Source organism: Pseudomonas sp. BF-R-24 (assembly GCF_019947335.1).
Lineage (GTDB): Bacteria > Pseudomonadota > Gammaproteobacteria > Pseudomonadales > Pseudomonadaceae > Aquipseudomonas > Aquipseudomonas jessenii.
Genome location: NZ_JAGYGG010000036.1, coordinates 1 through 57,671, shown reverse-complemented (window position 1 = coordinate 57,671; position 57,671 = coordinate 1). Strand labels below are relative to the sequence as shown.

The following is a 57,671-nucleotide window of genomic DNA, read 5'->3' as shown; positions in this document are numbered from 1 at the left end:
GAGTGCCCTTGATCGGGCGGGTTTCCACATGGCCCTGGCTGACTTTGACGAAGCGTTCCGGCGACAGGCTGAGTACGGCATCGCCATCAGGCAAGTTCTGGAAGCCGGAAAAAGGCGTCGGGCAAGCAGCGCGTAGCGCACAGTAAGCGGCCCACGGATCACCCAGGCAGGGTGCGCGAAACCGTTGGGCGAAATTGACCTGATAGCAGTCGCCGGCCTGAATGTACTGCTGGATGCGCTCGATGGCCTGTTGATACTCATCGGCGCTCAAGTCGGCAGTCATCGGGGTGAGCAGCTTGAAGGGCGCGCTCGCTTGCGGCGCAGGCTGGCTGAACAGTTCGATCAGGCGCTGACGCTCGCTCTCGGGCAGGGTCGGGTGGAACACCAATTGACTGGTCTGCGAAAGGTGATCGCTGATCAAGGCCCAGCCGTACAAGCCGAAGCGCGCATCAGGCAGATGCAGGTCATCACTGGCCTGGCTCGGCAGGCGCTCCAGATGTCGGCCGAAGTCGTAACTCAGGTAACCGATCAACCCACCGGCAAACGGCAACTCATGATCTGCCGGCAGACTGGCTTCGCCCAGGCGTGTCAGGTTGTCGCGCAGGCGTTGCAGGAAAGCATCGCCACTTTCGTCGGGCGACACCGTCAGTTGTTCCAGTGGCCAGGCGCTGAGCAGGTCATATCGACCGCGGTCGGCGCTGGGGCGGCCACTGTCGAGCAGGACGGCACCGGGTGCATGGCGAATCGCCGCGAAATATTCGGCGGGGTTGGCGCGATAGGGCAGCGGGTGTACGGAACAGGTCAACATGGGCGGGGGAAGTCAGCCATCGAGGCGGGGTGGCGATTGTAGTCCCCTCGGAGAATTGCTCCTAGAGGGGATTGAGTACTGTAGGAGCGAGCTCGCTCGCGATGGTCGTCAACGATAACGCTGTATGCCTGACCCCCCACAGTGTTTTCAGGTTCATCGCGAGCAAGCTCGCTCCTACATAGAGAAGGGCCTCAGCCCTCGACCGCAGGAATATGCCCAAACATCTCCTGCACAAACGCCACGCGCTCTTCGACCGATTCACTCACGCCACGCGCCTTCAGGTCTTCCAGCCGCGCCTCGACCGCATGAGTGCGCAACGTCAGGCCGCAGTCATTGGCAATCTGGATATTCAGCCCCGGCCGGGCGTTGAGCTCCAGAATCAGCGGGCCTTTTTCCTGGTCCAGGACCATGTCGACACCGATGTAGCCCAGGCCGCACAACTCATAGCAACCAGCGGCGAGTTTCATGAAACCGTCCCAGTAGGGCAGTTGCACGCCATCCACTGCATTGGTGGTGTCCGGGTGTTTGTTGATGATGTTGTTCAGCCAGGTGCCGCGCAGGGTCAGGCCGGTGGCCAGGTCCACACCGACGCCGATGGCGCCCTGGTGCAGGTTGGCCTTGCCGTTGGACTGGCGTGTCGGCAGGCGCAACATGGCCATCACCGGGTAGCCCATCAAAACAATGATGCGAATGTCCGGCACGCCTTCGTAACTGATGCTCTTGAAAATCTGGTCCGGAATCACGCGGTATTCGATCAGCGCCCGGTCGCGGTGACCGCCCAGGGAGTAAAGGCCGGTCAGGATGCTGGAAACCTGGTGTTCGATTTCTTCATGGCTGATGATCCGACCGGACACCGTGCGATAACGCCCTTCAAAGCGGTCGGCGATGACCAGGATGCCATCTCCGCCAGCGCCCTGGGCCGGTTTGATCACGAAGTCATTGCGTGCGCCGATGATCTCTTCGAGATTGTCGATTTCCTTCTCGGTGGAGATCACGCCATACAGTTCGGGCACATGGATGCCGGCGGCGATGGCGCGTTCCTTGGTGATGATCTTGTCATCGACGATCGGGTACAGGCTGCGCTTGTTGTATTTGAGCACGTAGTCTGCGTTGCGCCGATTGATCCCCATGATGCCCCGGGCTTCCAGGGCCTTCCAGGTCTTCCAGAGGCCGAACATCAGGCGTCAGCCTTTTTCAGGAAGGCCTTGAAGCGCACCAGTTCGGTCAGGCGGTAACCGCGATAACGACCCATGGCCAGCATGAAGCCCACCAGGATCAGCAGGATCGCCGGGAAAGTGAACACGAAGTACACCAGTTCCGGCACGCTCATGATCAGGTGCGCCAGGGACGCGGCGAACAGCGTGCCGACGGCCACTTTCATGGCATGGCCACCGCCGCGCTCTTCCCAGGTGATCGACAGGCGCTCGATGGTCATGGTCAGGATCACCATCGGGAACAGCGCCACCGACAAACCGCGTTCCAGGCCGAGTTTATGGCTGAGCAGGCTGATGGCCGCAATCAGCACCACCACGAACGTCAGCACCACCGACAGCCGCGGCAGCATTTGCAGTTTCAGGTGTTCGAGATAGGAGCGCAGCGACAAGCCCAGCGCCGTGATGATGGTAAACAGCACGATACCGAAGCCGAGCTGGGTTTCGCGGAAGGCCAGGGCGATCAGCACCGGGGTGAAGGTGCCCAGGGTCTGGATGCCGATCAGGTTGCGCAGGATCAGGATCACCAGCACGCCGATCGGGATCATCACCATGATCATGAAGGTCTGCTGGGTTTGCAGCGGCAGGCCGTACAGCGAGTACTCGAGGAAATTGGCGTCGGTGTTTTCGTCGGTCAGCTTGGCCAGGCGAATGGCGTTCATTTCGCTGTTGTTCAGGCTGAAAGTCACGTTGGCTTTCTTGCCACCATCGACGGTGATCAGGTTTTCGTCGCCGGTCCACCACAGCAGGCGGTCGGTCGGCAGGCCCTGTTCACCGGTTTCCGGGTTGAAGTACAGCCAGTCGGTGCCATTGAAGCTGCGCAGCCACAGTTCCGGCATTTGCGGCTGATCGGCCACCAGGCGGATGGTGTGGACCTTCTCGATCGGCACATGGGCGATGGACAGCAGCAGCTCGACGATTTTCGCCTTGTGCGCCGCGGATGGATCACCGGCCAGCAGCAGTTTCACGTTGTCGTCATTAAGGTTGTTGACCCGCTTGATGGCTTCGCCGACGAAAGTTTCGACATCGGCCGAGTGTTGGCGAATCGGTGCAAGGAGGGCTTCGGCGGCGATTTTTTCCGGGCCTTCGATAGTCATGCTGTCGCGAAAGGTCGGGCCTTTGATCTTGGCTTTCTCACCGGAATAACGCTTGGTCAGCACCAGGCGGTAATACAGCGTCTGATTGCCTTTGGCCCGGCGTGCCGACCAGGTGACCTTGCGGTTGCCGTCGACCCGGTTCACGGCCACGCCGTAGTTGTTGGAGATGAAGCTCTCGTTGAGGCTCACGAAGTCGCGGCTCAGCGGAGGCACGAACATCTGGATCTTGACCGGATCCTTGGCACTGGCGACGAACTCGACCTTGGCGTCGATGTTCCACAGGTCGTCGGTGGCGTCTTCGGTCACCGGGATGCCCAGCACGAAGATCTGATAGGCCGTAACTGAAATGCCCAGCACCACCAGGATGGCGATCAGCAGTTTCAGGTGAAGGGTAAGAGAGCGCATTTGAATTACTCGGCGGTATGAGCGTCGGTGGTGCAGGCAGGTTTGCCGGCAGCATATTTAAGGCTGGGGTCAACCAGAGCATCGAAACGTTTGAGGGCTTCGGAGCCAATCAGTAGCGGGTATTGGAAAGCGCTGCGGTCGGTCAGGTTCACTTCGATGCTGCGCAGGGCCGAGCCCATGCAGATGTCCAGTTCGATCACCGGGCGGGCGGTGTACTTCTTGCCTTCCTCCGGATCGTAGTCGCCGGCCCGGCGCTTGATCTTGCTGACACGGGCCAGCGGGCGTTCGATCGGGTGCGAATGGGCGGCGTCGATGGCCAGGTAAAAGCGCACCCACGACTCGCCGTTGCGTTTGAATCGTTTGATATCCCGTGCACTCAGGGATGCGGTTTTCGCCCCAGTGTCGAGTTTGGCCGCCACTTCCAGATCGATGCCATTGAGCGATGCGTACTCATTAAGGCCATACACGGTCTTTTCCCCGGCCATTGCGAAGCCGGGCAGGCAAAGGAAATAAAGGAAGGTGGGGAAGGGCTTGAGTCTCATAAATCCTGATGCGCAGCGGTCCGACTTGATTCAAGGCCCTGGCATCGCTGCGCAAGCTCCCTCGTATGCCTGTCAGGTTTTTATGACAGGCAGTGCAGATGTGACAAACAAATGCGGGCGGCATTCTAGCACGGTGGTTTGATGGCGCCAGCGCTGGCCGGTGGCTATAAATAGACCGGTTGCTTCGTAATGGTGCAACCGGTTATCAGAAGATTGTCGACAATATCGATTTATACTTTGACTGTGCCGCCAGTATTCGCTAGTTTTTGCGGCACTAGCTTACAAGGTGTCGACAATATGCTGGATCAACTCGATCCCCCGGTTTCTACGCAAGACGATACGGAGACGCTTTCCGAGAACGTCTTCCGACGCATTCAGGCGGCTATCGTCAAAGGCGATATCGCGCCGGGCAGCAAAATCTCCGAACCGGAACTGGCGCGCACCTACGGCATCAGCCGTGGCCCGTTGCGCGAGGCCATCCACCGTCTGGAAGGCCAGCGCCTGCTGGTTCGCGTGCCGCATGTCGGCGCACGGGTGGTGTCGCTCAATCACGCCGAACTGATTGAGCTATACGAAATCCGCGAATCCCTGGAAGGCATGGCCTGTCGTCTGGCCGCCGAGCGCATGAGCCTCGAAGAAATCGACGAGCTGCGTCGGGTCCTGGAAACCCACGAACGCGATGAGGCGTTTCAGGCCGGGAGAGGCTACTACCAGCAGGAAGGCGATTTCGACTTCCACTACCGAATCATCCAGGGCAGCGGTAACCGTACGCTGACCCAAATGCTCTGCGGCGAGCTGTATCAACTGGTGCGCATGTACCGCATCCAGTTTTCCACCACGCCCAATCGCCCGCACCAGGCGTTCGCCGAGCACCACCGAATTCTCGATGCCATCGCCGACCGTGACGGTGAACTGGCCGAGTTGTTGATGCGCCGTCACATCGGCGCCTCCAAACGCAACATCGCCCGTCATTACCAGGACGGCGCTAACCCGACAGCCAAACGAGGTGAGTCATGAGTTTGAACAAGAGCACTCCAGGCCAGCGTTTCCGCGATGCGGTCGCCAGCGAGCATCCATTGCAAGTGGTCGGCGCGATCAACGCCAACCATGCGCTGCTGGCCAAGCGCGCCGGTTTCAAGGCGATCTACCTGTCGGGTGGCGGGGTGGCTGCCGGCTCCCTCGGCGTGCCGGACCTGGGCATCACCGGCCTGGATGACGTGCTGACCGACGTGCGCCGCATCACCGATGTTTGCGACCTGCCGCTGCTGGTGGACGTGGACACCGGTTTCGGTTCCTCGGCGTTCAACGTCGCCCGTACCGTTAAGTCGATGATCAAGTTCGGCGCGGCGGCGATTCACATCGAAGACCAGGTCGGCGCCAAGCGCTGCGGTCACCGTCCTAACAAGGAAATCGTGACCCAGCAGGAAATGGTCGACCGCATCAAGGCTGCAGTCGATGCCCGTACCGATGACAGCTTCGTGATCATGGCCCGTACCGACGCCCTGGCGGTGGAAGGTCTGGAGTCTGCCCTGGATCGCGCCGCCGCGTGCATCGAGGCCGGCGCTGACATGGTGTTCCCGGAAGCCATCACTGAACTGGAAATGTACAAGCTGTTCGCCAATCGCGTGAAAGCGCCGATCCTGGCCAACATCACCGAGTTCGGCGCGACGCCGCTGTACACCACCGAACAACTGGCCGCTGCCGATGTATCGCTGGTGCTGTACCCGCTGTCGGCGTTCCGTGCCATGAACAAGGCTGCGGAAAACGTCTACACCGCGATCCGTCGCGATGGCACGCAACAGAACGTCATCGACACCATGCAGACTCGCATGGAGCTTTACGATCGCATCGACTACCACACCTTCGAGCAGAAGCTCGATGCGTTGTTCGCCGCGAAAAAATGATGAACCCCCTGTACCTGTAGGAGCGAGCCCGCTCGCGATGGGCGTCAACGATAACGCGGGCCCCCTGACACACCGTGGTGTCGGGACCTGCATCGCGAGCAGGCTCGCTCCTACAAGGTCGGGTGTGAATCCCGATCAATGTATTTGCCGATTCCCTAACAAATTCAAGAAAACTGGAGGCAGCAATGGCCGAAGCAAAAGTACTCAGTGGCGCCGGGCTCCGTGGCCAGGTAGCCGGGCAAACCGCACTGTCCACCGTGGGCCAGTCGGGTGCCGGTCTGACCTATCGTGGTTATGACGTACGTGAACTGGCGGCTGACGCACAGTTCGAAGAAGTTGCCTACCTGCTGCTGTACGGCGAACTGCCGAGCAAGGCGCAACTGGCAGCCTACATTGCCAAACTGAGCAAGCTGCGCGACCTGCCGCAAGCGCTCAAAGAAGTGCTGGAACGCATCCCCGCCGACGCCCACCCGATGGACGTGATGCGCACTGGCTGCTCGTTCCTGGGCAACCTGGAGCCGGAGAACAACTTCTCCGAGCAACACGACAAGACTGACCGCCTGCTGGCCGCGTTCCCGGCGATCATGACCTACTGGTATCGCTTCAGCCACGAAGGCAAGCGCATCGATTGCGTGAGTGACGAGCAGTCCATCGGCGGCCACTTCCTGCACCTGCTGCACGGCAAGAAGCCGAGCGAGCTGCACGTCAAGGTGATGAACGTTTCGCTGATCCTCTACGCGGAGCACGAGTTCAACGCGTCGACCTTCACCGCACGTGTTTGCGCCTCGACCCTGTCCGACCTGTATTCGTGCATCACCGCGGCCATCGGCTCGCTGCGCGGTCCGCTGCACGGCGGCGCCAACGAAGCGGCGATGGAAATGATCGAGCGTTTCTCGTCGCCGGAAGACGCGATCAAGGGCACCCTCGGCATGCTCGAGCGCAAGGACAAGATCATGGGCTTCGGCCACGCGATCTATAAGGACAACGATCCGCGTAACGAGGTGATCAAGGGCTGGTCGAAAAAGCTTGCTGACGAAGTGGGCGACAAGGTGTTGTTCCCGGTGTCCGAAGCCATCGACAAGACCATGTGGGAGCAGAAGAAACTGTTCCCGAACGCCGACTTCTACCATGCCTCGGCGTACCACTTCATGGGCATCCCGACCAAGTTGTTCACACCGATCTTCGTCTGCTCGCGCCTGACCGGCTGGGCCGCCCACGTGTACGAACAACGTGCCAACAACCGCATCATCCGTCCAAGCGCCGAATACACCGGCGTTGAGCAGCGCAAGTTCGTACCAATCGAACAACGCTGAATGGTGGAGGCTACCGCACGGGTTACTGACTGAACCGGGAACCACTGTGGGAGCGGGCTTGCTCGCGAAGACGGACTGACATCCAACATTGATGTTGACTGATACACCGCTTTCGCGAGCAAGCCCGCTCCCACATTTGACCGAGTCCAGCTCAGTGCCTGTGCCAGGCCCCACCTTTTGTAACTACCGTGACCGAGTCCTGACGATGAACACACAATTTCGTAAACCGCTGCCCGGCAGCCACCTGGATTACTTCGATGTCCGCGCAGCGGTCGAGGCGATCCAGCCTGGCGCCTACGACACCCTGCCGTACACCTCCCGTGTACTGGCGGAAAACCTTGTGCGTCGCTGCGACCCGGCCACGCTCACCGAATCCCTGAAGCAATTCATCGAGCGCAAGCGCGACCTCGACTTCCCGTGGTTCCCGGCCCGCGTGGTGTGTCACGACATTCTCGGCCAGACCGCGCTGGTCGACCTCGCCGGCCTGCGTGACGCCATCGCCCTGCAGGGCGGTGATCCGGCGCAAGTCAACCCGGTGGTGCCGACCCAACTGATCGTCGACCACTCCCTGGCCGTCGAGCGCGGTGGCTTCGATCCGGAAGCGTTCGAGAAGAACCGCGCCATCGAAGACCGTCGCAACGAAGACCGTTTCCACTTCATCAACTGGACCAAGAAGGCGTTCAAGAACGTCGACGTGATCCCGCCGGGCAACGGCATCATGCACCAGATCAACCTGGAGAAAATGTCTCCGGTGATCCAGGTGCGTGACGGCGTGGCCTTCCCTGATACCTGCGTCGGCACCGACAGCCACACCCCGCACGTCGATGCGTTGGGCGTGATCGCCATCGGTGTCGGTGGTCTGGAAGCCGAAAGCGTAATGCTCGGTCGCGCATCGTGGATGCGTCTGCCGGAAAGCGTCGGCGTCGAGCTGACCGGCAAGCTGCAGCCGGGCATCACCGCCACCGACATGGTGCTGGCGCTGACCGAGTTCCTGCGCAAGCAAAAAGTGGTTGGCGCGTGGCTGGAATTCTTCGGTGAAGGTGCTGCGGCGCTGACCCTCGGCGACCGCGCGACCATCTCCAACATGGCCCCGGAATACGGCGCCACCGCGGCGATGTTCTACATCGACCAGCAGACCATCGACTACCTCAAGCTCACCGGCCGTGAAGACGAGCAGGTGCAGTTGGTCGAGAACTACGCCAAGCAGGTCGGCCTGTGGGCTGACAGCCTCAAAGGCGCGCAATACGAGCGCGGCCTGACGTTCGACCTGTCCTCGGTAGTGCGTAACATGGCTGGCCCGAGCAACCCGCACGCCCGTGTGGCGGTTTCGGATCTGGCCGCCAAAGGCATCTCCGGTCAGTGGGACGATGTGCCAGGGCAAATGCCGGACGGCGCGGTGATCATCGCCGCCATCACCAGCTGCACCAACACCAGCAACCCGCGCAACGTGATCGCCGCCGGCCTGCTGGCGCGCAACGCCAACAAGCTCGGCCTGACCCGCAAGCCGTGGGTCAAGTCGTCCCTGGCACCGGGTTCCAAAACCGTGGCGCTGTACCTCGATGAAGCCGGTTTGACCGATGAGCTGGAACAGCTCGGTTTCGGCGTCGTGGCCTTCGCCTGCACCACCTGCAACGGCATGTCCGGCGCACTGGACCCGGTGATCCAGCAAGAGATCATCGACCGTGACCTGTACGCCACTGCTGTGTTGTCCGGTAACCGTAACTTCGACGGCCGGATTCACCCATACGCCAAGCAGGCGTTCCTCGCATCGCCGCCATTGGTCGTTGCTTACGCCATCGCCGGTACCATCCGTTTCGACATCGAAAAAGATGTGCTGGGCGTTGTCGACGGCAAGGAAATCCGCCTGAAGGACATCTGGCCGAGCGACGAAGAAATCGACGCCGTGGTGAAAGCCTCGGTCAAGCCTGAGCAGTTCCGTCAGGTCTACATCCCGATGTTCGCGATCCACGAAGACACAGGTCCAAAAGTCGCGCCGCTGTACGAGTGGCGCGAGATGAGCACCTACATCCGCCGTCCGCCGTACTGGGAAGGTGCGTTGGCCGGCGCCCGTCCGCTCAAGGGCATGCGCCCGCTGGCGGTGCTGCCGGACAACATCACCACCGATCACCTGTCGCCGTCCAACGCCATCATGCTCGACAGCGCCGCGGGCGAATACCTGGCGAAAATGGGCCTGCCGGAAGAGGACTTCAACTCCTACGCGACTCACCGTGGTGACCACCTGACCGCGCAGCGCGCGACCTTCGCCAACCCGAAACTGTTCAACGAAATGGTTCTGGAAAACGGCAAGGTCAAGCAGGGCTCGCTGGCCCGCGTCGAGCCGGAAGGCAAAGTGATGCGCATGTGGGAAGCCATCGAAACCTACATGGATCGCAAGCAGCCGCTGATCATCATCGCAGGTGCCGACTACGGTCAGGGTTCGTCCCGCGACTGGGCGGCCAAGGGCGTGCGCCTGGCGGGTGTGGAAGCGATTGCCGCCGAGGGTTTCGAGCGCATTCACCGCACCAACCTGGTGGGCATGGGCGTGTTGCCGCTGGAATTCAAGCCGGGCACCAACCGCCACACCCTGGCCATCGACGGCAGCGAAACCTACGACGTGATTGGCGACCGCACCCCGCGTGCCGAGCTGACCCTGGTGATCCATCGCAAGAATGGCGAGCGCGTCGATGTGCCGGTGACCTGCCGCCTCGACACTGCTGAAGAAGTGTCGATCTACGAAGCCGGTGGCGTGCTGCAACGCTTCGCCCAGGACTTCCTCGAAGAATCGGCGGTTGCTGTTTAACACACGCTTTGCAGACACGGGACTTTGAGTCCCGTGTCTGTTTTCAGATTAGGAGTAACGAGCACCATGGCTCATGCACCGCAGATCAAAATTCCAGCGACATACATGCGCGGCGGCACCAGCAAAGGCGTGTTTTTCAGCCTGAAGGATTTGCCTGAAGCGGCACAGGTCCCGGGCCAGGCCCGTGACGCTTTGCTGCTGCGGGTGATCGGCAGCCCCGACCCGTACGACAAACAAATCGACGGCATGGGTGGCGCGACTTCCAGCACCAGCAAAACCGTGATCCTGTCGAAAAGCATCAAGGCCGATCACGATGTCGATTACCTGTTCGGTCAGGTGTCCATCGACAAGCCCTTCGTGGACTGGAGCGGCAACTGCGGCAACCTGTCGGCGGCGGTCGGTTCGTTCGCCGTCAGCAATGGCCTGGTGGACGCCAGCCGCATCCCGCACAACGGCGTGGCGGTGGTTCGCGTGTGGCAGGCCAACATTGGCAAGACCATCATCGCCCACGTGCCGATCACCAATGGTGAAGTACAGGAAACCGGCGATTTCGAACTCGACGGCGTGACCTTCCCGGCGGCCGAAGTGCAGATCGAGTTCCTCGATCCGGCGGCGGACGAAGAGGGCGGCGGCGGTTCGATGTTCCCTACCGGCAACCTGGTGGACGACCTGGAAGTGCCCGGCGTCGGCACCTTCAAGGCGACCATGATCAATGCCGGCATCCCGACGATTTTCGTCAATGCCGAAGACATCGGCTACAAGGGCACCGAGTTGCAGGGCGCGATCAACGGCGACCCGAAAGCCTTGCTGATGTTCGAAACCATCCGCGCTTACGGCGCATTGCGCATGGGCCTGATTTCGAACATTGACGAAGCTGCCAAGCGCCAGCACACGCCAAAAGTGGCCTTCGTCGCCAAACCGGCGGATTACGTATCGTCCAGTGGCAAAGCCATTGCGGCGGGTGATGTCGACCTGCTGGTGCGTGCGCTGTCCATGGGCAAGTTGCACCACGCGATGATGGGTACAGCTGCGGTGGCAATCGGCACGGCGGCAGCGATCACCGGTACGCTGGTTAACCTCGCGGCAGGCGGTATCGAACGCAACGCGGTGCGCTTCGGCCACCCGTCCGGTACCTTGCGCGTCGGCGCCGAGGCCAGCCAGGTCAATGGCGAGTGGACCGTGAACAAAGCGATCATGAGCCGCAGTGCACGGGTGTTGATGGAAGGGTTTGTCCGTGTGCCGGGTGATTCTTTCTAAGATCATCCAAACACCTGTGGGAGCGAGCTTGCTCGCGATGGGGCCAACACATTCAATACGTGTGCTGGCTGATGCACCGCCATCGCGAGCAAGCTCGCTCCCACAGTGACCTGCATTTCAATCATAAGAATTTGTCATTGACTGAGATTGCCCTGAACCGAGGTCCCATCAACGAACACCGCAGAGTGAATCGAACATGAGTGCCAACGTCGACCTGAACAACCGCCCCGACTACGACAAGGTCCTGCAGGACATTGCCGATTACGTCCTCAACTACAAGATCGAGTCAAAAGAGGCGCTGGATACTGCGCGCAACTGTCTGATCGATACCTTGGGTTGCGGCCTGCTGGCCCTGCGTTTTCCCGAGTGCACCAAGCATTTGGGGCCAGTGGTAGAAGGTACTGTCGTGCCATTCGGCGCCCGGGTGCCGGGGACCAGTTACCGGCTCGATCCTGTGAAGGCGGCGTGGGACATCGGCTGCATCGTGCGCTGGCTCGACTACAACGACACCTGGCTCGCGGCGGAGTGGGGGCATCCGTCGGACAACCTCGGCGGTATTCTCGCGGTAGCCGACCATTTATCACAAAAGCACCTGGCTAATGGTGTGGCGCCGCTGACCGTGCGCACAGTGCTTGAAGCGATGATCATGGCCCATGAGATTCAAGGCGTGATTGCCCTGGAAAACTCGTTCAACCGTGTCGGCCTCGATCACGTCATTCTGGTGAAAGTGGCCTCGACCGCAGTCACCGCCAAGCTGATGGGGGCCGATCGCGAGCAGTTGTTGTCGGCGTTGTCCCATGCCTTTGCGGACGGTCAGGCCCTGCGCACATACCGGCATGCGCCGAATGCCGGTTCGCGTAAATCCTGGGCGGCGGGGGATGCGTCCAGTCGTGGCGTGCGTTTGGCGGACATGGCGATGCGCGGCGAAATGGGTATTCCCGGTGTATTGAGTGCCAGGCAGTGGGGGTTTTACGACGTATTGTTCAGCCACACCAACAACGATCTGGCGCTCAAGCCTGAAGACAAGCGTGCGTTCAGTTTCTCGCGACCGTACGGCAGTTATGTGATGGAAAACGTGTTGTTCAAGATCAGTTTTCCGGCCGAGTTCCATGCGCAAACGGCCTGTGAGGCGGCGGTAACCCTGCATCCGCAAGTGCGCAATCGTCTGCACGAAATCGACCGGATCGTCATCACCACTCACGAGTCGGCGATTCGCATCATTTCCAAGGTCGGCCCGCTGGCCAATGCCGCTGATCGCGATCACTGCATCCAGTACATGACTGCCGTGCCGCTGGCCTTTGGCAATCTGGTTGCCGAGTATTACGAAGATGATTTCCATAAGGCGCATCCGATCATCGATGTGTTGCGCGACAAGATGGTGATAGTTGAGGAGCCGCGATTCACCCGTGAGTATCTGGAGTCCGACAAACGCTCCATTGCCAACGCGGTGCAGGTGTTTTTCAAGGACGGGTCGAGTACTGAAAACGTGGTGGTGGAATACCCGATTGGGCATCGTCGACGTCGGGTTGAAGGCATTCCGTTGCTGGAGGACAAGTTCAGGGCGAACTTGCTGACACGATTCACCGGGCAGCGTAGCGAAGAGATTTTTGCGTTGTGCAAGGATCGGCAGAAACTTGAGGCGACACCGGTAAACCGGTTTGTGGATTTGTTTGTTATCTAGAAGACCGAGTTATCGTTCATTCGCGAGCAAGCCCGCTCCCACATTTGATCGAGTTTACCCAGGAGGAATGCGATCAAATGTGGGAGCGGGCTTGCTCGCGAAGGCGGCAAATCAGGCGCTACAAATCTATTTGAAACGCCGCTCCACACCTTTCTCCACGAGAATCTTCGCGGAGATTTCTTCTACGGAAAAGTGCGTGGAGTTGATGTTCGGAATGTTCTCGCGGCGGAACAGGTTTTCCACCTCGCGAACTTCGAACTCGCACTGGGCGTAGCTCGAATAGCGGCTGTTGGGCTTGCGCTCGTTGCGGATCGCGGTAAGGCGGTCCGGGTCGATGGTCAGGCCGAACAGCTTGTGCTGGTGGGCGCGCAGGGCGGACGGCAGTTGCAGGCGCTCCATGTCGTCTTCGGTCAGCGGGTAGTTGGCTGCGCGGATACCGAACTGCATTGCCATGTACAGGCACGTCGGCGTCTTACCACATCGCGACACGCCCACTAGTATCAGGTCGGCCTTGTCGTAATAGTGCGTGCGGGCGCCGTCGTCGTTGTCGAGGGCGAAGTTAACGGCCTCGATACGCTCCATGTAATTGGTGTTGGCGCCGATGGAGTGGGACTTGCCCACGGTATAGGAAGAATGCTCGGTCAGTTCCTGTTCAAGCGGTGCCAGGAACGTCGAGAAAATGTCGATCATGAAACCATTCGAGGTTGCGAGAATCTCACGAATGTCCTGATTGACGATGGTGTCGAAGATAATCGGACGGAAGCCGTCGGTTTCGGCGGCTTTGTTGATTTGTTGTACCATGGCCCGCGCTTTGTCCACGTTGTCGATGTACGGCCGCGTGACTTTGCTGAAGGTAATGTTTTCGAACTGCGCCAGAAGGCTTTGACCCAGGGTTTCGGCGGTAATGCCGGTACCATCGGAGATAAAGAAAGCAGATCGTTTCATTTGCACCTTGGGCCTTAAGCTAGTGACGAATCTTGGATATGATAGGCGCGATTTGCCGGCCGCCATTGGCCCGCATTCTCACTTATTTTCCAGGTCCAGGCCATATAACCGGCAAATGCTCACTTAAGCAGCCGGTTTCTGAGCTTTTCCAACACAGTTAGTGGAGAGATCACCTTGGTAGAGTACGTAGTTTCCCTCGATAAGCTCGGCAAACACGATGTTGAGCATGTGGGGGGCAAGAACGCATCCCTGGGCGAGATGATCAGCAACCTTGCAGGTGCCGGTGTATCGGTGCCCGGCGGCTTCGCCACGACCGCTCAGGCTTATCGTGATTTCCTGGAACTGAGCGGCCTGAATCAGCAGATTCATGATGCGCTCGATGCCCTGGACGTCGATGACGTGAATGCGCTGGCCAAGACCGGTGCCCAGATCCGCCAATGGATCATGGAAGCCGAGTTCCCTGAAAAACTGAATGCCGAAATTCGTACCGCGTTCGCCACGCTGTCCGCCGGCAACCCTGACGTGGCCGTGGCCGTGCGTTCTTCCGCCACCGCCGAAGACTTGCCCGACGCATCCTTTGCCGGCCAGCAGGAAACCTTCCTGAACATCCGTGGTGTCGAAAACGTCATTCGCGCCGCCAAAGAGGTGTTCGCCTCGCTGTTCAACGACCGTGCCATTTCCTATCGCGTGCACCAGGGCTTCGACCACAAGCTGGTTGCCCTGTCTGCTGGCGTGCAGCGCATGGTCCGTTCCGAAACCGGCACCGCCGGCGTGATGTTCACCCTCGATACAGAGTCGGGCTTCCGTGACGTGGTGTTCATCACCGGCGCCTACGGCCTGGGTGAAACCGTCGTACAAGGCGCGGTGAACCCGGATGAGTTCTACGTTCACAAAGGCACGCTGGCCGCGGGTCGCCCGGCGATCCTGCGCCGCAACCTGGGCAGCAAAGCCATCAAGATGATCTACGGCGACGAGGCCAAGGCCGGTCGTTCGGTCAAGACCGTCGACGTGGACAAGGCTGAGCGCGCACGTTTCTGCCTGACCGACGCCGAAGTCAGCGAACTGGCCAAGCAGGCGATGATCATCGAGAAGCACTACCAGTGCCCGATGGACATCGAGTGGGCCAAGGACGGTGACGACGGCAAGCTGTACATCGTGCAGGCCCGTCCGGAAACCGTGAAGAGCCGCACCCAGGCCAACGTCATGGAACGTTACCTGTTGAAAGAAACCGGCACCGTGCTGGTGGAAGGCCGTGCCATCGGCCAGCGCATCGGCGCCGGCAAGGTCCGCATCATCAAGGACGTGTCCGAGATGGACAAGGTCCAGCCAGGCGACGTACTGGTTTCCGACATGACCGACCCGGACTGGGAGCCCGTCATGAAGCGCGCGAGCGCGATCGTCACCAACCGTGGCGGCCGTACTTGCCACGCGGCGATCATCGCCCGTGAGCTGGGTATTCCAGCGGTAGTAGGTTGCGGCAACGCCACCCAGCTGTTGAAAGATGGCCAGGGCGTGACCGTTTCCTGCGCTGAAGGCGACACCGGCTTCATCTTCGAAGGCGAACTGGGCTTCGACATCAAGAAGAACTCCGTGGACGCCATGCCTGAGCTGCCGTTCAAGATCATGATGAACGTCGGTAACCCGGACCGCGCCTTCGACTTCGCACAGCTGCCGAACGCCGGTGTGGGCCTGGCCCGCCTGGAGTTCATCATCAACCGCATGATCGGCGTGCACCCCAAGGCACTGCTGAACTACGACGGCCTGCCGCTGGACATCAAGGAAAGCGTCGACAAGCGCATCGCCGGTTACAACGATCCGGTCGGCTTCTACGTCGAGAAACTGGTCGAAGGCATCAGCACCCTGGCGGCTGCGTTCTGGCCGAAAAAGGTCATCGTGCGTCTGTCGGACTTCAAGTCCAACGAATACGCCAACCTGATCGGCGGCAAGCTGTACGAGCCGGAAGAAGAGAACCCGATGTTGGGCTTCCGCGGTGCCTCGCGTTACATCAGCGAATCGTTCCGCGACTGCTTCGAACTCGAATGCCGTGCCCTCAAGCGCGTGCGCAACGAGATGGGCCTGACCAACGTCGAAATCATGGTGCCGTTCGTCCGTACCTTGGGCGAAGCGAGCCAGGTGGTGGATCTGCTGGCGGAAAATGGTCTGGCTCGTGGCCAGAACGGCCTGCGCGTGATCATGATGTGCGAACTGCCGTCCAACGCCATCCTGGCTGAAGAGTTCCTCGAGTTCTTCGACGGTTTCTCCATCGGCTCCAACGACCTGACCCAGCTGACCCTGGGCCTGGACCGTGACTCCGGTATCATCGCCCACCTGTTCGACGAGCGTAATCCGGCGGTCAAGAAGCTGCTGGCCAATGCGATTGCCGCGTGCAACAAGGCCGGCAAATACATCGGTATCTGCGGTCAGGGTCCTTCGGACCACCCGGACCTGGCCAAGTGGCTGATGGAGCAGGGCATTGAAAGCGTTTCGTTGAACCCTGACTCTGTACTGGAAACCTGGTTCTTCCTGGCGGAAGGTCAAGCTTCGGCCTGATCCGGTGTAAACGGGCCGCCCCTTTCTGTGGGAGCGAGCTTGCTCGCGATGGACGTCAACGATAACGCGTTTATCCTGGATAAACGTGGTGTCCCGAGTTCTTCGCGAGCAGGGCTCGCTCCTACAGGGAGCGGTCTTTATGAGATTCAAGCAGGGCGGGCTCCATCTGGATGCCGCCCTTTTTTGTGCAAGAGATTATGCAAAGCAGCAGCAACCTATTTCCTGTCGCCCTGATCAGTGCCGAACGGCGCGGTGATCTGAGCGAAGATGTGTATCGTTTGAAACCCGGTAACAGTCCCGACTTCACCGTCGAATTGGCTGTGACACGCCTTGGCATGGCCGATGAGTCGTCCTCCCGTGGCGTGCCGGTGATCCTGCTGCACGGCAGCTTTTCCAATCGCCGGTTCTGGTTTTCTCCCAAAGGCCTGGGGTTGGGCGCTTACCTGGCCCGTCTGGGGTTCGATGTCTGGATTCCGGAAATGCGCGGTCACGGCCTGTCCCAGCGTAACCACGACTACCGCAAGAACCGTGTTGCCGACTACGCACGCTATGACCTGCCGGCCATTGGCGCGTTCGTGCGCGAACAGAGCGGGCAGGTGCCACACTGGATCGGTCACTCACTGGGCGGTATTACACTGGCCGCAGCGCTGGGTGGCGAGTACATCGGTGAGCCCGTCGTGGCCTCGGCGGCGTTTTTCGGTACACAAGTCAGTCGCACCTACTGGCCATTGAAGATTCCGCCGGTAGAGTGGAGCGGTCGCTTCATTCTCAAGCGTTTTGCCCAGTTGTCCGGCTCAAGGCTCAAGCGCGGTCCGGAGGACGAGCCCATCGGCCTGGCCCTGGAAGGCATGCGCTGGTACGGTCTGTTCGGGCGCTTTGGCGATGCCGATAAAAACTGGTGGGCGGGTTTGGCCGAGGTCAGGTTGCCGGTGCTTGCCGTGAGCGCTGCGGGTGATCATCAGGATCCTGCGTGGGCGTGTCGCAAGCTGTTCGAGCAGTTCGGTTCCGAGCACAAGCAATTCATCAACCTGGGGCGCGAGCAGGGCTTCGGCGACAATTTCGGTCACGTGGAAATGCTCGTCAGCAAGGCAGCCCAGGCTGAAGTCTGGCCTTTGGTGACGCGCTGGTTGGCCGATCAGCAGACACCTTTGCCGGGAGCGCAACAGGATTTGGTCGCGGCAGTCCGAGCCTGACGCTCTGACAAGGGCATTTCGCTCCGGTCGGCTTGCGGCTAAGATATGACGCATTGAGCTGTTCTGGTCACTTTCCGACATCCTCGATTGTCTTCCTCTTACAGGAGTTTCTCGATGAACCATTACATCACGCCTGACCTGTGCGACGCCTATCCGGAGCTGGTGCAGGTGCTGGAACCGATGTTCAGCAATTTCGGCGGCCGTGATTCCTTCGGCGGCGAAATCGTGACCATCAAATGCTTTGAAGACAACTCGCGGGTCAAGGAGCAGGTCGAGCTCAAGGGGAATGGCAAAGTGCTGGTGGTAGACGGTGGCGGTTCCCTGCGGCATGCGTTGCTCGGTGACATGCTGGCCGAGAAAGCCGCGAAAAACGGTTGGGAAGGGCTGGTGATCTACGGTTGCATCCGCGACGTCGATATCATCGCGCAGACCGATCTGGGCGTTCAGGCCCTCGCCAGCCACCCGAGGAAATCCGACAGGCGCGGGCTCGGCGATCTCAACGTTGTGGTGACGTTTGCCGGCGTGACGTTCCGTCCAGGAGAATACATTTATGCGGACAACAACGGCGTGATCATCTCGCCCAGCCCGCTGAAAATGCCTGAATAAAGCGCCGGTTGACCAAAGGAGTGCGGATGTTCGAGGAAGAAAACGCGCAATGGGGGCTGGTGCATGCCCTGGTGCTGGACGGTAAAGGCGGTGCGCGTTCGATTGCCCGGACTGAACTCGATGACTTGCAGCTGCAGGCCCATGAAAGCCTGTGGCTGCACTGGGATCGCAGTCATCCGCAAACCCGGACCTGGTTGCGCAAATCCAGCGGTCTGAGCGAATTCAGCTGTGACCTGTTACTCGAAGAAAACACCCGTCCGCGACTTTTACAGCTTTCGGACAGCGAACTGCTGCTATTTTTGCGCGGGGTCAATCTGAACCCTGGCGCCGAACCGGAAGACATGGTGTCGGTGCGGATTTTCGGCTCTGCCCAGCGTGTCATTTCCCTGCGTTTGCGTCCGTTGCGTGCCACTGACGAGTTGCTGGTGCAACTGTCCGAGGGCAAGGGGCCGAAAACTGCCTCCGAACTCATTCTTTGCATGGCGCAGTACCTCACCAACAAGGTACAGGATCTGGTCAGCTGTCTCTCGGAAGTGGTCGATGAGGAAGAAGAAAAGCTGGATGCCGACGAACGGTATACTCCTGAGCACGGGGCGGTTTTGCAGATTCGTCGCCGGGCGGCTGCGTTGAAGCGCTTTCTGGCTCCGCAGCGGGACATTTTCGGGCAGTTGACGCGAATCAAGTTGCCCTGGTTCGTCGAGGATGACGGTGATTACTGGAACGAATTGAACAACAGCCTGACCCGCTACCTCGAAGAGCTGGAATTGACTCGGGAGCGGGTGGGGCTGGTCCTGGAGGCTGAAGACCGTCGCTTGAGCGTGCGCATGAACCGCACGATGTATCGCTTCGGGATCATCACCGGGATCTTTTTGCCGATGAGTTTTCTGGCCGGGCTTTTGGGGATCAACGTCGGTGGAATTCCATTCTCTGCCAGCCCTTACGGCTTTCTGATCGCTTGCCTGATGATGGTCTCGGTGGCGCTCGGGCAGTGGTGGTTGTTCCGACGTTTGCGCTGGGTCTGAGGGAAACCATGTGACCCGACCAAAACTGACCGCGTCTCCCACAGACATCACGAGAGGTGCGTATGCACGATCCGTTTGAACAGTCTTTACGCGACATGCTCAACGCCTCACCGTCCACCCGGGACGACGATGCGTGCCTGGGGCGTGTGCTGAAAACCGCCAACCGCCAGGTCGGCGCCGGTGATCTGTTCAGTCTGCTGGGGCGCTGGTTGCCCGCACTGATGATCGCCCTGAATAACGGATCGGCCCATGTCGCGCCGGTATCCCGTCTTCGTAAACCTACTGCTCGCACTGCTGATAAGGCTGATTGAATATGGAACTTGATCTCTGGACTCAGAGCCTCGTCACTGCAATGACTGCGTTGTGGACCAAGGTTGCGAACTTCATTCCGAACCTGTTCGGCGCACTGGTTGTGCTGCTGTTGGGTTTTGTCGTGGCCAAACTGCTGGACACCTTGCTCTCGAAGTTGCTCGCCAAACTGGGCCTTGATCGCTTGATGGGTGGCACCGGCCTGACCAAATTGCTGTCCCGTGCAGGGTTGCAAGTTCCTATTTCGACGCTGATCGGCAAAATCGTCTATTGGTTCGTTCTGCTGATTTTTCTGGTTTCTGCCGCAGAATCCCTTGGCCTTGAGCGAGTTTCAGCTACGCTGGACATGCTTGCGTTGTATTTGCCGAAGGTGTTCGGCGCGGCGCTGGTGTTGCTGGTCGGTGTCTTGCTGGCGCAACTGGCCAACGGGCTGGTGCGCGGAGCGGCAGAAGGCGTGGGGCTGGACTATGCTTCAGGGCTTGGACGGATTGCCCAGGGCCTGGTGATCATCATCAGTATTTCGGTTGCGATCAGCCAGTTGGAGGTCAAGACCGACCTGCTGAACCATGTGATCGTGATTGTGTTGATAACCGTTGGTCTGGCAGTAGCGCTGGCCATGGGGTTGGGAAGCCGGGAAATTGCCGGCCAGATTCTTGCGGGAATCTACGTGCGTGAGCTGTACCAGGTTGGGCAACAAGTGCGTGTTGGCGAGGTCGAAGGCCAGATCGAAGAGATCGGCACGGTTAAAACCACATTGCTGACCGATGAGGGTGAGCTAGTCTCTCTTTCCAATCGGATCCTCCTTGAGCAGCATGTGAGTAGCCGCTAACCCGGCAAACCCTGCTAATGTATGCCGCCGCAAAATGCCTGCTCACGCTGGCTGCGGCGGACATTGACCTGACTGTCGGCCCGACTTGTTTTGAATAAAGCCCAATCGTTATCCATGCGCTACGACCCCCGCGAGCTCTCTGATGAGGAGTTGGTCGCGCGCTCGCATACCGAGCTGTTTCACGTAACACGCGCCTATGAAGAACTGATGCGGCGTTACCAGCGAACATTATTTAACGTGTGCGCACGATATCTAGGGAACGATCGTGACGCAGACGATGTCTGTCAGGAGGTCATGTTGAAGGTGCTGTATGGCCTGAAGAACTTCGAAGGTAAATCGAAGTTCAAGACATGGCTATATAGCATCACGTACAACGAGTGCATCACACAGTATCGGAAGGAACGGCGAAAGCGTCGCTTGATGGACGCATTGAGTCTTGACCCCCTCGAGGAAGCGTCCGAAGAAAAGACGCCGAAACCTGAGGAAAAAGGCGGACTTGATCGCTGGTTGGTGTATGTGAACCCGATTGATCGTGAAATTCTGGTGCTACGATTTGTCGCAGAACTGGAGTTTCAGGAAATCGCAGACATCATGCATATGGGTTTGAGCGCAACAAAAATGCGGTACAAACGCGCTCTAGATAAATTGCGTGAGAAATTTGCAGGCATTGCTGAAACTTAGTTCAGCGCAAATATCTCTTACGTGTAGGCAAGTTCTGTTAGACTTGCCGCCGAGTTGTCCCCCGGTTTGCGGGACTGCTTCACAATCACCAGATGGGGATTTAACGGATGAAACTGAAAAACACCTTGGGCTTGGCCATTGGTTCTCTTATTGCCGCCACTTCCATCGGCGCTCTGGCACAGGGCCAAGGCGCAGTTGAAATCGAAGGCTACGCAAAGAAGCAATATTTCGATAGCGACCGTAACTTCAAGAACGACGGCATCCTGCCGGGTGGTTCGATCGGTTACTTCCTGACAGACGACGTTGAACTGCGTCTGGCCTACGACGAAGTGCACAATGCCCGTGCAAACGATGGCAAGAACGTTAAGGGCGCGAACACCGCTCTGGACGCTCTGTACCACTTCAACAACCCAGGCGACATGCTGCGTCCTTACGTCTCGGGCGGTTTCTCCGACCAGAGCATCGACCAGAACGGCTCGAACGGTCGTAACCGTTCCACCTTCGCCAACGTTGGCGGCGGTGCCAAGCTGTACTTCACCGACAACTTCTACGCCCGTGCTGGTGTTGAAGCTCAGTACAACATCGACCAGGGCAACACCGAGTGGGCTCCTAGCGTCGGTATCGGTGTGAACTTCGGTGGCGGCAGCAAGCCAGCTGCTGCTCCAGTTCCAGCTCCGGAAGTTTGCTCTGACAGCGACAACGATGGCGTTTGCGACAACGTTGACAAGTGCCCAGACACCCCAGCCAACGTAACTGTTGACGCTGACGGCTGCCCGGCAGTTGCTGAAGTTGTTCGTGTTGAGCTGGACGTGAAGTTCGACTTCGACAAGTCGGTAGTCAAGCCAAACAGCTACGGCGACATCAAGAACCTGGCTGACTTCATGAAGCAGTACCCATCCACCAGCACTACTGTTGAAGGTCACACTGACTCCGTCGGTCCTGACGCTTACAACCAGAAACTGTCCGAGCGTCGTGCAAACGCCGTTAAACAAGTTCTGACCAACCAGTACGGTGTTGAATCGTCCCGCGTTCAGTCTGTTGGCTACGGCGAATCCCGCCCAGTTGCTGACAACAAAACTGACGCTGGTCGTGCAGTTAACCGTCGCGTAGAAGCGCAGGTTGAAGCTCAAGCTAAGTAATTAGCTCGCAGCTCTGAAAAGCCCGGCTCAGGCCGGGCTTTTCTTTGTCTGCGATTTAGTGGAACAGGTGAAACTACGCTGACTGATCTGCCGCCATCACAGGCAATTCACGCTCCCACAGCGATTGAGTTGCACAGGCTGCCACTGCACCGATCACCAGTATGGCAGGGCTTTTCAGCTGGAATCTGTAGGCAGCTTCATCCATGTTTGTGAGAGTGCTCCGACATTCCCGTTGATGGGGCAAAGAGGCATTTTCAATCATGGCCACGGGCGTATCCGTCGCCATGCCGCCGGCCAATAGCTGCTCACGGATTTCACCCAGCTTGGCCACTCCCATGTAAACCACCAACGTCGTTCCGCCTTGGGCCAGTGCCTGCCAGTTCAATTGGCTGTCGTCCTGGGTGTGTGCGGTGACCAGCGTGACACCACGGGCTACACCGCGCAAAGTCAGCGGAATATCGCATTGCGTTGCCCCCGCCAGCCCGGCAGTGATGCCGTTGACCAACTCGGCTTCGACCCCACGCTCACGCAGCCACTGCGCCTCTTCACCACCTCGGCCGAAAATGCATGGATCGCCGCCCTTGAGCCGCGCTACGCATTTACCCTGCCGGGCATAACGAAGCATCAGGCGATGGATGAACGCTTGCGGGGTAGAGCGGCAGCCGCCACGCTTGCCCACCGGAATGATCCGCGCCCCAGGGCAATGCTCGAGTACCGCGACATTGACCAGGTCATCGATCAGCACCACATCTGCCTCGCGCAAGGCACGTACCGCCTTCAACGTGAGCAACTCCGGATCACCCGGGCCCGCACCTACCAGCCAGACTTTTGCACTCATAGTGTTTTCCTCACGAGAAGACGGTGACTGGCTGCGCCGTGGCAGCCAGCAGGCGTTTGATTTCCGGAACGCAGGAGCCGCATTGCGTGCCGCAACCCAGTTCTTGCTTGAGCCCCTGCAAGTCCAGGCCACGGCTGATGCCGGCGCAGATCGCGTTCTGGCCGACGTTCTTGCAATTGCACAGGATCTTGTTCGAGTTGAAGGGCGTGTCGAGATTGCCCGGTGGTGCGCTCAGCGGCGCAAGCAGCCAGCGCCGCAGTTGCTGGTCCGCGCGACCTTCGAGCCACAGCCCCTGTAACCAGTGCTGGGCAAGGGTTTCACCGGCCAGTCGAATGGCAGTGATCCGGCCATTTTCGATCCGCACGCGCTTGCCTATGGCCCGTCGAGGGTCGTCGTAAGCCAGTACCGGGCCGTCATCGAGCGCCAGGTTTTTATCGATTTCGCTTAGCAACTCTGCTGAAGGTGCTGAAGTATTGGCAGCCCGTATAAGCAGGGCAGGGCGCTCACGGCCAACCAGACTGAGACTGACGTAGGAAAACGCCTCACAGAGCGGTCGTAGCGTTTCAAAATGCCGTTGAACATCGCCCTCGATCAGTGCGAATAGTTTCCAGGGCAAATCCACCGGATCCAGGCGAACACCGCTGTGTTTAAGTTCGGGCTGTTTCGACAAAGGATCGAATGCGGGCAGGGTGAGGCTGTTCACCCCGCCCTTGAGAAAACGGTCGCCCCAATGCATCGGCAAAAAGGCCTGGCCCGGGCGCACGCTGTCATCGCTGGCAACCGCGACGACGATTGCGCCGCGCCTGCTTTTCAGGCTGACCAGATCCCCCGGCTGCAGGCGATGGCGGCGCAGTTCGTCCGGGTGCAGGCTCAACTCCGCTTCGCTGACATAGCCAAACAGCTGCGCAGCGGTGCCGGTGCGGCTCATGCCGTGCCATTGATCGCGCAGGCGACCGGTGATCAGGGTCAGCGGAAAGCGTGCATCGCGTTGCTCTTTGGCGGCACGGTATGGATCGGCCACGAACTGTGCGCGCCCATTGGCAGTGGCAAATACCCCGTCGACGTACAGCCGGGCCGTGCCTTCAACGGCACCCGCAGGGAAGGGCCACTGCTGCGGGCCGAGACGATCGATCAGTGCATGGCTGATACCGGACAGATCCAGGTCGCGACCTTGAGTCAGTTGTTTGTATTCGTCAAAGACTTGAGCTGGATTATCAAATTCAAACAGGCTGGCTTGGCCGGGACGCAGGTGTTTTTCCAGGCGTTGTGCGAAATCTACGGTGATTGCCCAGTCCGGCCGCGCCTCACCCGGTGCGACGATTGCCTGGCGTACGTGGGAAATGCGCCGCTCGGAGTTGGTCACGCAACCTTCCTTTTCCCCCCAACTGGCGGCGGGCAGCAGAAGGTCGGCGAACTTTGCGGTTTCAGTGGTGCTGAAGGCTTCCTGCAACACCACGAACGGGCAGGCTTGCAGAGCTGCGCGCACGGCCGTCTGGTCCGGCATGGATTGCGCGGGGTTGGTGCAGGCGATCCACAACGCCTTGATCTTGCCGTTGCGCACTTGCTCGAACAATTCGATCGCAGTGAGCCCGGGGCTTTCCGGCAGTTGCTCGACGCCCCAGTAGGACGCCACTTGCGCACGGTGTTGTGCATTGGCGGCGTCACGGTGACCGGGCAGCAAGTTGGACAAACTGCCGGTTTCCCGTCCGCCCATGGCATTTGGCTGACCGGTGAGGGAGAAAGGTCCGGCGCCGGGACGACCGATCTGCCCGGTGGCCAGGTGCAGATTGATCAATGCACTGTTTTTCGCGCTGCCGGCGGTGGACTGGTTAAGCCCCATGCACCACAGCGACAGAAAGCTCGGTGATGTGCCGATCCACTCGGCACATTGCTGCAATTGCCCGAGGCTGATACCGCAGAGCTGCGAAACCATTTGCGGCGTGTAGTCACGCACCAGGTTTTTCAGCTCGGCCAGGCCTTCTGTGTGGTCCCTGATGAAGTCACGATCTATCCAGTCTTCCCACAGCAGCAGATGCAAAATCCCATGGAACAAGGCGACATCGGTGCCCGGCAAGATCGCCAGGTGCAGGTCAGCCAGATCGCAAGTATCTGTGCGACGTGGGTCTATGACGATGACCTTCATCTGCGGCCGGCGGGATTTGGCGGCTTCCAGGCGGCGAAACAGCACCGGGTGGGCGTAGGCCATGTTGCTGCCGACGATCATCACGCAATCGCTCAGCTCCAGGTCTTCGTAGCTGCAGGGCGGGGCGTCGGCACCCAGGCTGCGCTTGTAGCCGACCACCGCCGAGGACATGCACAGACGCGAATTGCTGTCGATGTTATTGGTGCCTACCAGGGCACGCGCCAGCTTGTTGAAGGCGTAGTAGTCCTCGGTCAACAGTTGCCCGGAAATGTAGAACGCCACGCTGTCCGGGCCATGTTCGGCAATGGTTGCGGCAAACACGCTGGTAGCGTGATCGAGGGCGGTATCCCAATCGGTGCGGTGGCGGGCCAGGCTTTTACCGAGGCGCAGTTCGGGGTACAACGCCCGCGCCGTCAAGTCGCCGGTCAGGTGCAGGGTCGAACCCTTGCTGCACAGTTTGCCGAAATTGGCCGGGTGCGCCGGGTCGCCGCTGACGCCGAGGATGCGCTCGCCGTCGTGCTCGATCAGCACCCCGCAGCCGACCCCGCAGTAACAGCAGGTGGACGCAGTGATCTGGCGGTTCATCAGCCTGCATCCCGCAGGGCCAGCATCACCCGGCCATTTTCCACCCGGGCGAGATGGTGATGGGCACAGCCGATGTCCGGGGCCAGGGCTTCGCCGCTTTCCAGGTCGATTTGCCAGTTGTGCAGCGGACAGGCCACACGCTTGCCGTAGACCAGACCTTGGGACAACGGGCCGCCCTTGTGCGGGCAGCGGTCGTCGAGGGCGAACACTTCGTCGTCGCTGGTACGGAAAATCGCGATGTCTCCCTTTGGCCCGGCGATGATCCGCGAGCCCAGGGCATTGATCTCTTCCAGTGCACAGATATCCAGCCAGTTCATGCCAGCACCTCCAGGTTTTTCACGGGGATGACGTCGAATTCTTTTTTCAGCTGGGGCTGTTCCAGACGTTCCTTCCACGGGTCCTGTTCGAACGACAGGGAGAATTGCAGGCGATCGTTGAGCGCCTTGCGACGCTCCGGATCTTCCAGCACGGCTTTCTTGAGGTGTTCCATGCCGACCCGTTGCAGGTAATGCACGGTGCGCTCGAGGTAGAAGGCTTCTTCGCGATAGAGCTGCAGGAATGCACCGTTGTATTCGCGCACTTCTTCGGCGGTTTTCAGTTTGACGAAAAATTCCGCGACTTCGGTCTTGATCCCGCCGTTGCCACCGATGTACATCTCCCAGCCGGAGTCCACACCGATAATTCCCACATCCTTGATACCGGCTTCCGAGCAGTTGCGCGGGCAACCGGAGACAGCCAGCTTCACCTTGTGCGGCGACCACATGTTGAACAGGTCATGTTCCAGTTCAATGCCCAACTGTGTGGAGTTCTGGGTGCCAAAGCGGCAGAACTCGCTGCCGACGCAGGTTTTCACTGTGCGGATGGATTTGCCATAGGCGTGGCCGGACGGCATGTCCAGGTCTTTCCACACCCCCGGCAGGTCTTGCTTGCGAATACCCAGCAAGTCGATGCGCTGGCCACCGGTGACCTTGACCATCGGCACGTTGTACTTGTCGGCGACGTCGGCAATGCGCCGCAGCTCTGAAGGATTGGTCACACCGCCCCACATCCGCGGGACGACAGAGTAGGTGCCGTCTTTCTGAATATTGGCATGGGCGCGTTCATTGATCAGGCGCGATTGCGGATCATCCCTGGCTTCCCCCGGCCAGGTGGAGATCAGGTAGTAGTTGAGCGCCGGGCGGCAGGTGGCGCAGCCGTTGGGTGTGCGCCAGTTCAGGTAGCTCATGGTGCCGGCGATGGTCAGCAGGTGCTGCTCGCGGATGGCCTGGCGGATTTGCCCGTGATTGAGGTCGCTGCAGCCGCAGATGGCCTTTTCGCTTTTCGGTTTGACGTCCGCCGCGCCGCCCACGGTGTTGATCAGGATCTGTTCGACGAGGCCGGCGCAGGAACCGCAGGAGCTGGCAGCCTTGGTGTGTTTCTTGACGTCGTCGACACTGAACAGCCCGTGTTCCTGAATGGCCTTGACGATGGTGCCTTTGCACACGCCGTTGCAGCCGCAGACTTCGGCGTTGTCGGCCATGCTCATGGCTTTGTCCTGGCCTTGATGTCCTACGTCGCCAAGCGCATTTTCACCGAACATCAAGTGATCGCGGATCTCACTGATGGCATGGTTTTCACGGATCTGCCGGAAATACCAGCCGCCATCCGCCGTATCGCCGTACAGGCAGGCGCCGACCAGCACGTCATCCTTGATCACCAGTTTCTTGTAGACGCCGCCAATCGGGTCCGAGAGGGTAATGGTCTCGGTGCCTTCACCGCCCATGAAGTCGCCGGCGGAAAACAGGTCGATACCGGTAACCTTCAATTTGGTCGAGGTCACCGAACCCTTGTAGGTGGCAAAACCCAGTTGGGCCAGGTGGTTGGCGCAGACTTTGGCCTGTTCGAACAGCGGCGCCACCAAGCCATACGCGATACCGCGGTGGCTGGCACACTCGCCGATGGCATAGATCCGTGGGTCGTAGGTTTGCATTGTGTCGTTGACCAGAATCCCGCGGCTGCACGGAATGCCGGATTTCTCCGCCAGTTCGGTATTGGGGCGAATGCCGGCGGCCATCACTACCAGGTCAGCGGGAATGATGTCGCCGTTCTTGAATTGCACCGAACCGACCCGGCCGTTGCCAGCGTCGTGCAAGGCCTGGGTCTGCTCGCACAGGCGAAAGTGCAGGCCGCGAGATTCCAGCGCGGTTTGCAGCAACTGGCCGCTGGTCTTGTCCAGTTGCCGTTCCAGCAACCACTCGCCGATATGCACCACGGTGACGTGCATGCCCCGCAGCATCAGGCCGTTGGCGGCCTCCAGGCCGAGCAGGCCGCCGCCGATCACCACGGCGTGCCGGTGGGTTTTCGCGGTGTCGATCATGGCCTGGGTGTCGGCGATGTCGCGGTAGCCGATCACGCCGTCAAGGGTATTGCCGGGAATGGGCAGGATGAAAGGCGTCGAGCCGGTGGCGATCAGCAGGCGATCGTATTCGGCTTCGCTGCCGTCTTCGGCAATGACCCGGCGCTTGACCCGGTCGATCTCCACCACCTTACGGTTGAGCAGCAGCTTGATGTTGTTTTCCAGGTACCAGTCCAGGTCGTTGAGCACGATTTCTTCGAAGGTCTGTTCGCCCGCCAGCACCGGCGACAGCAGGATGCGGTTGTAGTTGGTGTGCGGTTCGGCACCGAAGACCGTGATGTCGTACAGCTCCGTGCTCAGTTTGAGCAGCTCTTCCAGGGTCCGGACCCCGGCCATGCCGTTGCCGATCATCACCAGTTTTAGTTTTTTCATCAGGTTCTCCGGGGAGCTCAGGTCTGCCTCATCAGGGTCAGGCCATGCTCGACAAATTTTGCGCAAACAAAAAAAGGCGTCCCGCTAGTTGCCTAGCGAGGACGCCTTTGTCCTAGTCCCGTTCTCTCGGGAAGTGCAACCTTCGTCGTTGAAGCCTGCGCTGTATGTCTGTTGAAAGAGGTAATGCAGTGGTTATGCCAAGTCGCTCATATCCCGTGTTTGTTGGCATTTTCCCCGTTCACAAGGGCAGAACCGTGAGGGAGTGCACCGATTCAAGGCGCATTGCCCGCTAATGGAGCGCAACCATCAGCAGCACCAGATTGAGCAGCAACGATACCAGCGCCAATGTTCGCCAGACTTTCAGCGGCTCGCGCTCCAGCAAGGGCCTGGGGCGCACGCTCAAGCTGTGGCGCTCGCCCTGTTCGATCAGCAGCAGCCATTCTTCCGCTGTTTCGAAACGCTGGTCGGGGGCCGCCGCCACGGCGCGCTCCAGGCTATGGGCGATCCAGTCCGGCAGGTCGGGCCGGTAGCGGCTGGCGTTGACCGGGAGGCCAAACCTCGGGCGCTGGAAGGCTTCGATTTCGCCATAGGGGTAATGCCCGGTGAGCAGGAAATACAGGGTCACTCCGACGGCGTACAAGTCCTGCTGTGGCGTCGGTACTTCGCCGCGAAAGGCTTCGGGTGCGATGTAACTGGGTGTACCCGGCAGCGCCCAGGGCAGATCTTGCGAAAGCCCGGGGCAGTAGGCGAGGCCGAAATCCAGCAGGCGCAACTCACCATCGTCCCCCAGCAGCAGGTTTTCCGGTTTGATATCGCGATGCAGGATCTGCCGTCGATGTAACAGGCCGACCGCTCGCAGCAAGCGTTCGGCGATGTCTTGCCACTGGGGCAGCGGCAGCGGCCCGCCTTGCTCATGTCGTTGGGCCAGGGTAGCGCCCGAATATTCACGCATCACGTAGTACAAATGCTGACGCTGACTGGCGGAGTGGACTTCAGGAAAATGTCGACCGGCCACGCGTTTGAGAAACCATTCTTCCGACAGTAACGCTTGCCCGGCCTGGTGATCGTCGTGCAGGCGACCGGGCAGGGTTTTCAACAGCCAGGGTTGTTGCTGGCTGTCGCGAACGCGATAAAGCAGTGATTGCTGGCTCTGTGCGACGATCCCCTCGACCTGCCAGCCCTCGAACGCCTGACCCGGTTTCAGGGCAGGCGGCAGTGGCCATTGCTGTAAGTGCATCAACGCATCGCCAATGCTCGCTTCACCCAGGGCATCGACCCGCACCAGCATGGCGCTGGCGTTGTCCTGGCTGCCCGCCAGGTGCGCAGCATTGACCAGGGTGTTCGCAGCGCTGTGCAAGTCCGGTTGATCGCGCAGGATCGCGGCAATGGCGGTATCGCCTAGGACGGCCCAGACGCCGTCGCTGAGCAGGACGAAGCATTCATCGGGGCGCAACTCACCGTCGAGAAAATCCAGCACCAGGTGTTGATCGAGCCCCAGCGCCCGTTTCAGCACATGCTGCATGCCCGGCTGGTCCCAGACGTGATCCTCGCTGATTCGCTGCAATTGGTCGGCGTGCCAGCGATACACCCGACAATCGCCGACATGAGCCAGGGTAAAACGCCGGCCGCGCAGGACCAGCGCACTGAGGGTGGTCAGCAGCGGTTGTCCGCCGCCATTGGCCTGCAACCAGCGGTTCTGCGCCAGCAGCAGACGATCGAGTGCCTGTGCGGCGCTCCAGGTTTCCGGCGTGGCGTAGTAATCCAGCGCCAGGGCCTGCAGCGTCGAACGGGCAGCCAGACCGCCATCGACGCATTGGCTGACACCGTCGGCAATCGCGAACAGGTAACCCTTGCTCGCGGCCAGCGCCGGAGCCGGCGTGACCAGGCGCAGGGCATCCTGGTTTTCCTCGCGAGGACCGATTGCGCTGGCTTCGGCGAAACTCAGTTGCAGGCTCATCGGGGCGTCAGACTCGCGCTGCCGTCACGGCGGCCGAACCCCAGGTGGTTCTCCAGCGACGTTTTACGCCGTGCAGACCGAACCAGGCCAGAACGCCGAGGCTGGCGAACAACCACAGTGCCAGTTGATAGCTGCCGGTGCTTTGCTTGATCGCGCCCATGCCGGCCGCGAGAGCAAAGCCACCGATACCGCCGGCCATGCCGATCAGGCCGGTCATCACGCCGATTTCCCGGCGAAAACGCTGGGGCACCAATTGGAATACCGCGCCATTGCCTGCGCCCAGACCGAGCATGGTGCAGACGAAAAGTGCCAGTGCGGCGTAGGAACTCGGCAGATTGAAGCCGACCACGGCAATGCAGATCGCCGCGACGGTGTACATCGCCAGCAGAGTCCGAATGCCGCCGAACCGGTCAGCCAGCGCGCCACCCAAGGGGCGCATCAGGCTGCCGCCGAACACGCAGGCAGCGGTGTAGTAGCCAGCAGTCACCGGGCTCAAGCCGTACTGGTCGTTGAAATAACCGGGCAGGGCACTGGCCAGACCGATGAAGCCGCCGAATGTCACGCTGTAGAAAAACATGAACCACCAGCTGTCACGATCGCCCAAGGCCTTGAAGTAGTCGGCCATGGATTTGGCTTTTGGCCGCTCGGGGGCATTGCGGGCCAGCCAGGCGAAGATGATCAGGGTCAGAATCAGCGGAATCAGGGCGAAACCGAACACGTTGCTCCAGCCAACCGCCGCCGCCAGCACCGGGGCGATCAATGCGGCGAGCACCGTGCCCGAGTTCCCCGCGCCGGCGATGCCCATGGCCTTGCCTTGATGCTGCGGCGGATACCACTGCGAGGCCAGGGGCAGGGCGACGGCGAACGAAGCGCCGGCCATGCCGAGGAACAGGCCCAGCAGCAACGCCTGCTCGTAGCTGTGGATCCCGAGTTTCCAGGCGCCGAACAGCGCGCAGATCACGATGACCTGACCGATCAGGCCGGCGGTTTTGGGCGACAGGCGATCAGCCAGCATCCCCATCACGAAGCGCAACACCGCCCCGGCCAGAATCGGCGTGGCGACCACCAGCCCCCGTTGCTGCGTCGTCAGGTGCAGGTCGGCGGCGATCTGTACCGCCAAAGGACCGAGCAGGTACCAGACCATGAAGCTCAGGTCGAAATAGAGGAAGGCTGCGAACAATGTGGGTGTATGGCCGGATTTCCAGAAGCTTGAATTCATTGCGCACCTCAGCTGTGAAGAGTCTCGAAAGGAGTCATGAGCTTGCAGGTGGGGCGCCGATACGGCCGCACCACCGGCCCCGTGCTGTGGGGCCAAAACGAAAAAACGCCGCTACCCGATCCGCCAAGGGCAAATGAGGTGAGCGACGTCTTTGTCGTAGGTGGGGCAACCGCCGTTGGTTACCTGTGGTGATTACTTAGCGAGATCTGTGCCAACACTCGAAATCGAGTTGCTGCCATTCGCGAGCAGGCTCGCTCCCACAAGGGAATGGCGTCGAACACAAACCACCTGTGGGAGCGAGCCTGCTCGCGATGGCGCCCTTACAAGCGCCACTGGACTTCAGCCGAGCAACTCGCTCATGGCAATAATCTGCTCCGCCACTTGAATCAGCTTCTGCTGGCGGCTCATCGCCTGGCGGCGCATCAGTGTGTAGGCCTCTTCCTCGTTGCAGTCCTTCATTTTCATCAGCAGTCCCTTGGCCAGTTCAATGCGCTTGCGCTCGGCCAATTGCTGGTCGCGGGCATGCAGTTGGGCACGCAAGGCCTGATCGCTTTCGAAGCGTGCCATGGCCACATCGAGAATCGGCTGCAGGCGTTGTGCGTGAATGCCTTCGACGATGTAGGCGCTGACACCGGACTTGATCGCCTGTCGCATCACATCGGGGTCGTGTTCGTCCGTGAACATCACAATCGGTCGTGGCTGGTCGCGAGTCACCAGCACCACTTGTTCCATGACATCGCGGCCCGGTGACTCGGTATCGATCAGAATCACATCCGGACGCACCGTTTCGACGCGTTCGGGCAGGTCGATGGTCAGGCCGGATTCATCGATCACTTCGAATCCGGCCTCGGTCAGGGCGGCCCTCAGGCGTCCGACTTTTTTAGCGGTGTCATTGATCAGCAGGATACGCAGCATGTTCATGGTCTCCTGTCAGCGGCTGGCGGATCGGTGCGAGCTGTCGCTCATGGCGTGCAGTTTGAAACTGCGGGCATAACCGGCCGGGTCCGAACCGTCCCAGGTCTTGCCGTCGATCAACTGACTGCTGCGCATCTCCTTGCCCCGTGCCGCGACCCCTACAGCGCTGGCCGCTTCACGATATAAGTCTAGTTGCTGGACTTGACGGGCCACGGCGAGGTAATTCGGGTCGTCGCGCAACAAACCCCAGCGACGGAACTGGGTCATGAACCACATGCCATCGGACAGGTACGGCAGATTGACCTCGCCTTCACCGTGGAAGCGCAGGGCGTGTGGGTCTTGCCAGCGATTGCCCAGACCATCGACATAGTCGCCCAGCAGGCGCGGCTCGATGCACTCCAGCGGCGCATCGAGGTATTGCGCTGCACTGAGCAATTGCGCGGTGCTGCGACGATTTTCGCTGCTTTCTTCGATGAAGCGACTGGCCTCCAGAATCGCCATCACCAACGCGCGGGCAGTGTTGGGGTATTGCTCGACGAAGGCGCGGGTGCAGCCCAGGACCTTTTCCGGATGATCGGGCCAGATGGTCTGGGTCGTAGCCAAGGTGAAGCCGAGGTCCTGTTGCACGGCGCTGGCGGACCAGGGTTCGCCGACGCAGAGCCCGTCGATACGCCCGGCCCGCAGGTGCGCGACCATTTGCGGCGGCGGCACCACCACGCTGTCGACATCCAGCAGCGGGTGAATGCCCTGGCTGGCGAGCCAGTAATACAACCACATGGCGTGGGTGCCGGTTGGAAACGTCTGGGCGAAGGTGAATTTTGAGCGAGTTTGGTGCACGTGCCGTTCCAGTGCTTCAGGACTGGTCACTCCAAGCGCTTGCAAACCACGGGACAGGTTGATGCTCTGGCCGTTCTGATTCAGGCCCATCAGCACGGCCATGTCGGTCGCGGCCACGCCACCGATGCCCAGGTGAACGGCGTAAACCAGACCGTAGAGGCTGTGGGCGGCATCGAGTTCGCCGCTGACCAGTTTGTCCCGCAGGTTGGCCCAGGACGACTGACGCTTGAGGTTCAGGGTCAAGCCATGGGGTTGGGCGAAGCCCTGGGTGGCGGCGACAACTACCGAGGCGCAGTCGCTCAGAGCCATGAAGCCGAGATTGATTTCGGTTTTTTCCGGGGCATCGCTGCCATTGACCCAGGCCAGAGGGCCGGCTGATGGTTCGTTCATCGCGTGTTCACCTTGCAAAAAAAACGTCGTCCCGAGTTCTTGCATGAGCAGGTCGGGGACGACGCCATTGTCTTTGCACACATTCGGTCGTTGGCATGGGTGCTGGTGCCCAGAGTGGTGCAAGGCATATGCCATTATCCGTTGATTTGATCACGCGCCTCGCTTGCCACCCCGTTGCCCGGCTATAATCGCCGCCTCAATTCGCCGCCAATCGAGTCAAATCCGCCCATGTACACCCTGGCCCGTCAGCTGTTGTTCAAACTCTCCCCGGAAACCTCCCACGATCTGTCCCTGGACCTGATCGGCGCGGGCGGGCGTCTTGGGCTCAACGGCTTGCTGTGCAAGGCCCCGGCGAAGACGCCGGTGAATGTCATGGGCCTGGACTTCCCGAATCCGGTGGGGCTGGCCGCCGGCCTGGACAAGAACGGCGCGGCCATCGATGGTTTCGCCCAACTGGGTTTCGGTTTTGTCGAAATCGGCACCATCACGCCGCGTCCGCAGCCGGGCAACCCGAAGCCACGCCTGTTCCGTCTGCCGGAAGCCGAGGCGATCATCAATCGCATGGGGTTCAACAACCTCGGCGTCGATCACCTGCTGGCCCGCGTGGCGGCGGCCAAATACAAGGGCGTGCTGGGCATCAACATCGGCAAGAACTTCGATACGCCGGTCGAGCGTGCCGTGGATGACTACCTGATCTGCCTGGACAAGGTCTACGCCCACGCCAGCTATGTGACGGTCAACGTCAGCTCGCCGAACACACCGGGCCTGCGCAGCCTGCAATTCGGTGACTCGCTCAAGCAGTTGCTGGCCGATCTGGCCGAGCGTCGCGCGGAACTGGCATTGCGTCATGGCAAGCATGTACCGCTGGCGATCAAGATCGCGCCGGACATGAGCGACGAAGAAACCGCACAAGTTGCGCAAGCGCTGATCGAAACCGGGATGGATGCGGTCATTGCGACTAACACCACCCTGAGCCGTGTAGGCGTCGAAGGCATGGAGCACGGCGAAGAAGCCGGTGGTCTGTCCGGCGCGCCGGTTCGCGACAAGAGCACCCACACCGTGAAAGTGCTGGCATCGGAGCTGGGTGGTCGGCTGCCGATCATCGCTGCCGGCGGTATTACCGAAGGCAAGCACGCAGCGGAGAAAATCACCGCGGGCGCGAGCCTGGTGCAGATCTACTCGGGCTTCATCTACAAAGGCCCGGCGCTGATTCGTGAGTCGGTAGACGCCATCGCAGCCCTGCGCTGATCCCTTGTAGGAGCGAGCCTGCTCGCGAAGGACTCGAGAACACCGCGTGTTTCCAGAAAGCACGCGTTATCGTTGACGTCCATCGCGAGCAGGCTCGCTCCTACAGGGGGATTGTTCCGGGCCAATGAGCAGGCATAAAAAAGGGCCCCTTTAAAGGAGCCCCTGGGCCGGAGCCCGCCGTCCGGATGGGACGTGCATGGTTAATTCAGTACAAATCAGATTGTCGTGTCGGAGTGTTCTGCCCTGTAATTAGCCGACGGCGTGAAGTTCGTTGAGTCTGTGGATTCCCGCAGTGCCGGTCATACCGTCCCAGTTGTCGCCGCGTCCTTCTCGCCAGCCGTTAATCCAGGCTTGACGTACCGACGGTAGAGTAAATGGGCAAAGCTCACGGGATTTACCACCAACGCCATATTGATATCCGCGCAAAAATGCTCTTTCCAACGGATCACGCTTAAGTCTTCTCATAGGGTGTTGCCCTCACTTGTTGACTGTATTTATCGCGTCGACCTCTATTGAGGTCTGGCAGAAAAACTCTGCCGTTGGGGGCTCGTTGCCGGCGTGACGAGCCAAGGTGTTGGCGTCATTGCGGCGCCAACCTGTATTGAGTTCTAACCAATGCGTCACATCGAGGGAATGATCGTTTTGTCATAAGGACGTAACCGTTCATGTGCTAACGCCATAAGTAACAGAGCGTTTGTAGCGTATTTATTGGCCAAACCCCGGTATGATCGGCTCTGCGCTGGATGATGGGCTTAATCCTTTAGTGAGAATGGCTCCCGTTGCCGGGAAGCACTATTCGACGAAGGGTCGACTTATGACATTTTGTTGCATCAACTTTTTTATCTGTCCTTGCATCTAAGCTCATTTAACCCGAGCAGCAGGGGTGGAACGGCACACCTTCGTGCCACGCGGGCGCTCTTCGAGAAAAGTGCCTGATTGAAAACCGGACCGGCAATGCGTTGCCCGGTCACTTAGCTAAAGGTTCTGGAATTCCCATGTCCGATCGTTTCGAACTCTTCCTCACTTGCCCAAAAGGCCTTGAAGGCCTGCTCATCGAGGAAGCCGTCGGGCTTGGCCTTGAGGAAGCGCGGGAGCACACCTCTGCCGTACGCGGCATGGCCACCATGGAAACCGCTTATCGCCTGTGCCTGTGGTCGCGCCTGGCCAACCGCGTGCTGCTGGTGCTCAAGCGTTTCCAAATGAAGGACGCCGAAGACCTGTACCACGGCGTGCTGGACATCGAGTGGCAAGACCACATGCTCAATGACGGCACCCTGGCTGTCGAATTCAGCGGCCATGGCTCAGGTATCGACAACACCCACTTCGGCGCGCTGAAGGTCAAGGATGCCATCGTCGACAAACTGCGCACCCCGCAAGGCGACCGTCCGTCCATCGACAAGCTCAACCCGGACCTGCGCATTCACCTGCGCCTGGATCGTGGCGAAGCCATTCTGTCTCTTGACCTGTCCGGTCACAGCCTGCACCAGCGCGGCTATCGCTTGCAGCAAGGTGCGGCGCCGCTCAAGGAAAACCTCGCGGCCGCCATCCTGATCCGTTCCGGCTGGCCCCGTATCGCGGCCGAAGGCGGCGCTCTGGCCGACCCGATGTGCGGCGTCGGCACGTTCCTGGTGGAAGCCGCCATGATCGCCGCCGACATGGCGCCGAACCTGCGTCGCGAGCAGTGGGGCTTCACCGCCTGGCTCGGTCACGTACCGGCGCTGTGGAAAAAACTCCACGAAGAAGCCACCGAACGCGCCGCGGCCGGCCTGGCCAAGCCGCCGCTGTGGATTCGCGGTTACGAAGCCGATCCGCGCCTGATTCAACCGGGCCGCAACAACGTCGAACGTGCTGGCCTCAGTGAATGGATCAAGATCTACCAGGGCGAAGTCGCGACCTTCGAGCCGCGTCCGGACCAGAACCAGAAAGGCCTGGTGATCTGCAACCCACCATACGGCGAGCGTCTGGGCGACGAGGCGAGCCTGCTCTACCTCTACCAGAACCTTGGCGAACGCCTGCGTCAGGCTTGCCTCAACTGGGAAGCCGCGGTGTTCACCGGCGCCCCGGACCTGGGCAAGCGCATGGGCATCCGCAGCCACAAGCAGTATTCATTCTGGAACGGCGCCTTGCCGTGCAAGCTGTTGCTGATCAAGGTGTTGCCGGATCAATTCGTCACCGGCGAGCGTCGTACTCCGGAGCAGCGCCAGGTCGAGCGCGAGCAAGCCGCCTACGATCAGGCGCCGAACGAACCGCAGGAACGCAAGTTCAACAAAAACGGCAACCCGATCAAACCGGCGCCGGCACCGGCTCCAGTGGTCGAGCAGCCGCGCCTGAGCGAAGGCGGGCAGATGTTCGCCAACCGCCTGCAAAAGAACCTCAAGGCCCAGGGCAAGTGGGTCAAGCGTGAAGGCATCGACTGCTACCGCGTGTACGATGCCGACATGCCGGAATACTCCATGGCCATCGACCTGTATCACGATTGGGTGCACGTCCAGGAGTACGTCGCGCCGAAATCAATCGATCCGGAAAAGGCTTCGGCCCGCATGTTTGATGCCCTGGCAGCCATCCCGCAGGCGTTGAACATCGACAAGAGCCGTGTGGTGGTCAAGCGCCGCGAGCGCCAGAGCGGTACCAAGCAGTACGAGCGCCAGGCGGCACAGGGCAAGTTCGTCGAGGTCAATGAGGGTGGCGTGAAGCTGCTGGTGAACCTCACCGACTACCTCGACACCGGTCTGTTCCTCGACCACCGGCCGATGCGCATGCGTATCCAGAAAGAGGCGGCCGGCAAGCGCTTCCTCAATCTGTTCTGCTACACCGCGACGGCCAGTGTGCATGCGGCCAAGGGCGGCGCGCGCAGCACCACCAGTGTTGACCTGTCGAAAACCTATCTGGACTGGGCGCGTCGCAACCTGTCCTTGAACGGTTTCTCCGACAAGAACCGCCTGGAGCAGGGTGATGTGATGGCGTGGCTCGAAGCCAGTCGTGACGAGTACGACATGATCTTCATCGACCCGCCGACGTTCTCCAACTCCAAGCGCATGGAAGGTGTCTTCGACGTGCAGCGCGACCAGGTGCAACTGATCGACCTGGCCATGGCGCGACTGGCGCCCGGCGGCGTGTTGTACTTCTCCAACAACTTCCGCAAGTTTGAACTGGAAGCCAACCTCGGCGAGCGTTATGCAGTCGAGGAGATCACCGCCCAGACCATCGACCCGGATTTTGCCCGCAACGCCAAGATCCATCGCGCCTGGAAAATCACGGCTCGTTGAAGCGTGGATCCACCTGTAGGAGCGAGCTTGCTCGCGATGGTCGACAACGATAACGCGTGCTTTCTGAATGCACGCGGTGTTCTTGAGTCCATCGCGAGCAAGCTCGCTCCTACAGAGTTGTTCAGGGCTGGTCAAATTAGTGGCTAATAGCTATAGCTCAGTTCATGGCCAAAGGGCTTCTCCGCACCTGGCGTTTTGAGTTTGCGTTTTATGTCGTTGCACGCCGTGCGCCCCAAGATCCTGGGAATTATCAGCGAAGATGCCTCGGCCTGGTTGGTCGCGCTGCTGGTATTGCTGGTTGGCGGGGTGCTCACCGGGTTGCTGGCGTGGTCGACGCTGAATCTGTTTCACCATCAATTGCGGCAACGTTTCCAACTGCTGGCCAGTGAACGTTACAGCCGTATCGAAGAGCGTTTCGAAGATCAGGAGCAGCGCCTCGACGGCCTGCGCCGGTTTTTCGCCAATTCCGATTCGGTGTCCCGAGCGGAATTCGACGGCTACACCCAACCTTTGCTGCTGCGAACCCAAGCGTATTCCTATGCCCAGCGGGTCACTCGTGACGAGCGGGTGGCGTTCGAGCGTCGGGTGCGAGACGAGGGCTTGAACAACTTCACCCTGAGAGAGCTCAACGCCGGCGGCCAACTGCAACTGGCCGGCGAACGAGATGAGTACGTGGCGGTGCTGTACAGCCAGACGCAAAGCAAACTCGGCGCTCCCTTCGGTTACGACTTGCTGGCCCAGCCGCTGCGGCGTGCCACGCTCGCTCGGGCCGATCAGCGTGGCGGTATGGCGGTATCGCAACCGATGCATCTGGTGAGTATCGAACCGGCTTATGCGCGCGGCGTGCTGCTGGTCGCGCCGCTCATGCAGCGCAACAGTCAGGACCGCAAATCCACGAAGCCCTACGGTTATGTCATGGCCGTGATCAGCATGCGCCAGTTGTTGGCGGACGGACTGCCGGACGCCAGCCATGACTATCTCTCGGTGCGCATCCTCGATTTGTCGATCGATGACCAGCACGAGGTGCTGTTCGAGTCACCCAACCCGCCGGCCATCAGCGAGCTGTCGGCCACGCGCCTGTTGCGCATGGCCGACCATGACTATCAAGTTGATATCCAGCCCAGCGATGCGTTCGTGAAGGCCAATCATTCCTCCGTGACCAGTGTGGTGGTGTTGGGTGGAATGCTCAGCGTGATGCTCAGTGCCTTGCTGTATGTGTTGGTCAGCCAGCGGCAGCGGGCGTTGAAAATGGTCGAGCAACGTACCCAGGAGCTACGGGATCGAGAGCAGGAGCTGCGCGGCACCCATGGTCAGTTGCGTGGTGTGCTGAATGCCGCCACCCAGGTCGCGATCATCGCCACCGACCTGCGCGGTGTCATCAGCACCTTCAACGCCGGTGCTGAGCAGATGCTTGGCTATACCAGTGCCGAGGTGGTGGGGCATATGACCCTGGAGAGCCTGCACCTGCCCCGGGAGCTGGTCGCTCGCTCGGCAGAGTTGAGCGCACGCTATGGTAAACCGGTGCCGACCTGCCAGGCGATGCTGGTCGAAGGCGACGCGCAGGGCAGCCACGAGGCGCGGGAGTGGACGCTGGTACGTGGCGATGGCAGCCATTTGATAGTCAACATGCTCGCCACGCCAGTGCTCGACGAGCAAGGCCTGTGGGTTGGGCACCTGGCGGTGTGCATCGACATCACCGAACGCAAGCGGGTCCATGAGGCGCTCGCGGCGCGGGATCTGTTGTTGAAGAAACTCAGCGCCCACGTGCCCGGTGGCATCTACCAGTTCAAGATGGAGTTCGACGGGCGTTTCAGCGTGATCTACGCCAGCGACGGCATTCGCGAGATCTACGAGCTGGAACCTGACGTACTGTTGCTCAATGCCGAAGCGATCTTCACCCGGATTCACCCCCAGGACAGCACCCGTGTCCGAGCCTCGATCCGTGCCTCGGCCGACACCCTCAGCCCCTGGCGCGAGGAATACCGCGTGCAATTGCCGCAACGGGGCCTGCGTTGGGTGCGTGGCGAGGCCACGCCAGAGGAACTGCCTGGTGGCGGTGTGCTGTGGCACGGCTACATCTCGGACATTTCCGATAGGAAGCGGGTGGAAGAAGAGTTGCGCGCGTTGTCGGTCACCGATTCCCTGACCGGTATCCACAACCGGCGTTATTTCCAGGAGCGCTTGACCATCGAAATGGCCCGGGTGGAGCGTGGCGGTGGGGATCTGTCGGTGATCATGCTCGATATCGACCATTTCAAGCGCATCAATGACCTGCATGGTCATGCCATCGGTGATCGGGTGTTGCAGGCCGTGTGCCAACGGATCGGCCACCGGCTGCGTCGCACCGATGTGTTCTGCCGCTTGGGCGGTGAGGAGTTCATGGTGCTGTGCCCGGATATCAGCGGTGAACAGGCCTATATGTTGGCCCAGCAATTGTGGCAAGGCCTGCGCAGTTCACCCATTGAAGGTGTCGGTACGGTCACTGCGAGTTTCGGGATTGCCAGTTGGCGGGTCGGGGAGGGCGCCGATGCCTTGCTGTTGCGCGCGGATTCGGGGGTCTATGCGGCGAAGCAGGCAGGGCGGGATCGGGTAGAAGAGGAAATGAACTAGGGTTGCATGCAATCCCTGTGGGAGCGAGCCTGCTCGCGAAAGCGCAGTGTCAGTCGCCATCACTTTGACTGGGCTGACGCTATCGCGAGCAGGCTCGCTCCCACATGGGTTGTGTGGCGCTTTACAGAACCGAAGCCGTCTGCGGCGTTTTCGGTTGGCGGTACAGATCCAGCAGCACCTGATCGAGCACCGACGAGGCGCCGAACGGGGCCTTGTCGTTGAGGATCGCCACCACCGCCCAGGTGTTGCCGTTGACGTCGCGACTGAAACCGGCGATCGCCCGCACGGTGTTCAGGGTGCCGGTCTTGACGTGGGCTTCACCGCGCATCGCAGTGGTCTTCAGGCGTTTGCGCATGGTGCCGTCGGTGCCGGCGATCGGCATCGAACTGATGTATTCGGCGGAATACGGACTGTGCCAGGCAGCTTCCAGCATCGAGGCCATTTCTCGGGCGCTGACACGCTCGGCACGGGACAGGCCGGAGCCGTTCTCCATCACCAGGTGCGGCGCGGTGATGCCCTTTTTCGCCAGCCACTGACGCACGACACGCTGGGCAGCCTTGGCGTCGTCACCATCGGCATCGGTGCGGAAACGTTGGCCCAGGCTCAGGAACAACTGCTGGGCCATGGTGTTGTTACTGTACTTGTTGATGTCGCGGATGATTTCCGCCAGGTCCGGCGAGAACGCCCGGGCCAGGACCTTGGCGTCTTTCGGTGTTGGCGCCAGCACATCCCTGCCCTGAATGCTGCCACCCAGCTCCTTCCAGATCGCGCGGACGGCGCCGGCGGTGTAGGTCGCGTGGTCGAGCAGCGACAGGTAAGTCTGTGAGCTGCAGCCTTCACCCAGTTGGCCGCCGACCGTCACGGTCACGCTGCCGTCGGCCTGTGCCACCGGGTTGTAGCGCACGCCACCGGTGCATTGCTTGGAGTTGAGGGCCTTGACCTGGTTGTCGATGCGGATGCTCGCAATCGGCGGCTCCACCGAGACCAGCACCTTGCCCGAGTCATTGCGCGCGACGAAGCGCAGCGCCTTGAGGTTGACCAGTAGCGAGTCGGGCTTGACCAGGAACGGCTTGTTATCGTCGTTGCCGTCGTCATTGAACTCCGGCAGTTGCGGTTGCACGAAGAAGGTTTTATCCAGCACCAGGTCGCCGGTGACCTGGGTCACGCCGTTGGCACGCAGGTCGCGCATCAGCAGCCAGAGTTTTTCCATGTTCAGCTTCGGATCGCCGCCACCCTTGAGGTAGAGGTTGCCGTTGAGAATGCCGCCACTGAGGGTGCCGTCGGTGTAGAACTCGGTTTTCCACTGGTGGTTCGGGCCGAGCATTTCCAGCGCCGCGTAGGTAGTGACCAGTTTCATGGTCGATGCCGGGTTGACCGACACGTCGGCGTTGAACACCGTCGGGGTGCCTGGGCCGGTGAGCGGGATCATCACCAGCGACAGGGCGTTGTCCTGCAGCTTGCTGGCTTTCAGGGCTTTTTCAACGTTGGGCGACAACGCGGTATTGATTGGAGCGGCGGAAACGTGGAGGGCCAGGGGGAGAAGAAAACCGGCCAACAGCAAAGGACGCAAAGATTTGATCATCTGAAATAAAACCCTACAGCCGAGGGGAAATATAAAGAGGGCATGGAGATAAATTCCCTCAATGGTCATGAAAGTGTCGGCATTATGCCCCAAGGTGTCACGGCTTGTGCCGTGCGCGAGCATCCTGGTCGGCTATTTTTTTACCGACGGTAGGCGTGGTGGCCCAGAGAGTCAGGCAATCGGCGGCTTAAACTGCTAAAGTGCCGCCCGTTATTACTTAAGAGGATTGTTCCAATGGCGACTAACCGTTCCCAGCGTCTGCGCAAAAAACTGTGCGTCGATGAATTTCAAGAGCTGGGTTTCGAACTGAACCTGGATTTCAAAGAAGATTTGGCTGATGAAGCCATTGATGCTTTCCTCGACGCGTTCCTCAAAGAAGCCATGGAAGCCAACGGTCTGGGTTATGTTGGCGGCGACGACTACGGTCTGGTTTGCCTGCAGAAGCGTGGCTCGGTCAGCGCTGAACAGCGCGCTGCCGTTGAAGCCTGGCTCAAAGGCCGCACCGAGCTGACCAGCGTTGAAGTCAGCCCGCTGCTGGACGTCTGGTACCCGGAAAAGCCGATCAATCCGGTAGCTTGATGTTCTGAAAAAAACGGCGACCCAAGGGTCGCCGTTTTTTTATGCTTTTTTTGTAGGAGCGAGCTTGCTCGCGATGAACCTGAGAGCGCCGCGGGGTCTCAGGTTTCCAGCGTTATCGTTGACGACCATCGCGAGCAGGCTCGCTCCTACAGTTCAGGATCAGCAGCGTCACCACCCCCGCGACAATCCCCCAGAACGCCGAACCGATGGAAAACAGCGTCAGCCCCGATGCCGTGACCATGAAGGTGATCAGCGCCGCTTCACGTTCCTTCACTTCGCTCATGGCGATGCTCAAGCCATTGATGATCGAGCCGAACAGCGCCAGTGCCGCAATCGACAGCACCAGTTCCTTGGGCAGCGCGGCAAACAATGCCGCGAGCGTCGCGCCGAACACGCCGGCAATCCCGTAGAAAATCCCGCACCAGACCGCCGCGGTGTAGCGCTTGTTGCGATCCTCATGGGCGTGGGGCCCGGTGCAGATCGCTGCGCTGATGGCCGCCAGGTTGATCCCGTGGGAACCGAACGGTGCCAACAGTAAACTGGCGATGCCGGTGGTGGTGATCAGCGGCGAGGCGGGTACCGTGTAACCATCGGCGCGCAATACGGCGATGCCGGGCATGTTTTGTGAGGTCATGGCGACGACAAACAGCGGGATGCCGATGCTGATGGTCGCGGCCAGGGAGAAGTGCGGTGTGGTCCAGACCGGCGTGGCCACTTCCAGGTGGAAACCGCTGAAGTCCAGTAACCCCATGAACCCTGACAATGCCGTGCCGATCAGCAATGCCGCCAACACCGCATAGCGCGGCGACAGGCGCTTGACCACCAGATAAGTGACGAACATCCCCAGTACCAGGGCAGTGCGGTGTTGCGCTGCGACGAAAATCTCGCTGCCGATCTTGAACAGGATCCCCGCCAGCAGGGCGGCGGCCAAGGATGCCGGAATCTTTTTCACCAGTCGTTCGAAGCTGCCGGTCAGCCCGCAAATCGTCACCAGCACCGCGCAGGTAATATAGGCACCAATGGCTTCGCCGTAGCTCACGCCGCCCAGGCTGGTGATCAGCAGCGCTGCGCCCGGGGTCGACCAGGCAATGGTGATCGGCGTGCGATAACGCAAGGACAGGCCGATGGAGCACACCGCCATGCCGATGGAAATCGCCCAGATCCACGAAGAAATCTGCCCGCTGCTCAGGCCCGCCGCTTGCCCGGCCTGGAACATCAGCACCAGGGAGCTGGTGTAGCCGGTCATCATGGCGATGAAGCCGGCGACGACGGCCGAGGGCGAGGTGTCGGCCAACGGGCGGATTTGCGTGTGGGTGGCGTCGTTCATGACGGGGATGTTCCTTTTACCTGTAGGAGCGAGCTTGCTCGCGATGGTCGTCAACGATGACGTTGGGGGCCTGACACCCCGTAGCGTCACCGGTTTTTTCGCGAGCAAGCTCGCTCCTACAATGAGTGGGAAATTGCGGGTTCAAGCCTAAACTCAAACGTAAGGGATCATTGCAATACAGCCGAGGCAACATTCAGCCGTACAGTCGTGTTGCCACCCTCCATTGTGTACAATCGCAGTGTTTTTTACGCGATACTTGCCAGCGACCCACTGTGCCGTATTACAGTCACGGTCAATTCGCCGCAGTTCTTCCGACTCGAGTGCCCATGAACGAACAGTTGCAACCCCTAAAGAAACAACCGCGAGCAGGCAAAGCCGGCCGCAGCGGTACCCAGGACGATATTGTCTACGCGCATATCTTCGAGGCCATCCTCGAGCAGCGTCTGGCGCCCGGCACCAAGTTGAGCGAAGAAGCGCTGGGGGAAATTTTCGGGGTCAGCCGCACCATCATTCGCCGCGCCTTGTCGCGCCTGGCCCATGAAGGCGTGGTGCTGCTGCGTCCGAATCGCGGCGCCGTGGTCGCCAGCCCGAGCGTCGAAGAAGCCCGTCAGGTGTTCATGGCTCGCCGTCTGGTCGAGCGTGCGATCACCGAATTGGCGGTTCAGCACGCTACCGCCGAGCAGATTGCCGAGTTGCGCCAGATGGTCAACGATGAACGCGACAGCTTCTCGCGCGGTGATCGCGGTGCCGGTATCCGTCTGTCGGGCGAGTTTCACCTGAAATTGGCCGAAGCGGCGAAAAACGCCCCGTTGATCAGCTTCCAGCGCAGCCTGGTGTCCCAGACGTCGCTGATCATCGCCCAGTACGAAAGCGGCAACCGTTCCCATTGCTCCTACGACGAGCACACCCAGTTGATCGACGCCATCGAAAAGCGCGACGCTGAACTGGCGGTGAACCTGATGATGCATCACATGGATCACATCGACAGCAAACTCAACCTCGACGAGGAAAGTGCGTCGGATGATCTGCATGCGGTGTTCTCGCATTTGCTGCAGACCAAGAAGCCTGGGCGCTCCACTGCGAAACTCTGATCTGTAGGAGCGAGCCTGCTCGCGATGGTCGTTAACGATTACGCGGGAAGCCTGACACCCCGTGGCGCCCTCGGGTTCATCGCGAGCAGGCTCGCTCCTACAGAGGATCAAAAAAATCCCCCGGAATCTGATGATCACGGGGGATTTTTTATGGGCGCAAACTTTTACCGCTGATGCACCAGATTCCCCGCTGCATAGGTCTGCTGCACAGTCCGGTCATCCCCCAGGGTCATCAACACAAACAATGTCTCGGCGATGTTATTGGCCTGCTTCAGTCGATAGCTCAGCAGCGGCGTGGCGTTGTAGTCCAGCACCAGGAAGTCGGCGTCGGTGCCCGGTTGCAGGTTGCCGATCTTGTCTTCCAGGCGCAATGCGCGGGCGCCGCCGAGGGTGGCCAGGTACAGCGACTTGAACGGGCTCAGGCGTGCACCTTGCAGTTGCATGACCTTGTAGGCTTCGTTGAGGGTTTGCAGCAGCGAGAAACTGGTGCCGCCACCCACATCGGTGCCGATACCGACATTGAGCTTGTGCTTCTCGGCCATCGGCAGGTTGAACAGGCCGCTGCCGAGGAAGAAGTTCGAGGTCGGGCAGAACGAGATGGCCGAACCTGTTTCTGCCAGTCGCGCGCACTCGTCATCGCACAGGTGCACACCGTGGGCGAACACTGAGCGCTCGCCGAGCAACTGGTAGTGATCGTAGACGTCCAGGTAACCCTTGCGCTCCGGGAAAAGCTCCTTGACCCACTCGATTTCCTTGAGGTTTTCGCTGATGTGGGTCTGCATGTACAGATCCGGGTATTCGGTCAGCAGCTGGCCGGCCAGGGTTAGCTGTTCCGGGGTGCTGGTCGGTGCGAAGCGTGGGGTGACCGCGTAGTGCAGGCGACCCTTGCCGTGCCAGCGCTCGATCAGCGCCTTGCTTTCGACGTAGCTGGATTCGGCGGTGTCGGTCAGGTAGTCCGGGGCGTTGCGGTCCATCATCACCTTGCCGGCGATCATCCGCAGGTCGAGCTGCTCGGCCGCTTCGAAGAACGAGTTCACCGATTGCGGGTGCACGCTGCCGAATACCAGCGCAGTGGTGGTGCCGTTGCGCAGCAGTTCCTTGATGAAAATGTCCGCGACCTGGTCGGCGTGGGCCTTGTCGGCGAACTGGCTTTCGCACGGGAAGGTGTAGGTGTTGAGCCAGTCCAGCAGTTGCTCGCCATAGGCGCCGACCATGCCGGTTTGCGGCAGGTGGATGTGGGTGTCGATGAAGCCGGGGGTGATCAGTGCATCCTGGTAGTGGGTGATTTCGACGTCAGCCGGCAGGGTCGGCAGCAGTTCGCTGGCGTGACCGAGGGCGCTGATCTGGCCGTTATCCACAACCAGCAAGCCGTCTTCGAAATACTCGTAGGAGGCTTCGATGCCCACGATGGCTGGGTCGGCGATGCTGTGCAGGATGGCGGCGCGGTAGGCTTTGCGAGTCAGAGGCATGAGAATTCTCAGTTGGAGGCTTGGCTGCGGCGTGAGGCAGGCAGCAGTTTGGCAATCGATCCGGCGCTGGAGGTTTGCTGGCCGAAATTGGCGTTGTAGGTGGCGATGATTTCGCCGGCGATGGAGATGGCGATTTCCACAGGCAACTTGCCTTTGACCTCGCCGATGCCCATCGGGCAGCGCATGCGTTGCACGACGCTGTTGTCGAAACCGCGGTCGCGCAGGCGATGTTCGAACTTCACCCGTTTGGTCTTCGAACCGATCAGGCCGAAGTAGGCGAAATCGTTGCGCTTGAGGATCGCAGCGGTCAGTTCGAGGTCGAGTTGATGGTTGTGGGTCATCACGATGTAGTAGCTGCCGGCCGGCAGATCATCGATTTCATCCACCGGTTCTTCGCTGACGATCTTGCGCACGCCATGGGGGATCTGCTCGGGGAATTCATCCTCCCGCGAATCGATCCAGCGCACCCGGCAAGGTAGGCTGGCCAGCAGTGGCACCAGGGCGCGGCCGACGTGGCCGGCACCGAACACGGCGATCTGCGCTTGAACCTGGCCCATCGGTTCGAACAGCAAAACGGTCGCGCCACCGCAGCACTGGCCGAGGCTGGCGCCGAGGCTGAAGCGCTCCAGATGGGTGTCCTGCTTGCCGCTGGCGAGCATCTCGCGAGCGATCTTCATGGCCTTGTATTCCAGGTGCCCGCCACCGATGGTGTCGAAGCTCTGGTTCGCGCTGATGACCATCTTCGAGCCAGCGTTGCGCGGCGTCGAGCCGAGCTCTTCGATGATGGTAACCAGCACGCAGGGCTCACCCTGGTTTTGCAGGGCGGCGAGGGCGTCGATCCAGTTGTACATAAACACCTCAACATTTCTGTTGTCTGTTCGGGCCTCATCGCGAGCAGGGCTCACTCCTACATTTGGAATGCATTCCCCTGTAGGAGTGAGCCTGCTCGCGATAGGCGCACCTCGGTCCTAGAGCGAAGCCAACTCGGTTTCGGTTTCAACGGCCTTCGCCGCCTTCAGCTGGCGCATCTGCTCACAGCCCCACAACACTCGCTCCGGCGTCGCCGGGGCGTCGATTTTCGGTTGATGCCGGTAATCGCCCAGGCTCGCCACGGCGTCCTTGATCGCACACCACGAGGCGATGCCGAGCATGAACGGCGGCTCGCCCACGGCCTTGGAATGGAACACCGTGTCTTCGGGGTTTTTGCGGTTTTCCACCAGCTTCACCCGCAGGTCCAGCGGCATGTCCGCCACGGCCGGGATCTTGTAGCTGGCCGGGCCGTTGGTCATCAGCTTGCCCTTGTTGTTCCACACCAGCTCTTCCATGGTCAGCCAGCCCATGCCCTGGATGAAACCGCCCTCGACCTGTCCGATGTCGATGGCCGGGTTCAGCGAGGCGCCGACGTCGTGGAGGATGTCGGTGCGCAGCATCTTGTATTCGCCGGTCAGGGTGTCGACCAGCACTTCGCAGCACGCCGCGCCAAAGGCGAAGTAGTAGAACGGACGGCCGCGAGCCTGGCTGCGGTCGTAGTAGATTTTCGGGGTCTTGTAGAAGCCGGTGCTCGACAGCGACACCTGGGCGAAATACGCCTGCTGGATCAGCGCTTCGAAGGTCAGGATGTGATCGCGAACCCGCACGTGGCCGTTGTGGAATTCCACGTCCTCTTCGCTGACCTTGTACTGGCGAGCTGCGAATTCCACCAGGCGTTGCTTGATGGTTTCGGCGGCGTTCTGCGCGGCCTTGCCGTTCAGGTCGGCGCCACTGGAAGCGGCGGTCGGCGAGGTGTTCGGTACTTTGTCGGTGTTGGTCGCGGTGATCTGCACGCGGTCCATTTCCACCTGGAACACTTCGGCCACGACTTGCGCGACCTTGGTGTTCAGGCCCTGGCCCATTTCGGTGCCACCGTGGTTCAGGTGGATGCTGCCGTCGGTGTAGACGTGCACCAGGGCACCGGCCTGGTTGAGGAAGCTGGCGGTGAAGGAAATACCGAATTTCACCGGGGTCAGTGCCAGGCCTTTTTTCAGGATCGGGCTGTTGGCGTTGTAGCGACGGATCGCTTCGCGGCGCTCGGCGTATTGGCTGCTTTCTTCCAGTTCCGCGGTCATCTCTTCGAGCATGTTGTGCTCGACGGTCTGGTAGTAGTGGGTGACGTTGCGCTCGGTCTTGCCGTAGTAGTTGGCCTTGCGCACGGCCAGCGGGTCGAGGGCCAGATGGCGAGAGATGGCATCCATCACTTCTTCGATGGCGACCATGCCTTGCGGGCCACCGAAGCCACGGTAAGCGGTGTTCGAGGCGGTGTTGGTCTTGCAGCGGTGACCGTTGATGGTCGCATCGCCCAGGTAGTACGAGTTGTCCGAGTGGAACATCGCGCGGTCGACGATCGACGCCGACAGGTCAGGGGAGCAACCGCAGTTGCCGGCCAGTTCCAGGTTGATGCCGTGCAGGCGCCCGGTGCTGTCGAAGCCCACGTCGTACTCGACATAGAACGGGTGGCGCTTGCCGGTCATCAGCATGTCTTCGACCCGTGGCAGACGCATCTTGGTCGGTTGACCGGTGAGGTGCGCGATCACCGCGCACAGGCATGCCGGGCTCGCGGCTTGAGTTTCTTTACCACCGAAACCACCGCCCATGCGGCGCATGTCGACAACGATCTTGTTCATCGACACGTCCAGCACTTCGGCCACCAGTTTCTGCACTTCGGTGGGGTTCTGCGTGGAACAGTAGACGATCATGCCGCCGTCTTCGGTCGGCATCACCGAAGAGATCTGGGTTTCCAGGTAGAAGTGTTCCTGGCCACCAATGTGCAGCGTGCCCTGGATGCGATGTTCGGCAGTGGCCAGCGCCGTGGCCGAATCGCCGCGTTTGTGGGTGTGGCTGTCGAGTACGAAGTGGCGTTTGCGCAGGGCTTCGACCACGTCCAGCACAGGCTCCAGGTCTTCGTATTCGATGATCGCGGCCATCGCCGCCTTGCGCGCGGTTTCCAGATCTTTCGCCGCCACGGCGATCACCGGTTGACCGACGAATTGCACGGTATCGATCGCCAGCAGCGGATCGCCCGGCAGCAACGGACCGATGTCCTTCAGGCCTGGCACGTCTTCGTGGGTGATGGCGATGCGCACGCCTTCAAAGGCGTAGCAGGGCGAAGTGTCGATGCTGATGATCCGGGCGTGGGCACGGTCCGACATGCGCGCATAAACGTGCAACTGGTTCGGAAACTCCAGGCGGTCGTCGATGTATTGCGCTTCACCGGCCACATGCTTGGCGGCGCTGTCGTGCTTGACGCTGCGGCCGACACCGGTGGTCAGGTCCTTGGCGAACAGTTCAGCCAATTCGGCTTGGGTCTTCTCTACGGCGTGATGATTAGACATAAGCGGTCACCCGAGTCTCGATGTGCGGTGTTTGCAGTTCGATGAAGTATTTGCGCAGCAGGTTCTGTGCGCTGAGCAGGCGATATTCCTTGCTGGCGCGGAAGTCCGAGAGCGGCGTGAAATCTTCGGCCAGGGCAGCGCAGGCGCGTTCGACAGTGGCGTTGTTGAATGGCGAGCCGAGCAATGCGGCTTCGCAGGCAGCGGCGCGTTTCGGGATGGCGGCCATGCCACCGAAGGCGACGCGGGCTTCAGCGACGACGCCGTTTTCCAGGCGAATGTTGAAGGCGGCGCAGACTGCCGAGATGTCATCGTCCAGGCGCTTGGAAACCTTGTAGGCGCGGAACAGTTTTTCGACGCTGGCGCGGGGCACGATGATCTTCTCGATGAACTCGCTTTCCTGGCGCGCAGTGACACGGTAATCGATGAAGTAATCTTCCAGCGCCAGGGTACGGCGGGTTTCGCCTTTGCACAGCACGATTTGCGCGCCGAGGGCGATCAGCAGGGGTGGTGAGTCACCAATCGGCGAGGCGTTGCCGATGTTGCCGCCCAGGGTGCCCTGGTTGCGGATCTGCAAGGACGCGAAGCGGTGCAGCAATTCACCGAAGTCCGGGTACTCGGCGTTCAAGGCCTCGTAGCAATCGGACAGGGACGTGGCGGCGCCGATTTCCAGGCGATCGTCAAAGCGGTCGATGCGCTTCATCTCGGCGACGTTGCCGACGTAGATCATCACCGGCAGGGTGCGGTGGAACTGCGTGACTTCCAGCGCAAGGTCAGTACCGCCGGCCAGCAGGCGGGCCTGTGGATAAGCGTCGTAGAGGTCGGCCAGGTCGGCCACGGTCAGGGGCACCAGGCAGCGCTTGTCGCCGCTGTTGAGTTCGCCGATATCGGTCGGGGCAATGGCTTTCAGGCGTGCGATGGTGTCGGCCTCGCGGGCGTCGAACTGGTCTGGCTGCTTGGCGCAGCAGGACTGCTCGGCGGCTTCCAGGATCGGCCGGTAGCCGGTGCAACGGCAGAGGTTGCCGGCCAGTGCTTCGTGGGCCTTGGCATGATCCGGTGCATCGCTGTTCTTTTGCAGGGCAAACAGCGACATCACAAAGCCTGGGGTGCAGAAGCCGCATTGCGAGCCGTGGCACTCGACCATGGCTTTCTGCACGCTGTGCAGTTCACCTTTGTGCTTGAGGTCTTCGACGCTGATCAGTTGCTTGCCGTGCAGGGACGACACGAAGGTCAGGCACGAGTTGAGGCTGCGATAGCGAATGTGTTCGCGGCCGTCATCATCGGTCTGCAATTCGCCGACCACCACGGTGCAGGCGCCGCAGTCACCGCTGGCGCAGCCTTCTTTGGTGCCGGGCTTGCCCACATGGTCGCGCAGATAATTGAGCACGGTCAGGTTCGGGTCCAGGGCGTGCTCGCTACGGAGTTCCTGGTTTAGTAAAAACTGGATCACGGAAGGCCTCGCAGACTCATTATTGTTGTTAACCGATAGGAACTGAATTTAGCAGGTCTGACTTTTCGGTCAATGATTTTCTGACTTAAAGGTCAGGAAATTGCAATTTGTCGATTAACCACCTGTTCCTTAATTATTGTCGCTGGTTCGATAGCCTGCTTTTTTGCTTGAATTTGCTTGAATCGTGCCAAAAACCTCCGGGCGGGCACTCCGCCCTGACGCAGCAATTGCGCTACACTGCGCCGCTTGTACAGATCAAAGAGTTTGAAGGACAACCATGACGTTCAAGGCGCCGGACAGCCTCGCCGAGCAAATCGCTCACCACCTCGCCGAACGCATCATTCGCGGCGAAATGAAGCCCGGAGAGCGCATCCAGGAACAGAAGGTCACGCTGGCCCTCAACGTCAGCCGCGGTTCGGTCCGCGAGGCCTTGCTGATCCTCGAGCGTCGGCACCTGATCGCGATCCTGCCGCGACGTGGCGCCCACGTCACCGAGCTCACGCCGCACAAGGTGCAGAGCCTGTGCACGCTGATGAGCGAACTCTATATCCTGCTCGGTAACTCCGTGGCCAGCGGCTGGAAAACCCAGGCCGACATGGCGCCGTTCGTGCAGATCCAGCAACGCCTGACTGCCAGCTACGAGCGTCAGGACATCCGCACTTTCGTCGACGACAGCTTCAACGTGATGCGCGCCGCGTACCCGTTCGCCAACAACCCGTACTTGCAGGAGACAGTCGAGAATCTGCAGCCGGCCATGAGCCGTGCGTATTTTCTCGCGCTGGAGCAGCGCAAAGCGTCGATGAGCGAATTCCTCGAGCTGTTCGAACGCTTGCTCGCTGCCGTGCTGGCCCGTGACTTTGTGCAGATTCGCGAAGTGCTGACGGCTTACGCCCAGCGCAGTTGCGATCTGGTGATCTCTGCCCTGACGGACGCCTGAGGGTGCGGCTCAAGTGCATCAAGCTGGCGGGGTTCAAATCCTTCGTCGACCCGACCACGGTGAACTTCCCCAGTAACATGGCGGCGGTGGTCGGGCCCAATGGCTGCGGCAAATCGAACATCATCGACGCCGTGCGCTGGGTGATGGGCGAGAGTTCGGCGAAGAACCTGCGCGGCGAATCGATGACCGACGTCATCTTCAACGGCTCCACCAGCCGCAAGCCGGTGAGCCAGGCGAGCATCGAACTGGTGTTCGACAACTCCGACGGCACCTTGCTCGGGGAGTACGCCGCTTATGCGGAAATCTCCATCCGCCGCAAAGTGACCCGCGACAGCCAGACCACCTATTACCTCAACGGCACCAAATGCCGGCGCCGCGACATCACCGACATCTTCCTCGGCACCGGCCTTGGCCCGCGCAGCTATTCGATCATCGAGCAGGGGATGATCTCCAAGCTGATCGAGTCCAAGCCCGAAGACCTGCGCAACTTCATCGAAGAAGCCGCGGGTATCTCCAAGTACAAGGAGCGCCGGCGCGAGACGGAAAACCGCATCCGCCGCACCCACGAGAACCTTGAGCGCCTGACCGACCTGCGCGAAGAGCTTGAGCGTCAGCTCGAACGCTTGCACCGCCAGGCCGAGGCCGCCAAGAAGTATCAGGAATTCAAGGGCGAGGAGCGTCAGCTCAAGGCCCAGCTGTCGGCCCTGCGCTGGCAGGCGCTGAACGATCAGGTCGGCCAGCGTGAAGCGATCATCGGCAACCAGGAAGTTTCTTTCGAAGCCTTGGTGGCCGAACAGCGCAATGCCGACGCAAGCATCGAGCGCCTGCGTGACGGGCACCACGACCTGTCGGAACGCTTCAACCTGGTGCAGGGGCGCTTCTACTCGGTCGGCGGCGACATTGCCCGGGTCGAGCAGAGCATCCAGCACGGTCAGCAGCGTTTGCGCCAGTTGCAGGATGACCTGAAAGAGGCCGAGCGCGCGCGCCTGGAAACCGAATCGCACCTGGGCCACGACCGCACGCTGCTGCTGACCCTCGGCGAAGAGCTGGACATGCTCACCCCGGAGCAGGAAGTCACCAGCGCCGCCGCCGAAGAGGCCGCTGCCGCGCTGGAAGAATCCGAAACCACCATGCACGGCTGGCAAGAGCAGTGGGATACGTTCAACCTCACCGCCGCCGAGCCGCGCCGTCAGGCCGAAGTGCAGCAATCGCGGATCCAGCAGCTGGAAACCAGCCTGGAGCGCTTGGCCGATCGCCAGAAGCGTCTTGGCGAAGAACGCGCCTTGCTCTCGGCGGACCCGGAAGACGCGGCGATCATGGCGCTCAGCGAGCAGCTCGCTGAATCCGAAGCGACGCTCGAGGATTTGCAGACCAGCGAAGAAGCCCAGGTCGAAAAGCTTGAGCAGTTGCGTCAGGAACTGCAGCAAGCGCTGACCGCGCAGCAGCAGGCGCAAGGCGATTTGCAGCGCCTCAACGGTCGGCTGGCTTCACTCGAAGCTTTGCAGCAAGCCGCGCTCGACCCGGGCACCGGTACCGCCGAATGGCTGCGCGAACAGAATCTTGCGAATCGCCCGCGCCTGGCCGAAGGCCTGAAGGTTGAGGCCGGTTGGGAACTGGCGGTGGAAACCGTGCTGGGTGCCGACCTGCAAGCGGTGCTGGTGGACGATTTCAACGATTTCGATCTGTCCGGGTTTGCCCAGGGCGACTTGCGCTTGCTCAGCCCGTCCAGCGATGGCGTACGGGTGCCGGGCAGCCTGCTGGACAAGGTCGAGGCGCAGCTCGATCTGTCGCCATGGCTGGGGCAGGTCAAGCCGGTGGACAGCCTCGAACAGGCCTTGGCCTTGCGCAGTCAATTGGCTGCCGGGCAGAGCCTGATCAGCCGCGACGGTTACTGGGTCGGTCGGCATTTTCTGCGGGTGCGTCGGGCTAGTGAAGCGGAAAGCGGCGTGCTCGCCCGGGGTCAGGAAATCCAGCAACTGGGCCTGGAGCGCGAAGAGCGCGAAGCCGCTGTCGAAACCCTGGAAACCCGACTGCAAAATCTCAGGGCACAGCAGCGTCAGCAGGAGAACGGGCGCGAACATCTGCGCCGTTTGCTGCAGGACGAGGCACGTCAGCAAGGTGAGTTGAAGGCTCAATTGTCTGCCGGCAAGGCCAAGGCCGAACAATTGACCCTGCGCCGTACCCGCCTCGACGAAGAGCTCATCGAACTCGATGAGCAGCGAGCGCTGGAACACGAAAACATCGGCGAAGCGCGCCTGCAATTGCAGGAAGCCCTCGACAGCATGGCGCAGGACACCGAGCAGCGTGAGTTGCTGCTGGCCCAGCGCGACAGCCTGCGTGAGCGTCTGGACCGGGTGCGTCAGGAAGCGCGGCAGCACAAGGATCACGCCCATCAGCTGGCGGTGCGTCTGGGCTCGCTCAAGGCGCAGCATGATTCGACGCGCCAGGCGCTGGAGCGGCTGGAGATGCAGTCCGAGCGTCTGACTGAAAAACGCGAGCAACTGAGCCTCAATCTGGAGGAGGGCGAGGCGCCACTGGAAGAGCTGCGCCTGAAACTCGAGGAGTTGCTCGACAAGCGCATGACCGTCGACGAAGAGCTCAAGACCGCGCAGATCGCCCTCGAAGATGCCGACCGCGAACTGCGCGACGCCGAGAAGCGTCGCAGCCAGGCCGAACAGCAATCCCAGTTGATTCGCAGCCAGCTCGAAACCCAGCGCATGGAATGGCAGGCCCTGACCGTACGCCGCAAGACTTTGCAGGACCAATTGCTGGAAGACGGCTACGATCTCCACGGCGTACTCGCGACACTGACTGCCGAGGCCAGCGAGAAGGAAGCTGAGGAAGAACTCGAGCGCATCGCCGCCAGGATCCAGCGTCTGGGCGCGATCAACCTGGCGGCCATCGATGAGTACCAGCAACAATCGGAGCGTAAACGTTATCTGGATGCGCAGAACGACGATCTGGTGGAAGCCCTTGAAACCCTTGAGAACGTGATTCGCAAGATCGACAAGGAAACCCGCAACCGTTTCAAGGATACCTTTGATCAGATCAATGGCGGTTTACAGGCGCTTTTCCCAAAAGTTTTCGGTGGAGGCCGCGCGTATTTGGAACTGACGGGCGAAGATCTACTCGATACAGGGGTAACAATCATGGCGCAGCCGCCAGGAAAGAAGAACAGCACCATCCATTTGCTCTCCGGCGGCGAAAAGGCCCTGACCGCATTGGCCCTGGTTTTTGCGATCTTCAAGTTGAACCCGGCGCCGTTCTGCATGCTCGATGAGGTTGACGCGCCACTGGATGACGCTAACGTTGGACGCTACGCGCGATTGGTAAAAGAGATGTCACAGACAGTGCAGTTCATCTATATCACCCACAACAAGATCGCCATGGAAATGGCCGAACAACTGATGGGTGTGACGATGCACGAACCCGGTTGTTCACGTCTGGTGGCGGTGGATGTCGAGGAGGCGATGGCGATGGTGGATGCCTGAGTCGGGGTTGTAGGAAGAGTGTTTGCGGCTTGTAGGACTCTTTTCCTGGCTTCGACTTGCTGGCCAATCGACATATTCGCGCTAGCCAACGTGGTAGACGGTGTAAAGTTGCCTTTGGTCGTGCTAGTTTAATGTCAATTTTTCGTATACGTGGGCAAAACGCCTGTCAGAACATAGAGTTGGCGCCACGTTTTAAAGCGGTTTGCAGGTTGTAAACCCCTTATTTTTCAGCATTTTTTATAGAGGCACGGGATTACATGGAAATCGGTCTGCGCGAGTGGCTGATCGTCATCGGCATTATTGTCATTGCCGGTATTCTTTTCGATGGCTGGCGCCGTATGCGCGGCGGCAAGGGAAAACTGAAGTTCCGTCTTGATCGAAGTCTGTCCAACCTGCCGGACGAGGACAGCAGCGCCGAGCTGCTGGGCCCGCCGCGCGTGCTGGACGCACATAAAGAGCCGCAACTGGACGAGCAGGATCTGCCGTCGGTGAGCATGCCGGCCCGGGAGCCTCGCGAGTCGGGCTCCAAACGCGGCAAGCGTGGCCATAGCGAGCCTTCCCAGGGCGACATGAACCTCAGCCTGGATCTGGACGGCGGCCCGAGCTTCAGCAGCCGCGACGACGATTTCCCGGACGACACCAAGTCCGCGCCAGCGGTCAACGACAAGGATCAGCCGCAAGCTGAAGAAGTGCTGGTGATCAGCGTGATCTGCCGCGACGCTGCCGGCTTCAAGGGCCCGGCGCTGTTGCAGAACATTCTGGAGAGCGGTTTGCGTTTCGGCGAGATGGATATTTTCCATCGCCACGAAAGCATGGCCGGCAACGGTGAAGTGCTGTTCTCCATGGCCAACGCCGTCAAGCCTGGCGTATTCGACCTGGACGACATCGACCACTTCAGCACCCCGGCGGTGAGTTTCTTCCTGGGTCTGCCGGGTCCTCGCCATCCGAAGCAAGCCTTCGACGTGATGGTGGCAGCGGCGCGTAAACTGTCCCAGGAGCTCAACGGTGAGCTCAAGGACGACCAGCGCAGCGTGCTGACCGCCCAGACGATCGAGCACTACCGTCAGCGCATTGTCGAGTTCGAACGCCGCGCCCTGACCCAGAAACGTTGATTGAAATGGTTATTCCCACGCGGTGCGCGGGATGATCGGCAAAACAGATTGAGCAGCCTCGGCTGCTCTTTTGCTTGTGCGCCAGGCATGGCGCGTTGCGCGTAAGCGCAACCAGCTTGGCTGTGGTGGCCTCGCTGGTGACTTGGAGGTGAAAGTCCTCTACACACCCGGCAAGGGGAAGTGTTAGCCAGAGGCAAGGGT

At 60.4% G+C, this 57,671-nt stretch carries 42 protein-coding genes (1 of these 42 running past the window's edge); 22 read left to right on the top strand and 20 right to left on the bottom strand.

Annotated features, from left to right (window positions below):
• The 4 genes from pabB to KGA98_RS23055 all read right to left on the bottom strand — a co-directional run.
• Positions 1 to 808, bottom strand: partial view of an aminodeoxychorismate synthase component I gene (gene pabB / locus KGA98_RS23075; protein WP_223504002.1) — the 5' portion only. The gene continues 536 nt to the left of window position 1, outside the view; 808 of the gene's 1,344 nt are visible here — the first part of the coding sequence; it begins with the start codon at positions 806 to 808; its stop codon lies off the left edge, out of view.
• Positions 809 to 999: 191 nt separating this feature from the next.
• Positions 1,000 to 1,986 carry an alpha-L-glutamate ligase-like protein gene (locus KGA98_RS23065; protein ID WP_057715712.1) on the bottom strand — a complete coding sequence of 329 codons (987 nt, stop codon included), beginning with the start codon at positions 1,984 to 1,986 and terminating at the stop codon, positions 1,000 to 1,002.
• A complete protein-coding gene (locus KGA98_RS23060) occupies positions 1,986 to 3,521 on the bottom strand; it encodes an inactive transglutaminase family protein (protein WP_057715711.1) in 1,536 nt (511 codons plus the stop codon). The genes KGA98_RS23065 and KGA98_RS23060 overlap by 1 nt, the downstream gene beginning before the upstream one ends.
• Positions 3,522 to 3,526: 5 nt before the next feature.
• Complete coding sequence (locus tag KGA98_RS23055) at positions 3,527 to 4,063, bottom strand: ATP-dependent zinc protease (RefSeq protein ID WP_046042906.1); 537 nt, start codon at positions 4,061 to 4,063, stop codon at positions 3,527 to 3,529.
• Positions 4,064 to 4,360: 297 nt separating this feature from the next.
• Here KGA98_RS23055 and KGA98_RS23050 point away from each other — a divergent pair, with 297 nt between their 5' ends.
• The 6 genes from KGA98_RS23050 (at position 4,361) to prpD (ending at position 13,018) form a co-directional block, all read left to right on the top strand.
• Positions 4,361 to 5,080 (top strand): GntR family transcriptional regulator, encoded by a 720-nt coding sequence (locus tag KGA98_RS23050; protein WP_008048579.1) that lies wholly within the window; start codon positions 4,361 to 4,363, stop codon positions 5,078 to 5,080.
• Positions 5,077 to 5,967 (top strand): methylisocitrate lyase, encoded by an 891-nt coding sequence (prpB, locus tag KGA98_RS23045; RefSeq protein WP_008017616.1) that lies wholly within the window; start codon positions 5,077 to 5,079, stop codon positions 5,965 to 5,967. Before KGA98_RS23050 ends, prpB begins: the two co-directional genes overlap by 4 nt.
• A gap of 185 nt (positions 5,968 to 6,152) precedes the next feature.
• Entirely contained in the window at positions 6,153 to 7,280 is a 1,128-nt protein-coding gene (gene prpC, locus KGA98_RS23040) for a 2-methylcitrate synthase (protein WP_154860690.1), read from the top strand.
• Between the two features lie 205 nt (positions 7,281 to 7,485).
• Positions 7,486 to 10,080 carry a Fe/S-dependent 2-methylisocitrate dehydratase AcnD gene (gene acnD, locus KGA98_RS23035; RefSeq protein WP_057715708.1) on the top strand — a complete coding sequence of 865 codons (2,595 nt, stop codon included), beginning with the start codon at positions 7,486 to 7,488 and terminating at the stop codon, positions 10,078 to 10,080.
• Positions 10,081 to 10,146: 66 nt separating this feature from the next.
• The gene (gene prpF, locus KGA98_RS23030) at positions 10,147 to 11,337 is read left to right on the top strand and encodes a 2-methylaconitate cis-trans isomerase PrpF (RefSeq protein WP_102668985.1); all 1,191 of its coding nucleotides are present in this window, start codon (positions 10,147 to 10,149) and stop codon (positions 11,335 to 11,337) included.
• 196 nt (positions 11,338 to 11,533) lie between these two features.
• Positions 11,534 to 13,018, top strand: coding sequence for a 2-methylcitrate dehydratase (gene prpD, locus KGA98_RS23025; RefSeq protein ID WP_223504001.1), 1,485 nt, complete (start codon positions 11,534 to 11,536; stop codon positions 13,016 to 13,018).
• 126 nt (positions 13,019 to 13,144) lie between these two features.
• Here prpD and KGA98_RS23020 read toward each other — a convergent pair whose 3' ends face one another.
• On the bottom strand, positions 13,145 to 13,963 hold the full coding sequence (locus KGA98_RS23020) for a pyruvate, water dikinase regulatory protein (RefSeq protein ID WP_008048584.1): 819 nt from the start codon (positions 13,961 to 13,963) through the stop codon (positions 13,145 to 13,147).
• Positions 13,964 to 14,137: 174 nt separating this feature from the next.
• On the opposite strand from KGA98_RS23020, the gene ppsA reads away from it, so the two are divergent.
• The 8 genes from ppsA (at position 14,138) to KGA98_RS22980 (ending at position 22,292) form a co-directional block, all read left to right on the top strand.
• Positions 14,138 to 16,513: a phosphoenolpyruvate synthase gene (gene ppsA, locus KGA98_RS23015; RefSeq protein ID WP_090454035.1), complete on the top strand. Its 2,376-nt coding sequence runs from the start codon at positions 14,138 to 14,140 to the stop codon at positions 16,511 to 16,513.
• A 197-nt stretch (positions 16,514 to 16,710) separates the two neighbouring features.
• Positions 16,711 to 17,706, top strand: coding sequence for an alpha/beta fold hydrolase (locus tag KGA98_RS23010; protein ID WP_154946559.1), 996 nt, complete (start codon positions 16,711 to 16,713; stop codon positions 17,704 to 17,706).
• 114 nt (positions 17,707 to 17,820) lie between these two features.
• Positions 17,821 to 18,312, top strand: a complete 492-nt coding sequence (rraA, locus tag KGA98_RS23005; protein WP_008027412.1) for a ribonuclease E activity regulator RraA — start codon at positions 17,821 to 17,823, stop codon at positions 18,310 to 18,312.
• A gap of 26 nt (positions 18,313 to 18,338) precedes the next feature.
• Positions 18,339 to 19,334: a zinc transporter ZntB gene (locus KGA98_RS23000; RefSeq protein ID WP_057715704.1), complete on the top strand. Its 996-nt coding sequence runs from the start codon at positions 18,339 to 18,341 to the stop codon at positions 19,332 to 19,334.
• A 62-nt stretch (positions 19,335 to 19,396) separates the two neighbouring features.
• Positions 19,397 to 19,645 (top strand): hypothetical protein, encoded by a 249-nt coding sequence (locus tag KGA98_RS22995; protein ID WP_008017601.1) that lies wholly within the window; start codon positions 19,397 to 19,399, stop codon positions 19,643 to 19,645.
• Between the two features lie 2 nt (positions 19,646 to 19,647).
• Complete coding sequence (locus KGA98_RS22990; protein WP_008048604.1) at positions 19,648 to 20,472, top strand: mechanosensitive ion channel family protein; 825 nt, start codon at positions 19,648 to 19,650, stop codon at positions 20,470 to 20,472.
• A gap of 90 nt (positions 20,473 to 20,562) precedes the next feature.
• Positions 20,563 to 21,153 (top strand): RNA polymerase sigma factor SigX, encoded by a 591-nt coding sequence (gene sigX / locus KGA98_RS22985; RefSeq protein WP_015096065.1) that lies wholly within the window; start codon positions 20,563 to 20,565, stop codon positions 21,151 to 21,153.
• A 107-nt stretch (positions 21,154 to 21,260) separates the two neighbouring features.
• Positions 21,261 to 22,292 (top strand): OmpA family protein, encoded by a 1,032-nt coding sequence (locus KGA98_RS22980; RefSeq protein WP_057715703.1) that lies wholly within the window; start codon positions 21,261 to 21,263, stop codon positions 22,290 to 22,292.
• Between the two features lie 73 nt (positions 22,293 to 22,365).
• Here the strand turns inward: KGA98_RS22980 and cobA are convergent, their stop codons facing one another.
• The 8 genes from cobA to KGA98_RS22940 form a co-directional block, all read right to left on the bottom strand.
• Entirely contained in the window at positions 22,366 to 23,130 is a 765-nt protein-coding gene (cobA, locus tag KGA98_RS22975) for a uroporphyrinogen-III C-methyltransferase (RefSeq protein ID WP_154860687.1), read from the bottom strand.
• Between the two features lie 10 nt (positions 23,131 to 23,140).
• A complete protein-coding gene (locus tag KGA98_RS22970) occupies positions 23,141 to 25,858 on the bottom strand; it encodes a nitrate reductase (RefSeq protein ID WP_223503999.1) in 2,718 nt (905 codons plus the stop codon).
• On the bottom strand, positions 25,858 to 26,175 hold the full coding sequence (nirD, locus tag KGA98_RS22965; protein WP_046042889.1) for a nitrite reductase small subunit NirD: 318 nt from the start codon (positions 26,173 to 26,175) through the stop codon (positions 25,858 to 25,860). Before nirD ends, KGA98_RS22970 begins: the two co-directional genes overlap by 1 nt.
• Positions 26,172 to 28,625 carry a nitrite reductase large subunit NirB gene (gene nirB, locus KGA98_RS22960; RefSeq protein WP_223503997.1) on the bottom strand — a complete coding sequence of 818 codons (2,454 nt, stop codon included), beginning with the start codon at positions 28,623 to 28,625 and terminating at the stop codon, positions 26,172 to 26,174. The genes nirD and nirB overlap by 4 nt, the downstream gene beginning before the upstream one ends.
• A 289-nt stretch (positions 28,626 to 28,914) precedes the next feature.
• Positions 28,915 to 30,582, bottom strand: a complete 1,668-nt coding sequence (locus KGA98_RS22955; protein ID WP_057715699.1) for a bifunctional protein-serine/threonine kinase/phosphatase — start codon at positions 30,580 to 30,582, stop codon at positions 28,915 to 28,917.
• A gap of 7 nt (positions 30,583 to 30,589) precedes the next feature.
• Positions 30,590 to 31,801 (bottom strand): nitrate/nitrite transporter, encoded by a 1,212-nt coding sequence (locus KGA98_RS22950; RefSeq protein ID WP_223503995.1) that lies wholly within the window; start codon positions 31,799 to 31,801, stop codon positions 30,590 to 30,592.
• A gap of 339 nt (positions 31,802 to 32,140) precedes the next feature.
• Complete coding sequence (locus KGA98_RS22945; RefSeq protein ID WP_090454048.1) at positions 32,141 to 32,716, bottom strand: ANTAR domain-containing response regulator; 576 nt, start codon at positions 32,714 to 32,716, stop codon at positions 32,141 to 32,143.
• A gap of 15 nt (positions 32,717 to 32,731) precedes the next feature.
• Complete coding sequence (locus KGA98_RS22940) at positions 32,732 to 33,943, bottom strand: CmpA/NrtA family ABC transporter substrate-binding protein (protein WP_223503993.1); 1,212 nt, start codon at positions 33,941 to 33,943, stop codon at positions 32,732 to 32,734.
• 228 nt (positions 33,944 to 34,171) lie between these two features.
• On the opposite strand from KGA98_RS22940, the gene KGA98_RS22935 reads away from it, so the two are divergent.
• The gene (locus tag KGA98_RS22935) at positions 34,172 to 35,191 is read left to right on the top strand and encodes a quinone-dependent dihydroorotate dehydrogenase (RefSeq protein WP_090454050.1); all 1,020 of its coding nucleotides are present in this window, start codon (positions 34,172 to 34,174) and stop codon (positions 35,189 to 35,191) included.
• Between the two features lie 249 nt (positions 35,192 to 35,440).
• Here KGA98_RS22935 and rmf read toward each other — a convergent pair whose 3' ends face one another.
• A complete protein-coding gene (gene rmf / locus KGA98_RS22930) occupies positions 35,441 to 35,656 on the bottom strand; it encodes a ribosome modulation factor (protein ID WP_003223300.1) in 216 nt (71 codons plus the stop codon).
• A 530-nt stretch (positions 35,657 to 36,186) separates the two neighbouring features.
• Here rmf and rlmKL point away from each other — a divergent pair.
• Both rlmKL and KGA98_RS22920 read left to right on the top strand, forming a co-directional pair.
• On the top strand, positions 36,187 to 38,457 hold the full coding sequence (gene rlmKL / locus KGA98_RS22925; RefSeq protein WP_223503991.1) for a bifunctional 23S rRNA (guanine(2069)-N(7))-methyltransferase RlmK/23S rRNA (guanine(2445)-N(2))-methyltransferase RlmL: 2,271 nt from the start codon (positions 36,187 to 36,189) through the stop codon (positions 38,455 to 38,457).
• Between the two features lie 210 nt (positions 38,458 to 38,667).
• On the top strand, positions 38,668 to 41,067 hold the full coding sequence (locus KGA98_RS22920; RefSeq protein ID WP_223503989.1) for a diguanylate cyclase: 2,400 nt from the start codon (positions 38,668 to 38,670) through the stop codon (positions 41,065 to 41,067).
• Between the two features lie 121 nt (positions 41,068 to 41,188).
• On the opposite strand, the gene dacB is transcribed toward KGA98_RS22920, so the two are convergent.
• Complete coding sequence (gene dacB, locus KGA98_RS22915) at positions 41,189 to 42,649, bottom strand: D-alanyl-D-alanine carboxypeptidase/D-alanyl-D-alanine-endopeptidase (protein ID WP_223503987.1); 1,461 nt, start codon at positions 42,647 to 42,649, stop codon at positions 41,189 to 41,191.
• A 234-nt stretch (positions 42,650 to 42,883) separates the two neighbouring features.
• Between dacB and KGA98_RS22910 the strand changes: the two genes are divergently transcribed.
• The gene (locus KGA98_RS22910; protein WP_007971486.1) at positions 42,884 to 43,228 is read left to right on the top strand and encodes a YggL family protein; all 345 of its coding nucleotides are present in this window, start codon (positions 42,884 to 42,886) and stop codon (positions 43,226 to 43,228) included.
• 112 nt (positions 43,229 to 43,340) lie between these two features.
• Here the strand turns inward: KGA98_RS22910 and KGA98_RS22905 are convergent, their stop codons facing one another.
• On the bottom strand, positions 43,341 to 44,555 hold the full coding sequence (locus KGA98_RS22905; protein ID WP_223503985.1) for a benzoate/H(+) symporter BenE family transporter: 1,215 nt from the start codon (positions 44,553 to 44,555) through the stop codon (positions 43,341 to 43,343).
• A gap of 326 nt (positions 44,556 to 44,881) precedes the next feature.
• Between KGA98_RS22905 and KGA98_RS22900 the strand changes: the two genes are divergently transcribed.
• Complete coding sequence (locus KGA98_RS22900) at positions 44,882 to 45,646, top strand: GntR family transcriptional regulator (protein ID WP_008050187.1); 765 nt, start codon at positions 44,882 to 44,884, stop codon at positions 45,644 to 45,646.
• A gap of 164 nt (positions 45,647 to 45,810) precedes the next feature.
• On the opposite strand, the gene guaD is transcribed toward KGA98_RS22900, so the two are convergent.
• The 4 genes from guaD to xdhA all read right to left on the bottom strand — a co-directional run bounded on the left by guaD (position 45,811) and on the right by xdhA (position 51,930).
• Positions 45,811 to 47,115: a guanine deaminase gene (gene guaD / locus KGA98_RS22895; protein ID WP_223503984.1), complete on the bottom strand. Its 1,305-nt coding sequence runs from the start codon at positions 47,113 to 47,115 to the stop codon at positions 45,811 to 45,813.
• A gap of 8 nt (positions 47,116 to 47,123) precedes the next feature.
• Positions 47,124 to 47,966, bottom strand: a complete 843-nt coding sequence (gene xdhC / locus KGA98_RS22890; RefSeq protein ID WP_223503982.1) for a xanthine dehydrogenase accessory protein XdhC — start codon at positions 47,964 to 47,966, stop codon at positions 47,124 to 47,126.
• Positions 47,967 to 48,083: 117 nt separating this feature from the next.
• Entirely contained in the window at positions 48,084 to 50,483 is a 2,400-nt protein-coding gene (gene xdhB, locus KGA98_RS22885) for a xanthine dehydrogenase molybdopterin binding subunit (RefSeq protein ID WP_223503980.1), read from the bottom strand.
• Positions 50,476 to 51,930 (bottom strand): xanthine dehydrogenase small subunit, encoded by a 1,455-nt coding sequence (gene xdhA / locus KGA98_RS22880; protein ID WP_057715687.1) that lies wholly within the window; start codon positions 51,928 to 51,930, stop codon positions 50,476 to 50,478. Before xdhA ends, xdhB begins: the two co-directional genes overlap by 8 nt.
• A 277-nt stretch (positions 51,931 to 52,207) precedes the next feature.
• Between xdhA and KGA98_RS22875 the strand changes: the two genes are divergently transcribed.
• The 3 genes from KGA98_RS22875 (at position 52,208) to zipA (ending at position 57,470) form a co-directional block, all read left to right on the top strand.
• On the top strand, positions 52,208 to 52,867 hold the full coding sequence (locus KGA98_RS22875) for a GntR family transcriptional regulator (RefSeq protein WP_057715686.1): 660 nt from the start codon (positions 52,208 to 52,210) through the stop codon (positions 52,865 to 52,867).
• Positions 52,868 to 52,869: 2 nt separating this feature from the next.
• The gene (gene smc, locus KGA98_RS22870; RefSeq protein ID WP_154946549.1) at positions 52,870 to 56,358 is read left to right on the top strand and encodes a chromosome segregation protein SMC; all 3,489 of its coding nucleotides are present in this window, start codon (positions 52,870 to 52,872) and stop codon (positions 56,356 to 56,358) included.
• 257 nt (positions 56,359 to 56,615) lie between these two features.
• A complete protein-coding gene (zipA, locus tag KGA98_RS22865; RefSeq protein ID WP_008050196.1) occupies positions 56,616 to 57,470 on the top strand; it encodes a cell division protein ZipA in 855 nt (284 codons plus the stop codon).
• The last annotated feature ends 201 nt before the right edge of the window (positions 57,471 to 57,671 follow it).

Coding starts and splice junctions, on each gene's coding strand:
- KGA98_RS23065 (WP_057715712.1), bottom strand. CDS start 1,986: ATGTTCGGCCTCTGGAAGACCTGGAAGGCCCTGGAAGCCCGGGGCATC.
- KGA98_RS23060 (WP_057715711.1), bottom strand. CDS start 3,521: ATGCGCTCTCTTACCCTTCACCTGAAACTGCTGATCGCCATCCTGGTG.
- KGA98_RS23055 (WP_046042906.1), bottom strand. CDS start 4,063: ATGAGACTCAAGCCCTTCCCCACCTTCCTTTATTTCCTTTGCCTGCCC.
- KGA98_RS23050 (WP_008048579.1), top strand. CDS start 4,361: ATGCTGGATCAACTCGATCCCCCGGTTTCTACGCAAGACGATACGGAG.
- prpB (WP_008017616.1), top strand. CDS start 5,077: ATGAGTTTGAACAAGAGCACTCCAGGCCAGCGTTTCCGCGATGCGGTC.
- prpC (WP_154860690.1), top strand. CDS start 6,153: ATGGCCGAAGCAAAAGTACTCAGTGGCGCCGGGCTCCGTGGCCAGGTA.
- acnD (WP_057715708.1), top strand. CDS start 7,486: ATGAACACACAATTTCGTAAACCGCTGCCCGGCAGCCACCTGGATTAC.
- prpF (WP_102668985.1), top strand. CDS start 10,147: ATGGCTCATGCACCGCAGATCAAAATTCCAGCGACATACATGCGCGGC.
- prpD (WP_223504001.1), top strand. CDS start 11,534: ATGAGTGCCAACGTCGACCTGAACAACCGCCCCGACTACGACAAGGTC.
- KGA98_RS23020 (WP_008048584.1), bottom strand. CDS start 13,963: ATGAAACGATCTGCTTTCTTTATCTCCGATGGTACCGGCATTACCGCC.
- KGA98_RS23010 (WP_154946559.1), top strand. CDS start 16,711: ATGCAAAGCAGCAGCAACCTATTTCCTGTCGCCCTGATCAGTGCCGAA.
- rraA (WP_008027412.1), top strand. CDS start 17,821: ATGAACCATTACATCACGCCTGACCTGTGCGACGCCTATCCGGAGCTG.
- KGA98_RS23000 (WP_057715704.1), top strand. CDS start 18,339: ATGTTCGAGGAAGAAAACGCGCAATGGGGGCTGGTGCATGCCCTGGTG.
- KGA98_RS22995 (WP_008017601.1), top strand. CDS start 19,397: ATGCACGATCCGTTTGAACAGTCTTTACGCGACATGCTCAACGCCTCA.
- KGA98_RS22990 (WP_008048604.1), top strand. CDS start 19,648: ATGGAACTTGATCTCTGGACTCAGAGCCTCGTCACTGCAATGACTGCG.
- KGA98_RS22980 (WP_057715703.1), top strand. CDS start 21,261: ATGAAACTGAAAAACACCTTGGGCTTGGCCATTGGTTCTCTTATTGCC.
- cobA (WP_154860687.1), bottom strand. CDS start 23,130: ATGAGTGCAAAAGTCTGGCTGGTAGGTGCGGGCCCGGGTGATCCGGAG.
- KGA98_RS22970 (WP_223503999.1), bottom strand. CDS start 25,858: ATGAACCGCCAGATCACTGCGTCCACCTGCTGTTACTGCGGGGTCGGC.
- nirD (WP_046042889.1), bottom strand. CDS start 26,175: ATGAACTGGCTGGATATCTGTGCACTGGAAGAGATCAATGCCCTGGGC.
- nirB (WP_223503997.1), bottom strand. CDS start 28,625: ATGAAAAAACTAAAACTGGTGATGATCGGCAACGGCATGGCCGGGGTC.
- KGA98_RS22955 (WP_057715699.1), bottom strand. CDS start 30,582: ATGAGCCTGCAACTGAGTTTCGCCGAAGCCAGCGCAATCGGTCCTCGC.
- KGA98_RS22950 (WP_223503995.1), bottom strand. CDS start 31,801: ATGAATTCAAGCTTCTGGAAATCCGGCCATACACCCACATTGTTCGCA.
- KGA98_RS22945 (WP_090454048.1), bottom strand. CDS start 32,716: ATGCTGCGTATCCTGCTGATCAATGACACCGCTAAAAAAGTCGGACGC.
- KGA98_RS22940 (WP_223503993.1), bottom strand. CDS start 33,943: ATGAACGAACCATCAGCCGGCCCTCTGGCCTGGGTCAATGGCAGCGAT.
- KGA98_RS22935 (WP_090454050.1), top strand. CDS start 34,172: ATGTACACCCTGGCCCGTCAGCTGTTGTTCAAACTCTCCCCGGAAACC.
- rmf (WP_003223300.1), bottom strand. CDS start 35,656: ATGAGAAGACTTAAGCGTGATCCGTTGGAAAGAGCATTTTTGCGCGGA.
- rlmKL (WP_223503991.1), top strand. CDS start 36,187: ATGTCCGATCGTTTCGAACTCTTCCTCACTTGCCCAAAAGGCCTTGAA.
- KGA98_RS22920 (WP_223503989.1), top strand. CDS start 38,668: ATGTCGTTGCACGCCGTGCGCCCCAAGATCCTGGGAATTATCAGCGAA.
- dacB (WP_223503987.1), bottom strand. CDS start 42,649: ATGATCAAATCTTTGCGTCCTTTGCTGTTGGCCGGTTTTCTTCTCCCC.
- KGA98_RS22910 (WP_007971486.1), top strand. CDS start 42,884: ATGGCGACTAACCGTTCCCAGCGTCTGCGCAAAAAACTGTGCGTCGAT.
- KGA98_RS22905 (WP_223503985.1), bottom strand. CDS start 44,555: ATGAACGACGCCACCCACACGCAAATCCGCCCGTTGGCCGACACCTCG.
- KGA98_RS22900 (WP_008050187.1), top strand. CDS start 44,882: ATGAACGAACAGTTGCAACCCCTAAAGAAACAACCGCGAGCAGGCAAA.
- guaD (WP_223503984.1), bottom strand. CDS start 47,115: ATGCCTCTGACTCGCAAAGCCTACCGCGCCGCCATCCTGCACAGCATC.
- xdhC (WP_223503982.1), bottom strand. CDS start 47,966: ATGTACAACTGGATCGACGCCCTCGCCGCCCTGCAAAACCAGGGTGAG.
- xdhB (WP_223503980.1), bottom strand. CDS start 50,483: ATGTCTAATCATCACGCCGTAGAGAAGACCCAAGCCGAATTGGCTGAA.
- KGA98_RS22875 (WP_057715686.1), top strand. CDS start 52,208: ATGACGTTCAAGGCGCCGGACAGCCTCGCCGAGCAAATCGCTCACCAC.
- zipA (WP_008050196.1), top strand. CDS start 56,616: ATGGAAATCGGTCTGCGCGAGTGGCTGATCGTCATCGGCATTATTGTC.